Below are 57,671 nucleotides of genomic sequence, written 5' to 3' on the forward strand. Positions count from 1 at the left end.
GGACGTTCCGGCTGGTGACCAGGGTACTGGCGCTCGCGAAATCGGTTACATGTTCGGTCAGTACAAGCGCATCCGCAACGAATTTGTGGGCGTTCTCACTGGTAAGGGCCTCTCCTACGGTGGTTCTCTCGCTCGTACCGAAGCTACCGGTTACGGCCTCTGCTACTTCACTCGCGAAATGCTCAAGGACCTCGCTAACGACTCCTTTGAAGGCAAGACTGTCGTGATCTCTGGTTCTGGTAACGTTGCTCAGTTCGCTTGCCAGAAGGCAACTCAGCTCGGTGCTAAGGTTGTTACCGTTTCTGACTCCAACGGCTACATCTACGACCCGAACGGCATCAATCTCGACGTCGTTCTCGACCTCAAGAACAACAAGCGCGCTCGTATCAGCGAATACGCCAAGCTTGTTCCGGGTTCTGAATACCACGAAGGTTCTAAGGGCGTTTGGACGGTCAAGTGCGACATCGCTCTTCCGTGCGCAACTCAGAACGAACTCGACCTCGAAGGTGCTGCTAACATGCCGTCTACTCCGGAAGCTATCGAAGCTTTCCAGAAGGCTGGCGTTCTCTTTGGACCTGCCAAGGCTGCTAACGCTGGTGGCGTTGCTACCTCTGGTCTCGAAATGTCTCAGAACTCTGAACGTCTCTCTTGGACATTCGAAGAAGTTGATGCTAAGCTCGAAGGCATCATGAAGAGCATCTACGCCGCTGCTTCCTCTGCCGCTGTCAAGTACGGCCAGAAGGGCAACCTCGTCATGGGTGCAAACATCGCTGGCTTCCTCAAGGTTGCCGACGCCATGAAGTGGCAGGGCGCGGTGTAATTTCCGAAGGAAATTACCACTCTAAAAAGTCCTCGGTCTCGAAAGAGCCGGGGGCTTTTTTTAATCGCATCTTTTGCCAACTATTTTTATATTTGCGTCATGGCTTCTCAGACAATAAAAATTCAGTATCTCGACGAATCGATCCCGAAACTCACTTACGTTGGCGGCAAATCCGATTGGATTGACCTTGCTGCGGCAGAGACTGTGACGCTTAGGGCAGGGGAGTTCCGCTTGATTCATCTGGGAGTCGCGATGAAGTTGCCCGAAGGCTACGAGGCGCATATTGCACCGCGCAGTTCTACGTTCAAGAACTTTGGCATCTTGCAGGCCAATTCCGTAGGCGTGGTGGATTCAAGCTACTGCGGTGCCAATGACTGGTGGAAAATGCCTGTGTACGCCACTCGCGATGTGACGATTGAAAAGGGGAGCCGTATTGCTCAGTTCCGCATTATGGAACAGCAACCGAAGATTGTGTTCGAAGAATCGGCGCTCGAAGATAAAGATCGTGGTGGCTTTGGCAGCACTGGTATTTAATCTTTAAACAAACAAAATCTATTTCGTAAATCTTTTATTTTTGTGATTTTGCAATCGGTTGTTTGCAAAATGTAGTCCTATTTTGTTCTAGAAATGTTTGAAATGTTAACTTTGAAAATGGTGTTTGTTTTTCAAATGGTGTTGGTGGTGTGAATGCAAGGCTATTTGAAAATGAATCAAAAAATAACGAACAAATGGAAGAAATGTTGGTGTCTTTTATGTTTAACTATTCGATGGAAATTTCAAAACTTTAGGTTTTGGTAGCCTTTTTATTGGGCTTTGTTTCGGGCTCTTTGTCTTGCTTGGGTTTGTTTTTTTTCGGAGAACCCTTCATTAGCATTTTTATAGCCCTTTTAGCTTGCTCAATGCGTGTGTCAATTCGCTTTTGGAATTTGTTTGCAACTTTGTTGGCGCGACCAAGAATTCTGTTTTGGGTAAAGTAACCGATTTCTCTCGAGTCTGCGCAGTGGCTAGACTTTTCGCAGATGAGATAGTAGCAATCCTCGGGAACGACGTAGAATGAAATCTTGGAGGAGTCTTTGGCGCTGTATAGTTCGCGCTTGATGCTGATGGGCGTGTTGCCCGGTTCTGCAAGGAATATCTGGAGTTCTACAAGGAATCGGTCTTGCCATGGCATGTAATCGATTTCTTGCAAGCTGACAAGGCGGTTCCCGAGCTTGGTGGAACCGATGCGCTCGATGGGCATTTCGCGATTGCCTTGCCAAAGGCTGGACTTGACGTAGATTTTTTCGTTCTGCTCGTGCATGAGCGAAATCAAGTAGTCTTGTTCCACATCATTTAGTTTATCAAAACGTAATGTATCGCCCTTGCGCGGAATGTAGATGCTGCGCGTCTCGATAAAGGCGTCTTCACCGTTCCACTTGAAATTGCGGTGCGGTGTATAGACTTTGCCGTTGTTCGTGATGGTAATGGAATCGCCCGGCCCGCCCAAAACTCTGCGTACCATGTTGTCTTGGTTGTGCAAGATGCCCCAGACAAAATCTCCTTCCTTGATGTCGTCGGTGCAGCGGGGGAGTTTGCACATCCACAAAATGCTGTTCTTTTTGAACTTGGGATAAAGAGAATTGTCTTGGACGCGGACCGGTTCTATAACATAAGAGCGTACGCCAATCATGATGGCGAGAACAGCACCGAGTATAAAGACGAGGAAAAATACGTGCGCCTTGGAATGGCGTCGTTGTAATGATTTGACTTTACGATCGAGTGCTGACATGGCTCTATAATACAATTAATCGTTGTTGCCGTTGGAATCGTCGCTGAGCGAAAGCACGGCGAGGAACGCCTTCTGCGGCACTTCCACAGAGCCGATGCTCTTCATGCGCTTCTTACCTTCCTTCTGCTTTTCGAGGAGCTTACGCTTACGGGTGATGTCACCGCCGTAGCACTTGGCAAGCACGTCCTTGCGGACTGCCTTCACGGTCGAGCGGCTGATGATCTTGCCACCGATGGCACCTTGGATGGCAACGTCGAACTGCTGGCGTGGAATGAGGTCCTTGAGCTTGACGCAGATGGCGTTAGCGTAGGTGTTGGCCTTGTCGCGGTGGATAATCACAGAGAAGGCGTCGACCGGGTCACCGTTCAAGAGAATGTCGAGCTTGACGAGGTTGTTGCGCTTGTATTCGCTCGGCGTGTAGTCGAGGCCTGCGTAGCCGCGGCTCAAGGACTTGAGACGGTCGTAGAAATCGAACATGATTTCGGCTAGCGGGAGGTCGTACTTTAAGATGACCTTCGTTTCGTCGATGTATTCCATCGTTTCGAACGTGCCGCGCTTTTCTTCGCAAAGCGTCATCATGGCGCCGACATATTCCTTCGGTGTAAAGATTTGGGCCTTCACGTACGGCTCTTCGATATAGTCGTAGCGGCTCGCGTCGGGGAGCTTGGACGGGCTTTCGATTTTCACCATGGAGCCATCGCTCATGTAAACGTGGTATTCCACGTTCGGCACGGTCGTGATGATGTCCACGTTGAATTCGCGGTCCAAACGTTCTTGCACGATTTCCATGTGCAAAAGTCCGAGGAAGCCCGTGCGGAAGCCAAAGCCGAGCGCTTCGGAAGTTTCCGGTTCCCAGCAGAGCGCGGAGTCGTTGAGGCGGAGCTTTTCGAGGGCTTCGCGCAAATCCTTGTAGTCTTCCGGGTCGATGGGGTAGATACCTGAGTAAATCATCGGGAGCACATCCTTGTAACCCGGGAGCGGTTCTTCGGCCGGGTTGGCGGCATCCGTGAGCGTGTCACCGATTTTCACGTCGCTAATCGTTTTGACGTTTGCAAGCACGTAACCGACCATGCCTTCGGAGAGTTCCGGACGCGGGTCGCGGCGCATGCTGAATGTACCGACTTCAGTCACTACGTATTCGCCACCGGTCTTCATCATGCGGATTTTCATGCCCGCCTTGAGCGTGCCTTCCACAATGCGGATGTAGTTGATCACGCCGCGGTAAGAATCGTAAACGGAGTCAAAGATGAGCGCCTTGAGCGGCTTGCCGGCGTCGCCCTTTGGGGCTGGGATTTCGTCGACAATCTTGTCGAGCACCTGTTCCACGTTGAGGCCAGTCTTTGCAGAAATGCGGGGAATTTTGTCCGGATCGTAGCCGAGCAGGTCTCCAACGAGTTCGGCGATGTGGTCGGGTTGTGCACCCGGAAGGTCTACTTTGTTCAAAACCGGAATAATCGTGAGGTCGTTTTCGATGGCGAGGTAGAGGTTCGAAAGCGTCTGGGCTTCGATGCCCTGGCTTGCGTCCACGACGAGAATTGCACCTTCGCAAGCGGCGAGGGAACGGCTGACTTCGTAAGTGAAGTCCACGTGCCCCGGGGTGTCGATCATGTTCAAGATGTATTCTTCGCCGTCCTTTTCGTAAACCATGCGGATGGCGTGAGCTTTAATCGTAATGCCGCGTTCGCGTTCCAGGTCCATATCGTCCAGGAGCTGGTTCATCATTTCGTTTTTGGAAACGGTCTTGGTCAGTTCGATCATTCGGTCGGCCAAGGTGGATTTGCCGTGATCGATGTGGGCGATAATGCTAAAATTACGGATATTGTTGTTTTGCGGCATATTAAAATGTTGAAGAGTTTTTGCGTAAATATAGAAATCTTGTGCCTGTTTTATGGAACTCGCTGTGAACCCTTTAAAAAAAAACTATATTCTAGTTGAACAATTTGTTCTTTTATAACGATAACGACGGAAGATAAGCTTTGTTTAAAAAGTTCATTATTTGCAGTGCTTTGTGCCTTGCCGCAAACGCTTTTGCCGCGGGTAAAGTTTTTAATAAGGATTATACGGGGACGACCCAAATTCTTGCCCTGATTAAAACTCATGAAGGGGTAATTGAGGTGGACCTGAATTTCAAGGCTGCACCCAATACCGTAGCCAACTTTATTGATCTCGCCAATTCTGGTTTTTACAACGGTCTTGTTTTTCACCGTGTCATCCAGGGTTTCATGATTCAGGGCGGTGACCCGAATGCCGATGGAACGGGCGGTCCCGGTTACACCATCGACGATGAAAAGAACGATCTCAAGCATGAAACCGGCGTGATTTCGATGGCTAACAGAGGCCCGAATACCGGTGGCTCGCAATTTTTCATTACGCACCTGCCGCAGCCGCATTTGGACGGCAAGCACACGGTGTTTGGCAAGGTCATTAAAGGACACGACGTCGTATGCCGCATTGACCCGAATGATCCGATTTTGAACATTACAATTGTGGAAAAGAAGTAAATATGAGTTCCAAAAAAGCGACATCTAAAGCGCCTGCAAAGGCGAGTGCTTCTGAAAAAAAAGCTGCAAAGCCAGCACCAAAAAAGGCTGCTCCGGCTAAGGCAGCCGCTCCGGCAAAGAAGGTTGCTGCAAAGCCCGCTCCGGCAAAGAAGCCGGCTGCAAAGGCTGCTCCCGCTCTTACAAAAAAGGCTCCGGTGAAGGCGGCGCCTGCAAAGGCTGCTCCGGCCAAGAAGCCCGTCGCAAAAAAGGAAGTTCCTGCAAAAAAAGAATCTGTAAAAGCTGTGAAGGCCGCACCTGCTCCGACAAAGAAGCCGGCTGCTAAGCCTGCTGCCGAAGTTTCAAAGAAACCCGCTCCGGCAAAAAAGGTTGAACCGGCAGTCGAGGCCAAGGCTCCTGCAGCTCCGAAAAAGGCTGTCGAAAAAGAAGTTGTAAAGGAAGTCGAAAAGAAAATTGAAAAGGAACCGGTCCAGGAAGTTGTAGAACAAATTTCCGAAAAGATTCCGGAGAAAGTTCCTGAAAAGGCTCCAGAAAAAGCTAAAATTGAGGCCCCCGAAAAAGTTGAAGTGAAGAAGGCATCTGTGAAGTCTGATTATCCGTATGCAGTTTTGCTTGAAGGTGGCAAGAAGCCTTGCAAGTTCATCATGTTTGTTGAAATTGACGAACAGGAAGAACGCGCCAACAAGAAGAAGGTTACCTCAGAAATGAAGAACCTTGAAAAGAAGCCTACTTCTGCAATCCGCCACAAGATTTCTCTTGCCGAAGAAACGCAGGAAGAATTGACGGAACGCATCTTGAAGGAACTTGAGGAACAGAACGCCGCGTTCACGCGCGAAGCTGCAACGCAGATTTGCACGCGCTGCAACAAGAACCTCGTGTCTCCGGAATTCTGGGTCGATAAGCATCTCGGCTACTGCGAAGAATGTGCTGCTATTTTGCACTTGGGCCAGTCCAAGGAAGCCCGCAAGGTGGAATACCAGTTGGGCGCCATGGGCGGTGACTCTCTCGATGAAGTGGAGGACGATGATATCGAAGGACCGGATGCAGCAGCCTTGAAGGAAGCCGAAGAAGAACTCGCCGATTTCGACGATTAATCCTTCAAGAGTTAGAATAAAATAAAAAACCGAGGTTGAATGCCTCGGCTTTTTTGTTAATTGTCATCGCACTGCGCGTTGTGTGGCATTGGCTTCTTTTATTGCGTCATGGCGGACTTTATCCGCCATCTAGGTTGCGTTGCGTCATTCAGAGAAGTGACGCAAGCTCGTCTTGAGCTTGTCGAAGGAATGAATCCAATAAAATTATTGTAAATAAATTAATTGACTTTTCTCATCACGCCGATGACGCGGCCTGCAATCGTAAAGTCTTTTTTGTTGTTCACAATAATCGGCTTGTACTTCGGGTTTGCCGGACGGAGTTCCACGTGGTCTGCGCTCGGGTGGTAGTACTTGACCGTAGCTTCGTTATCGATTTGTGCAACGACAATTTCGCCAAGGTCTGCTGTCTTTTGCTGACGGGCGAAAATCAGGTCGCCATCGAAAATGCCGGCGTTGATCATGGAATCGCCTTTGACGCGCAGTGCAAAAACATCGCTGCGGCATGCGAGAAAGTCTCTGTCGATTGTAACGGTCCCTTCGAGGTTCTGCACGGCAAGAATCGGCGTACCGGCGGCAACACGGCCAACAATAGGAATCTCAATCGTATTGCTTGCGACTTCCGTATTAGATTCTTTGTCGTCACTCAGAATCTCGATACCGCGGCTGAGACGCGGAGAGCGGTTGATATAGCCTTTCTTGATGAGGGCGGCGAGAATGGAACGCACACCGTTCGTAGAAGAAATGTCGAAGTGGTTGCCGATTTCGCGGACCGTAGGCGGCATGTGGTTTTCTTTTGAATACTTTTTGATGTATTCGTAGATTTCTTCCTGTCTGGCCGTCATTTCCTTGCGGTTTTCATTATTTTTTTCCATTTTTTGCCTCTCGTCATAAAGGGTTCTGGAATTTATTCAATATAAATATAATGCACAACTGGGCAAATGTCAATATTTTCAGTGCACAAAAGTGAAGTTTTTTTGAAAATTTCTGTTTAAGATGAAATTTTTTTGCCAATAAGTTCATTTTTTATTCCATTTTTTTGCTATATTTGGAGCACTTCGGGGTGTAGCTCAGCCTGGTAGAGCGTCTGCTTTGGGAGCAGAATGTCGTCAGTTCGAATCTGGCTACCCCGATACGAAAAAGGACCCCTCGTGGGTCCTTTTTTCGTATCATAGGTAGCCAGATCAGCTTCACCGAAGGTGAAGCCCGGAGGGCAAAACGCGAAACGAAGTGAGCGTTTTGGCCATCTGGCTACCCCGCGATGCGTAAGCAGCGGCAAAACCGAAGCCGGCGCCGCCACAAAATTCGCCAATGATTAAACGGAGAGAAATCGTATGGAGAATTTTGCGCTACGTCGTAAGACGTAGCCCGTAGGGTTCGCGCCGCTCGGCGTAGCCGAATAGCGGCAAGAACAATCTGGGCTACCCCTGACTAAAAACAATTCGAAATAAAACTTCACTGGATTCTTCCGCCTTCGGCGTCAGAATGACGAACCACCCGGAGGGCAAAACGCGAATAGGTTCAATTTCCCCATTTATCGTTTCTAGATCTATTGTGTGTACACTTGCTACACATTTCTTTGCATTTACGTTTTTGTAAACTTAAAAATCGGCCCAAATAGCTCGAAAAATGCGGTTCGAGTATATATTTGGACCAGAAATAATTGGATCCTTCACTATCGTTCAGGACGGTAAAAACGTAACTAACGATTATAGAATGTTCCTGCTTGAATTATAAACGAGGAAATCGCATGATTTTAATGAATAAGAAAGCCCTAGCATTTGTCGCTGCATTTGCCATGGCGTCCTCAATGCCGTCTTTTGCGCAGTTGAATAACGGCGATATGGAATACGGTGACGGTGGCTGGTATCTGTGGAATAATCCTGATGGCCCGGCAAAAGCGGAATCGCAGATTGCGGTGCAGGGGCTCGGCGTCGATGGATCGCAGGGCGCAAAGGTCGTCGTGAAGGAACTTCCGAATCCGTGGTGGGGCTTGCAGCTCCAGCCGCCTAAATTCTTGGCAGACTCCGGCTTTTACAAGCTCACGTTCAAGGCCAAGGGCAACATGCCCATCAATTCCGTGGTGCAGGGCGGCCCTCCGGACTACCGCCAAAAAGAAAGCGCTTCGTTTGATTTGACGGACAAGTGGCAGACTTACGAAATGATTTTCCTTGCCGACCAGAAAGGCTATGGTCTTAACAATATTACATTCCAGATTGGCCTCAAGAAGGGCTGGATGCAAATCGATGATGTAGAAGTCGAAAAAATGGACGAAATGTCGGACCCGGCATGGTTCGAAGGGGCTGACGCTCGCATTGATAGCCTGCGTAAAGCGGATTTCGTTGTCAAGGCAAATCCTGGTGAAAAAGTCCACGTGAAGCTTTTGCGCCATTCGTTCCCGTTCGGTACGGCGCTTGCGCTTTACGATACCAAGGATAGCATTGAAAATTGGTACCGCAATGCCGCCAAAAAGTATTTCTGGCATGGCGTTTCCGAGAACCAGTTCAAGTGGCCGGAATACGAACCGAAAAAGGGCAAGATTAAGCGTGAAGAAATGAAGGAATACACCGACTTCACGGCGCAAAATCATTGGAAACTTCGTGGTCACGCTCTCATGTGGAGCCATCAGGGCTATGGCTTCGACAAGCATTACAGCAACAAGGGTAGCTGCGAAGAAATGGCCGAAAAGCTCAAGGCCCGTATCTATCGCGACCTCAAGGAATACAAGGGTAAGATCACGGAATACGACGTGTGGAACGAACCGATTCACGAATCCTGGACGTTCAACAAGTGCGGTTGGGAAGTTCTCGACAGCGCTTTCGTTTGGGCTCACAAGGCTGACCCGAAGGCGATCCTTTACATCAACGATTACAACGTTGTGGCTGCTGGCGAAACGGATCGCTATTATGGTTTGATTAAGGGTATGCTCGACCGCAAGGTGCCTGTGATGGGCATTGGCGTGCAGTGCCATTTTGGGCTGCGTCCGGTAATTCCGGGACTCATCAAGGCTCGTCTCGATAAACTTGCATCTCTTGGCCTTCCAATTAAGGTGACAGAATTTGACGTTGGCGATTGGCAGGTTGGCATGAACGACTCCGAAGAAGTTCAGGCTGAAAAGTTCGAAACGTTTATCCGTACCGCATTCAGCCACCCGGCTGTGAATGGCATTGTGTTGTGGGGCTTCTGGGACAATCGTCACTGGGTCAAGAACGGTGGCATGATCGCTTCTGATGGTCGCGAAAAGCCTGCAGCAAAGTGCGTTTACGACTTGTGGCACAAGGTTTGGACAACCGACCTTTACGCTACTGCCGACGAAAATGGCGAAGCCAAATTCCGCGGATTCAAGGGCTATTACCAAGTCAACGCTGGCGACAAAAAGTACCAGATTACCGTGAAGTAATGGCTCTTTCGTCATTCCGAGCCCTTTATGGGCGAGGAATCCAGTCAAGTTTTAAAGCCGCATCATGCGGCTTTTTTACTATCTTGCGTTTTATGAAACAGAAAATTCCCGGAATCCTTTTTTTACTTGCCATGCCTCTTTCCGTCCTCCTTTACATCAAGGTGGAGGCTCTTTCGGGCTCTGAAATTCTCGGGCTTTTTTCTGCGGTGGCGCTTTACGTAATTGTAGCGCTCGTCATTGCTTTGTTGTTTAATAAAAAAGATTAGGATTCTCCGATCTGGGAGAATCCTTGAGCGTTATTCTTGAGCGAAATTGTGCGGAATCAGTCGAACTCCAACGGGGTTCAGCTTTGTGTGCCCTCGTACATTTGACGGCAAGTGCAAACCGTATCCCGTTGCTTTAAGTCGTTCTTCCTTGATTCCTTTGTTCACAAGAAAATCGTAGATGACTGTCGCGCGAGCTTCTGAAAGCGATTGCGGAACCATCGCTTCTCCTTGCTTTACGCTGCACTGGATTTCGATGGCGATTTTTTTGTTGTGTCGCATAATCGAGACTACATCGCTAAATGCTGTATAAGCAGAATTTAGCGGCTTGTCCGTTCCCTTGTGGAATTGTATTCGCCTTGCGATTTTATCGAGGTTTTGCTTTTCGCGAATCGGGCATCCGTTGGCATCAACTTCTGTGCCGTCGAGTGTGTTGGGGCAGTTGTCGAGGTAATCGAAAACGCCGTCTCGGTCAGAATCTATGGGGCAACCTTCGTTGTCCACAGGCGCATTTTCGGGCGTGTCGGGGCATTTATCGTTTTCGTTATAAACGCCGTCGTGGTCAAAGTCTAGGCGGCAACCCAGGCTATCCACCTTCATTCCTTTTTCCGTATTTTCACATCGGTCTCTGTAGTCCGGCACTCCGTCTTCGTCTGAGTCGATGGGGCATCCGTACATGTTCACAATTTCTTTTTCAAAACTGTTCGGGCACTTGTCCCATTCATCGGGAACGCCGTCGTTATCTCTATCCAAGAAACATCCGTATTTGTTCACGTTGAGCCCTGCCGGTGTGTTGGGGCAAGAATCAAGTGCGTTTGGAACACCGTCTTCGTCATCATCGCGAACACAGCCGTTTTCGTTAACGTCTTCGCCGGCTTCTGAATGTGGGCATTTGTCTAGTTCGTCTGGAATGCCGTCTTTGTCTGCATCGCGAATACAACCAAATTCATCAACTGGGTATCCTTGCTTTGTCTCGGGACAACTGTCCTTGTAGTCTGGAACGCCGTCTTCGTCGTGGTCGAACGGGCATCCGTGACCGTCGATTAGCACTTCTTCGGGGGTGTCGGGGCAAAGGTCCAAGTCGTCTGCAATGCCGTCGTTATCTTGGTCGGGAGCGCAACGGAATTTTCTTTCTTTTAAGGACAGGCCGGACTTGGGGCATGAGTTCATGCGTTCCTTGTAATCTTCAATCCTGCCACTGAGGTCGAATGTGCGGCTGAATTTGATAGAGGCTGCAATGGGTGGGCTTCCAGGAACGGTGTAAGAATAGTGATGTCCTTTGTTTTTAACCGTGATGGCATGCCCATGGCTGACTTTACGCTTTCTGAACAGGTCCATGCCAAGGTCGGCGTTGATCGAAAGCGTCGTGAATTTCGGGAGCCTGACCTTTAAGCCTGGAGAAAATCTCAATTGATCGTTCATGAACCCACGTAAAATATCCTTGGAGCGGATCCATGTTTCTCCAGAAACTTCGAGGACCATTGAAACCCATTCGTATGGGAAAAGGTTAAAACCGGTACCATAGACAAAGATATTTTCGTCATTTCCAAAATTTCTCAAGACACCCGCATAGTTGTTCCAGTTCACGTTCCTGTGGATGTTCATGGTCAAATAGAGCGTTCCGGCCATGGAAAAGTCCGCTGAAGAATAGGAATGCGTGAGGTCGCCTTTATGGATGTACCAGAGGTGCCTTGGGCGCAGTCCCTTCTCGTTTGTTCCGCTTGGAATAAACACTTCGAGTGCGGCGGCGATGTTAAAAAGATCTCTTAGCGACTGGTTCGGAAGTTGAGCCTTGACCATAAGTCCGAGGTCGCCAAAACCCAAACCTTTGAGTCGCGTTCCGCCGGCATCGCCATCGTAGTGGACGTTGATGTTGAGCCCGACTTCGAGGTAATCGAGAACACCGTAGCCGATGTACCCTAGAACCGTATTCGATGGGGACTTGGTCAGTTCCCTTTGTTTGCCGTTTTCATCGACAATATAGCCTTCGAGACTGGCTGGCTTATTGCTACTGGCCATCTCGAATCCGCCCATAATAAACAGGTCGCCAGGACTTAGCGTTCGAGCTCCAGGAACGTGGATTCCGCTTGAGTTTATGGAAAAACCAGACTGCGCAAACGCAAAAACGGCGCAAACGAGAAGTGTTAATAGAAAATGTTTCATTTTTATAAAGAATTTAGACATTTTTTTGGAATATCTGTTTGCATTTTAAAATTTATGTATATATTTGACTTCCGAAGTGAGAAACAAGAACTCCGCAAACAAATTGCCATCATGGCATCGGAAATCGCAAAGGGCGTACAAGGTCAACAGGGTTATTATAATCTTGCAGATTGTAGCGGCATTTGCGATGTGTGGAGTTATTCTATATGGCATGAACAAATTGATGTAAAAACCGGAGGAATGCTTATATGAATAAGGCTTACTATTGTGGTCGTCGTCCTAAGAGTGATGCGTTCGATGATACGCCGGATCCATCATACTTGGGCGAAGAAGATGATTTGATCAAGGAAGAAGAAGAACCGCAAGAAGAAGAAGTAGACGAAGAAGTTGATTTTGACAAGCCATCCTTTGGCCGTAACCCCATTTGGTCCGACTACGGCGAGGACATGGATTTCGACCAGTGATATGGTCGAAGACATTTCTTAGACTCGGCATTGCATTTGTTCTCCTAATGTTGACCGCCTGCGCGTCCAAGCAGGCGAATGTTGCCGCGTCACCACAGGGGAGGCCTATTCCGTCGGAAAAGGTCGGTATTGATGTTCCCGGAACAAATCCTGGGAAAGAAATTGTTGGAGATTCTACAAGGCCTTCTTGGGTCTATTACCAATATGGTCTTCAGGCCATCGACAATCACGAATGGGCGGTTTCCAAGCATTATCTCGAAGAATCGCTCCGTTTGCTCGTGACCGAAAAGTACGACCCTGCAAAGAGTCGTTTAACGCGTTCCGAAGACTCTATTTATAAAATGCAGATGCCCGTGCGGATTGTCCAGGCGTTAGAAGATGTTTACCCGAACCTTTCTGAGCAAGAAGGGGAGGATTCGACTTATGTCGATAGCCTGTCGATTGATGGTGTGGACGCTTACGACGAAAATGCGGCCGACAGTGCCTCGATCCGTGTGATTGAAAACTTCCTGGATACCGTTGATGCCGGGCGTTTCTCGCTCCCCATTCGCTTTAACGAGCGCGTCATGCAGGAAATCTATTACATGACGACAACGGCACGAGGCTTCATTACAAGGTCGCTTTCGCGTAAAACGGCTTACGATTCCTTGATTTATACAAAGCTTGCGCAAAAGCGCATGCCGCGAGACCTTATTTACTTGGCATTGGTTGAATCCGGCTTTAACGTAAAGGCTTATAGCCGTGCAAAAGCTGCTGGCATGTGGCAGTTTATCCCCGAAACGGGTATCCGCTATGGACTGGATGTCGATTTTTGGGTCGATATGCGACGCAATCCAGAATTGGCGACCGATGCCGCTTTGAGCTACCTCTCGACTTTGTACGCTGAATTTGGCGATTGGCTTTTGTCGATGGCGGCTTATAACTGCGGTGAAGGCCGAATCCGTCGGTTGATTCGTGAAAAAAAGGCTGATTCGACATGGGGTGACCGTCCAGTAACGTATTGGGATTTGCAGCTCCCGCAAGAAACCATGCATTATGTGCCGCGAATCCTTGCGGCGATGGTGATTGGGCATTTCCCAGATCATTATGATGTGGCGATAAATAAGCGCCATTTGCCGGCATTCGATACCGTGACCGTCTATGATTCGTTCTCGCTCGATGAAATTGCAAAGTTCCTGAAGGTTCCCGAAGATACACTCCGTACGTTGAACATGGAACTGACCATGTGGTGCACGCCGCCGAACCGCGATGCCTATTTGCTCCGCTTGCCGTATGGAACACGCGCCTCGTTTGTCCAGAACTACGACCGCATGGAAAAGAACGGCTTTTCGAGCTGGAGGCAGCATAAAGTCCGCAAAGGCGAATCGCTCGGGAATATCGCGCAGCAATATGGCGTCCGCGTGACTGAAATTCAGCGTGCAAACGAAATGAAGAAAAACGCAAGGCTTAAAGTGGGCCGTACGCTGCTGATTCCGATAAAGGTCGCTCCGCGCCGCTCTACAGGCAAAAAGCCTTCGAAAGTACGCACGTACATTGTCCAGCTTGGGGATAACTTAGCCTCCATTTCTCGTCGCTTTGGCGTTTCTCAGGAATCTTTACGTATTTGGAATAACATTGAGCCTGGGTATAACGTTAAAAAAGGCGATACCATTTACGTTTCTAAACCAGACCTTAAGCCGACAAGCTTTGTGCAACAGCGTGTAGCGCTTAAGAAAGGTGAAAAGTACATCGTTAAGGCGGGCGATACCTATGCCCTCATCGCTAAACAATATAAAGTTCCAGTGTTCCTCTTGTTGCAGGCGAATAACGGCTTTACCAAGCGCCTGACCATTGGCGATTCCCTTTCTATTCCGGCGTATGTTCGCCCACCGCGCAAAATGTCCAAGGCAACCGATGACGAAATCCCGGTGATCGAAGCGTCTAAGGGCGTTGATTCTTCCGATAAAAAGTCGAACAAGTCTAAAAAGACCGTAGAACCGGAGCCTTCTAAAAATTCCAAGAACCAGCCTGTCAGCACGACAATTATCTATACGGTCGAGCCCGGCGACAACTTGTATGCTATATCGAGAAGGTATTCAACAACGGTGAGCGCCATCCGTGAAATGAACGATATGGGCAATTCTTCGAACATCAAGGTCGGGCAAAAGCTCAAAATTCCGGGGGCTGCGGCTCCGGCGCCGAGCGGACCGAAGGTCGAAGAAATTATTCATGTTGTCAAAAGAGGTGAGGGCCTTTGGGATATTTCGCGCCAATACGGCGTGACCATTGAAGATATTGTGAAGTGGAACGACCTTAAAGACACGAAAATCAAGATTAACGAGAAGCTAAAAATTAGGACAACAAAGAAAATCAAGAAATAGGGGTTTATTTTCAATAAAAAAAGTGTAAATTCGTGTTTTTTTTGTTATAAATTGAAAAAAATAGTGTAGTTTTAACTTGAAAAATCAAAAATCATTGGAGTATAATATGAAAAAGAAACTCTTGGCTCTCTGTGCTGCTGGTCTTATTTTTTCCTTGACTGGCTGTGAAGAAACCATGGACCCGAACGATCCGCAGTCTGTTCGCAGATATTTGACGAAAAAGCAGATTGGCTTTACGCCGAACCAGTTCGTCTCTTATGCCGTCAATAGCGATACCGCCAAGATGACACTTTTCCTCCAGGCTTCTTTCGAAATCGACCAGCCGGCAGACAACGGTAACAACGCTGTCGCCATTGCTGCCAACAAGGGCAACATGATGGTGCTCAACTATTTGTTCGACCATGGCGCAAAGGCCGATGTTCGCAATGGTAATGGTGAACCGGTTATTGACAATGCTGTCATGATGGGCAACAAGGAAGTTGTCGTTCGCATTTTACAGCAACTCAAGAAAGAAAACGTAGACCCGCAGACTTTGGCCTCGGCTGTGCATATTGCCGCCAAGACCGGTAAGGCCGACATGCTCGAAGTGCTTGCTAATGCTGGCGCTCCGCTCGAAGCTCGCAGCCCGGATGGCTACTTGCCGATTCATTGGGCTGTCAAGTCTGGCAACTACGATGCTATGATGTTCCTCATTGGCAAGGGTGTTGATATTAATGCCAAGTGTGGTCAGGGCTATTCTGTGCTCGACTGGGCAACGAACGAAGGCTATACTCGCCTTATCAATGCTTTGAAGAAGAAGGGCGCAAAGCTCACTCCAAAGTACAAGCTCGACTCTCGTGGCAGATAAGCGAATCTTTTTCGGCTTGAATTTAGAGGACGGGTTTAATGCCCGCCCTTTTTTTACCTTGTCATGCCCGCCAACGAACGGGCATCTCCTTTTTTTATGTGTAAATTACTATCTTGTCAATCGGAAAAAACAACAGGAGATTTTATGTCCGTTCAAGTGATGGTTAATGGTATTCCGGGAAGCATGGGCCGTATTGTGGCCGAAACATGCGTAGCCCGTGGTTTGGAACTTGTCCCGTATTCTTTGACGGGCGAAATTATTGTCGAAAACGAAGCCGAAGTTGCTGGCAAGACGATTCAGCTCTTGAAGCCCTCCAACCGCGAAGCCCGCATTGGCGAAGTGCTTGCCAAGTATCCGAACATGATTTGCATTGACTACACGCACCCGAGCGCTGTGAACGACAACGCCGCCTTCTACGTGAACCACAAGATTCCGTTCGTGATGGGCACCACTGGCGGTGACCGCGAAGCTCTCGCCAAGCTCGTTGCCGATGCCAACCACCCGAGCGTGATTGCTCCGAACATGGCTAAGCAGATTGTCGCATTCCAGATGATGATTGAATACCTCGCTAAGGAATTCCCGACAGCTTTCAGCGGCTACAAGCTTTCTGTGGTGGAAAGCCACCAGAAGACGAAGGCCGACACGAGCGGTACGGCGAAGGCCGTTGTGGGAGACTTCCAGAAGATGGGATTCGATTTCTCCGTTGACGATATCGAGAAGGTCCGTAACGAGAAGGAACAGATGGAACGCATGCACGTGCCTGAAGAATACCTCGGCGGCCATGCATTCCACACTTACAGCCTCGATAGCGAAGACGGCACTGTGCATTTCGAATTCCAGCACAACGTGTGCGGCCGTAAGATTTACGCCGAAGGTACCGTCGATGCCGTTAACTTTCTCGCTTGCCACATTGCAAACGGCACCGCAAAGCCGTTCAACATGATGGACGTTTTGCGTTCTGGAAAAATGAGATAAAATAGTAGACAGTAGACGGTAGGAAGTTGGCTGTAATTGCGACCTTCCTACTTCCTACTTCTTACTTCCTACTGCCAATGCGTTCTTATATCCTTCGTCGTTTGCTTTTGATGATTCCGACTTTAATCGGAATTTCATTGGTGTGCTTTATCTTGATCCAGCTCTTGCCCGGCGGCCCTGTGGAAGAGTTGATTTCTCGTGCACAGCAAGCGGCTTCGATGAAGGGTGGGGTAGATGCGTCCAAGGCTCTATCGCCGGATCAAATTGCGCAAATCCAGGCGTACTTTGGCTTTGACCAGCCCGCGTGGAAACGTTACCTCACGTGGCTTTGGAACGTGTTGCACTTGAACCTCGGGGAAAGCTATACGTACGGACTCCCGGTCTGGGACGTTATCGTTAGCCGATTCCCGATTTCCTTGTTCTTTGGCGTGACGTCGTTCTTCCTGAGTTATCTTATCTGCATTCCGTTGGGGCTTTGGAAGGCTGTGCACCACGGAAGCAAACTCGATTCGTTTACGAGCGGTCTTATTTTTTCGGGCTACGTGATGCCGGGTTATGCGCTTGGCATTTTGCTTATCATCTTCTTGGCGGGCGGTTCGTACTTGGACATTTTCCCGCTAGGCGGGCTCACGAGCGATGACTTCGAGGATTTCACGTTCTTTGGGAAGGTCTTTGACTTGGCGCAACATTTGGCGCTCCCGATTTTCTGCTACATGATTAGCGAATTTGCGTTTCTCACGTTCCTCATGAAAAACTCTGCGCTTGAGGAATTAGGCCGCGATTACATGCGAACAGCTTTGGCAAAAGGCCTTAGCTTTAAGCAAGCGCTTGTTCGCCATGCTCTCCGCAATGCGCTCATCCCGATAGCGACTCGCCTTTCCGAAATTTGCACACTCATGTTTGCAGGCGCACTCCTTATCGAAAAGGTTTTCGATATCGACGGCATGGGACTTTTGTATTACAATTCCATGGTCAACCGCGATTACAACGTGGTTATGGGAATCATCTTCCTCAGCAGCCTCATGGCGATGGTAGGCCGCCTCTTCAGCGATATACTTTATACGCTCGTTGATCCGAGAATCAAGTTCTCGTAAATGAAACGCCGAGTGAGGAAATCTCATTCGGCTTTTTTAGTAACTATAAGAATTCTTATTTTGCATGGCCTGCAATTGCCGAATTATGTATTTTTCTGTAAGGAATGAATATTTTTAAGGCGTAAAATGTCACCGACGATGAAATACTTCTTGCTTCTACTTTTATTTGTTTTGAATGCCGCGGTGTTTGCTGCCGACAGTTGCGCAACGATTGTAAATAACGTTCCTAGCAAATGGGATTCTGTCGAGCATGAATGGATGGCGGTGAATGGGAAATTGGTTGAACTTCGGGTGTTCAAGAACGTGCATGATTCCGATTTCAGCGGAAATCCTGTCATAACGTTCCGCAAAAGAGATGTAGAGAAAGGTTACAAGATCATAATAGATTCATTAGTCTATCATGATGGATCCTATGTTGTGGAAGAATCCAATTGGATATTGAATATCATAAGGCATAGGAATATAGATGGCGTTCTTCAGTATACCATTTTTGAAGGGGATAAAATAGCCCAAATGTACGAGGTTGGCCAAAAGAAAGAAAAACTGTACGAATCTGATGGAAGCCTTCATCCAATGTATCGCGAGGTTCGGGGGGATACAGCTTTCTGGAATCTTAATTATCGAGCGCCTGGATGCGGCTTCGGTCTAAAATTAGATGATGATTAGCTAAAATGAAAAAGCCGAGTGAGAAAATCTCATTCGGCTTTTCTAGTAAATTCGCAGCACTCGCCTTACTGACGCTTATGCCTACGGCTTCAGCGTCTGCTTGTTCGCCTCGGTCATAAAAATGAGCAAGCACATTTTTGCGACACTCGGCTCCGCGCTACTCCCACTCAATAGTTCCGGGCGGCTTGTGCGTCACGTCGTACCACAGGCTGCCAGCACCTTCTGCTTCGAACTTGCGCCAGAGTCCGGCCAGCATGCCCTGGTCGATTTCGGCGAAGTTTGCGGTCATGGCTTCGGTGGAATTCACCGGGCGCATCACGATGCAGGGCTTGTTTGCCGTGCGGAGCGGGACGAGTACCACAGGCATCTGCCAAATCTTTTCGTACAAGTCGTTTGCCTGCAAGAATTCAGTACAAATGTTGTCGAACTTGCGGAGCGTATCGAAGTTTTCGCGGGTAGCGTACTGTTCCACAAGCTTCGGGTCTTCATCGGCCATGCTACCAATCTGGTAAATCACGCGGTTGATTGCCTTGAAGCGGTTGGCAAGTTCGGTGGAGAACTTTTCGCAATCCTTCCAGCTTAAGCCCGGAGTGGTGATGAGGAACGGCTGTGCGTAAGTACGGCCATCGCCCTGCACGCCCACGCTCTTAATCGGGAGCAGGCGGCCTGCAATGTTGTTCGCCTTCAGGTAGTCGGCGAGGGACTGGCCAGAAGTATCCTTCACGTCTTCGAACTTCACCATGTCGCTGGAGAGCTTGCCGTCGCTGCAGAGCAGGCGAACGCCGAGGCCCGGACCCGGGAACGGGTGGCGCCACACGAGGCTGTGCGGAATGCCGAGTTCTTCGCCGAGCGCGCGGACTTCGTCCTTGTAAAGGTCGGCGAGCGGTTCGAGCACAAGGCCCTTTTCCATGAGGTCCAAGACTTCCTGCACGCGGTTGTGGTGCGTCTTGATCTTGTCGGCGTTCTTGGTGCCACCGCTTTCAATGGTATCGGGGTAGATGGTGCCTTGCGCCATCATCCACTGGTTCGGATCGAGGTTGAGCTTTGCCATTTCCTCGTCCTTCACTGTCAGGAATTCTTTACCGATGATGCCGCGCTTGGTTTCCGGTGCAGTCACTCCGGCCAGCTTAGCGAGGAAGTGTTCGCTTGCGTCGCGCACTTTAAGATTATTCATCCCCTCGGCCTTCAAAAATTCCATAATCTTCTGGGATTCGCCGAGGCGCATCATGCCGTTATCCACGTGCAAGCCGAGAACCTTTTCGGGGCCCAGCACGCGATTCAAGAGCACGAATGCCACAGTGGAGTCCACACCGCCAGACACGAGCAAGAACACCTTGCGGTCCTTGACCTGGTCCTTGATGCGCTGCGTAATGAGCGGCAGGTAGCTCTTCATGTTCCAAGTCTTCTTCGCGCCCGTGAAGTCGATAAAGTTTTCGAGCAACTTCATGCCGAACTTGCTGTGCGTGACTTCCGGATGGAACTGGATGCCGAAAATCTGGCGTTCGGGCTTGTCGCTGTCGAACGCGACGGCCGCGATTTCGCAGTCCTTGGTGCTGGCCACGATCTTGTAGCCTTCAGGGAGCTTCGTCACCTGGTCTCCGTGGCTCATCCACATGGGGCTAGCCTTCGGGAGGTCCTTCAGAATCGGGCACTTCTCGTCGCCCACGATAAGGTCGGCGATGCCGTATTCCTTGACCTTGCCCGGTTCCACGTGACCGCCCAACTGCTGGGCGATGAGTTGGTGACCGTAGCAGATGCCGAGCTTCGGCACCGGGAGGTCCAAAATCTCGGGATTGTATTCTGGGGCGTCGGCCGCATACACGCTAGATGGGCCACCACTGTAGATGATTCCCTTCACGCCTTCCAGTTCGCTGACCGGGGCGGCAGGGGAGTGGATTTCGGTAAATACGCCCAAACGGCGCACGCGGTTAGCAATCAGGTGGGCGTACTGCCCGCCAAAGTCCAAAACGGCAATTGTATCAACGTTCTTCATACGTGCCAAAAATAGAAAAAAAGGTCTATTTGCTTAGTGTTTTTTTTTACCCCCTATTGCTTTTTTCTGAAAAAAACTATTTATGATTTATCGGTTTGCATATCATTTGCAAGCAAATTGATTTTTTCAAAAGGGGAGCACTTTTAAAATGATGAACCGGCTTTTATCGGCAATATTTTTATTGCTTTTACTCGTAACAACGCCGTTTGCAAAATTTGTCGCCGTTCTCGAAACTATTTCTGACGACAAGGATTTGTTGACGCTTTCGGAGCGGCATTATCTCACTAACATGCTCCGAGAACAGGCCGTGCTTGAGCTACCAGCCGAATTGAACTGGACCATCATGACCCGTGAAAACATTTTGATGATGCTTCCTCCAGGAAAATCCATCGAAGAATGCGAAGGAAGTTGCCTTGCCGAAACGGGTAAGAATATTTCTGCCGACTATGTGGCTCAAGCTAGAATTGGACGCGTCGGAACAAGTATCTCGATTAGTGCAGAACTTTATGAAACGGCGAGCAGCAAGTTAGTTGCAAGTTTCAATGGACTTGGAACAGACGTGAACGCATTGATGGAGGTTATCAAAGCCAAATCTCCAGAGTTCTTTAGAAAAGCTCGCGGCGGCGCCACTGGCATTATTCGCACAAGCATGGATGGACATGGCAACCAGTCTTTTGTTGTCAATGTATCGACGAATCCGTCTGGTGCAGCTCTGAGTATTGATGGAAGACCAATCCCGCAGTGTGCAGCAACTCCGTGTAAAATACTTGTAGAAGCGGGTTCTCACCGTTTTGTTGCGGTGTTGGAACATCATGAAGATGGAGAAGGTCAGTTTGCTATAAACGAAAATGGGCAAGATGTTTCGATAAATCTTGTGCCTCGTTACGGAACGTTGAATCTTGATTTCGACTTCAAAATGGGCGGAAACTACGAGGATTTGAACATCAAAGTGGATGGTCGTCGGGTTAAGGCATCGAAAAAAGTTTTGATGGATCCCGGAACGCATGAAGTATCCATTAGCCACCGTTGCTATGCTTCGATGTCTTTTAAAATAGGCATGTTTAAAGACAAAGAAGAGACTTTCAAGGAATCATTAAAACCGATAGAAGGAGGGCTTTCGCTCAAGGCTCATTCAATAGCAGGTGTCGAACAGTCGTTGCCTGTTTATGTTCGTGGAACGAAGGTTGGACAAACACCTTATCTTGGGACAATTCCGGTTTGTTCGAATATCGAAGTTGAGGATAGTAATGGTCGCCAAAAGATAGATGTTACAATGAATGCGGGCGAGGTTACTGAATATGATTATGTTGTACGAGAAAAAGAACGAGTGATTCCAGATTCTAGCAACGGAGATTTAATTTCTAATAATTTGAAAATTGGCGAAAGCATTCCCACGAATGTGGAACAACCCCAAAAGAAATCGCGCACAGGGCTTAGAATTGCGAGTGGTGTTGTGTCTGCTCTTGGCATTGGTACATACATTTTCAGTGAAATCATGATGAAGCGTCTCTCTGAAAGGGAACCTAGCGAAAAAAAGGAATACGATTCTCGACTAGACAATATCCATACTTTTATGATGGTTCGCGGAATAGGCTTAATAACAGGTAGTATTGGACTTGTTGGTTTGGGCTTAACGTTCGTGTTTTAGGGAGGAGTTATGTTAGACGAAAGACAAAAGACCTTGTCATGCTGGAAAAACTTTGCAACGATTGCATTTATTGCATTAATCTTTGCAGCGTGTACCGATTATGATGACGTATTCGAAGATAATTTTGGATATGGGCAAAGTAGCAAAGGAAGTGAATTTGATTCCAATGCAATGACTTTAAAAGACAATCGTGATGATCATGTCTATAATGTGGCTTGGGTGGGTTCTCTTTACTGGATGATGGAAAACCTCTCTTATGAGTACTACAGCACAGGCAAGGATTATTACCTTATTACAGCTTGCCCAACAGAGACTGTGAATGGAAAGGGCGATTGCGAATCAACCGGATTCCTTTATCCCGGTAAACGTCTTGAACATGCATGTCCGAGTGGCTGGCGCTTGCCTAGTCTTGAAGAATGGCATGAGTTTTATAACTCATCGGAATTTCAGAGCCAATCTGGAAGTGTGCCTTATAAGGGATACATTGGTGGAGACCATTCTTGGAACCAGAATAGAGAGGCTGCATTTTATTGGGCAAGCGAATACCGTACGGGTAATTACAGAAATTGCATTAGCTTCACATCAGGGCGCAATTCTTTTGAATCCGGTAGCTTATGCCATGAACAGTGGAAAATGGCCGTTCGTTGCGTCAAGGAGGCTGGTGCGGAACTTCCTTCAATTGACAATGAACGTGTTAAAATAAATGTTTATGTAAAGCCAACAGCTTATCAAAATGAATCAAATTGTACTGTAGCAAATGGATGGCAAAATTGCAGTGATTTCTTTATTAAAGTTGAAAACATGAGTTCAATTGATTTGCCGGAAGTTCAACTTCATTTTTATCTTGGTGCTTATGATGGCCTAGAAACGTCTGTTAGTTGGATTAGTTCATCTTTCGATGCTAATGGGAAGGCTGCGTCTTTTCCGCAAATTAGTTTTGGCAATCAAACGAAGGATGACTATAGAAGATATTATTTGCCCATCAATATTCAAGGTACGCTATATTCTGGAGGATATACTGTTTTTCAAGTAAAGTGGTTAAATGCAACATTTGCTGAATTTGATCGAAAGGCGTGGTCCTTGATGCCGCAAACAGATGCTTATGCTCTTGAATATTTTGAAGGAATTGATCTCACGCAAGCTCCATATTTTACTGGTTCTGAAACCCAAGAAATCGAAAAGAATTCAAGTGGCGAAGAGGTAAATGCTTATACGCTTGATCCCTATATTCCCGTATATTATCGGGGTAAAAGGATTTCTGGTTATGCTCCAGGCGATAAAGAGTGAATTTATGAGGAGCTAAAGAATTAGATATGTTCCTCCTCGCGGAGGACAAGGTTTTTATTACGTAATCTAAAATATCTAATAAGACATTTGTTTAATCGTAGAAATTAAATAAAATTTATCGAGTAAATTGTTACATAAATGTTATTTGAATAATGATTTTGTAAATAAGCTTGTGAATAACATGTTTGCAATTTTGTCTGTTTAATCCAAATTTTTATTCATTTGTCATTTAATTGTGAATTAAAGAAATTTTTGATACAGATGAATTTGAAATTTTTTTTTGTTGCGTAATTCTTTTTTATTTCAAAAGTTTATATTCTCCCCGCCTTTAATAAAAAAGGCAAATACAAAGGATGATATAATGAATAAAGAATTACTAACAATTGCGTTAGCATTTGGATGCATTGCAGCCAATGCGGCTACAAATAACTATGACCTTCTTGGCCGTAAGGGAAGCAAAATGAACTCCCCGATGGTCTACAGGAACGTTGACTACTCCAAGGCAAAGAAAAACGAACAACAGAAATTGGGCGCTTCTTTGGCAAAGCAAGGCGTTGGACTCACAGGCGATGCTAAAGCAATTATTGGATGGTCTAGCCCGAAAGGTTATGGCTTTAAAAAATGTACTAGTGGAACAAGCTGCGCTTCTTTAACTCTTGCTCCTAGTAGTTTTTCGAACATGAATATATCGGATTATCTGGATAAAGCGAATAAAGTTTTTATTCCCGTTTATTCGGATAATTTGCCGAAATATAATGATACTTATAGTTATCAGAGCGCTGGCGTGACTAGAAGTGGTTACAGCGGTTTTCAGTTGGGGGAAGCTCCTTATGATATGCCTCTTGATGAGTTCCAGTCGCATGCTTCGTATGGGACGATAAACAGCTTGTTGAAAAGAGAGCATAGTGCTAATTCGAATGTTGGCTTATATTTATCTGAAGAAGCAGTTCCGGTTAGATTAAATAAAGATACAGATCCGAATCCTAATGCGCCGTTCATTATTGATGAACGGAATGAGGTGATGGAATCTTTTAACACGATGCCTGGATATGAAATGCGCGCTTCAAAAATGTATAAGCTTGTGCACAGTTTCTCGGATCGTTCTGTGGTTTATGTTACTCGTAATCGCCCGTCCAATCCTGCTAGTCATTCGCACGGACCGCAGACGTATATAGGCGTTCATGGTTATGGAGGTTCCGATAAAACGGCCTATAATTCGATGGCTCGAGATTTAGATAATTACATTTACAATAATCGTACCATAGAAATTGTTGCAGCCGGTAATAACCCCAAAAAAATGTCTGCAAAAGGTTATGCTGTAAATGCGATTACTGTGGGTGCACTTGATCCCTTGACCGGTAAAGAGGCGAGCTATTCGGGTAAAAGCGGTAAAATTATAGATCCTATTTATTCAGAAGAATATGCAAAGCCTGACATCTATAATTATTCGAATTTTTATATAGATGACTTTTATAGAGTTTATTCTTCATCAAGTCGTAAGTATGAATACAAGCCGTTTTATGAAGGCACTGAAGCGGCAACTGGTGTTACCGCTGGTATGATTTCAGATATGCTATCTAAAAACGAATTCTACAAGTGGCATCCTGAAGTTGTAAAGGCTGTAATGCTGAATATAAAGGATGCTGAGATGTTTAATTACGAAGGTCTCGTGGGCAAAAGGCAGTCATCGCAAAAGGATCGTGAATATCAACATCTTTCGATGTATTTTGTAGGTGATGTTAATACGTTAATGAAGGAGGCTGAGTGTGAAGGTCGCTTAGAAAATTGCTATAGCTTTATTTCTTTTGAAGAAAAGAAGCAATTGACGATTAAATTGAGCAAAAGCCATCTTGAAGGATTTTTTGATGTTGAGAAAAGCCGATTAGATGGATTTCGAATTGCTATTTCATGGTTAAATAGTGGAAACGATATAGCCAATCTTGGGGATGTTCCGCAAAAATATAGAATATATGTATATACACGAAATGTAGATAATAGTTATTTCATCCTTCGCAATTGGTCTGATGGAGCTTCAAGGGGGGATCACAGTGGTTATCCCAGCTACCCTTATAATCAACTCTATGATGCTGGGTATTCACCTCGTCATAGTTATTTTGATAATCTATCAGAATTTAAAATTCAAATTGTTCTTGATGAAGAAAATCCAAATTCCGAAAATTATGGTCAAATGGCTTTGGGCGTTGACATAATGCCTATTATATATTAATTAAATTTAAATATCTGATTATATTGTGATATAAAATAAATACGGCCGGACATTCCCTGTTCCGGTCGTTTTTGCTTTAAGAAACGTTATTTAATAACACAACGCTTTTGGCGCTATTGAATTATGCCAAAAGCGCGCGGTTCAATTTTTTTAGCACACTTTGTATTCTTCGCACTGAACGGCGTCGGTGTCGATGCTTTCTTCGCCTTCGCTTTCGTCGCTTGCGCTAGACATTCTACGAGCAAGTTCAATGAGCGTCTGCACGCCAAAGCCTGTTGCGCCGTATTCGGTGTATTTCCAAGCTTTGTTCACGAATGCAGTGCCTGCGATATCCCAGTGAGCCCAAGCGGTGTTTTCTGGAACAAATTCTTGCAAGAAGAGCGCTGCGGCAATGGCGCCAGCGTCGCTTCCGGTGTTCTTGAGGTCTGCGAAATGGTCCTTCAATGCGTCGGCGTATTCTTCTTCCAGCGGCATGCTCCAGAACTTTTCGCAGCAGGCTTCGCCGCAGTTGATAACGTTCAATGCAAGGGCGTCGTCGTTGCTGAAGAATCCTGCAACGGCATAGCCGAGTGCGCGAACCATGGCTCCAGTGAGCGTGGCAAGGTCCACGATGTGCGTTGCACCGATGAGCCCTGCTTCGGCAAGGCCATCCGAGAGCACGAGGCGTCCTTCGGCATCGGTATTATCGACCATAACAGTTTTGCCGTTTTTCGCGGTAAAGATATCTCCTGGTAGCACGGACTTGTTGCCAATTGCATTTTCTGCAAGGCAGCATACGGCGCTCACCTTAATGGGGAGCTCAAGCGTGGCGATGGCTTGGATGGCTGCAAGTGCTGTTGCGGCACCGCTCATGTCGCTAATCATCTCGGGCATGGATTTGGGCGGTTTCAGACAAAGTCCGCCTGTATCGAATGTAAGTCCCTTACCGACAATAACCAAGTGGTCTGCAGAAGTGCGCGCTTTTTTATTAGCGTTTTTGACGGCTTTTTTCCCGCGAGCGGTCTTACTACCATCATAAGAGAGCGTAATCATGTACGGCTCGTGCGAGCTGCCCTTGCCAACAGTCACATGTCCCATGAAGCCTTCTTTTTCGAGTTGCTTCATGTTGCGTACCTTGATTGAAAGTCCCGGCGTGTACTTCGCAATCGTATTTGCATTTTCTACAAATTCAGCGGGGTAGAGGTCCGAAGCGCATGTGTTAATCAAGTTCTTCGCGAGGACAATAGCCTTGTTTTCGATGGCGACATCTTCTGCAATCTTCTTGAATTCAGTGGCATGATCGCCAGCGACGATTTCGAACGTAACCTGGAAGGCTTCTTTCTGCTTGCTCTTGTAAGCATCGAATTTGTAATCGGCGTAGTAGAGTCCGTGCAAAATGCTCTTGAACTGTTCTGGCGCCGCATCGGCAAGCATGATGGAAACCATCGGGATTTGGCGCTTGCTTGCTTTCTTGGCTAGGCGGTATGCTGCCATGCGCAAGTGGTCGAGCGAGGAGAGTCCGCGTTCCTTGGCGGCGTTTACAAAAATGGTAGGCTGGTTGTCGATTTCCAAAAATTCCAAATCTTCGAACGGACCCTCGTCCATGCCGTTCAGTACGGATTCGACTTGCTTTTCGGCTTCTTCCGAGAGAACGTTGGAAAATTGGACAGATTTTTTAACAAAAAATAGGGCGCTAGTATTGGCTTTGCCCGAAGCGGTATTCACAATAATTGTTTTCATATAGCGTAATCTAGTATTTTATAAATGGAACGCTGGCTTTTTGTATTGGTTTTTCGATTACAAAAATACTATAATATTACAATGATTATCATTGGAGGATCAATATGAATCTGAAGTACACTGGAATTTTGACTGCTTTTGCAGTTTCTGCCGTGATGGCTCAGAATACGGCACCTGCTGAAACTGCCGCTCCTGCACCGGCCCCAGTCGCCGAAGTCGCTCCTGTTCAGGCTGAACCGATTGTTGAACAAGCTTCCGCCCAGACTGAAGACAAGTTTACTCAAGCCGAAAAAGAGCTTGCTCCCGAAAATCTCTTTTCGGAACCTACCGCAGTTCGCGGTGCCGACGCTGCAAAGCCCGTCCAGAAAAAGACTACCAAGAAATTCGTTTATCGCCCGGTCTATTCTCCGGCAGAAATTGAACCTAGCCGTGGCAAAGTAAAGACAATTTACGTTTCCGAAGTTGCCAGCGCCGATACGATTGATATGGATCAGCTCCGCGGTCGCATTCCGCTTAAGTTTACGTTTGGTATCCAGGGTTTTGTCGGTAACGCTTTCCTTTCGGGCGATAACGGTCGTTATGAATATGACCGTTATTATGGCTTGACATGGAGTGCTGGTGCATTTGCCTTGTTCCCGTTGGATGAATACAATATGGCGTTCAAGACGGGAGTGTTGTTTGAACACGATAATGTCAGCAACAGCTATGTGGGTGAGGTTGATGACAAAGTGGGCGAATGGCGCATGTCGTTCAGTCGCAATCGCATTTCTTTGCCGCTCCTCCTTTCTTTGAAGAGCGCTAGGTCTAGCTTCTTCTTTGATGTCGGTGTGCAACCGTCTTTCGCTGTTTCGGACAATTTTAAAATGAAGTCTTCGGACGATAAAGTAAATGTCAAGGACGATATGATGGATAACGATTGCCGCTCTGCGATTGATTGGTCTATTGTATTTGGCTTTGGTATTCGCGCTAATCGTTATGTTGGTTTCGAAGCCCGCTTTATTTGGGGACTCAACAACCAGTATGACGACTATAACCGCTGGCCGGTCAATAATCTGTCAACTAAGGCAGTCTCTGTTGGTGCAACATTCTACGCATTTTAGTTAAAAATATGATTCTATCAGTTGCGGCCATTGTCGTGGGCCTTGTTCTTCTGGTCTGGAGTGCAGACCGGTTTGTGGATGGGGCCGTCGGCGTGGCCCAATTTTTTGGCATGAGCACATTCCTTATCGGGATGCTGATTGTGGGGTTTGGAACGTCTGCACCGGAAATGGTCGTTTCCGTTTTGTCTGCAATGAACAACACTCCGCAACTTGCCCTTGGAAACGCTTACGGTTCCAATATTGCAAACATCGCGTTAATCCTTGGCGTGACGGCGCTGATTATTCCGGTAGTCGTAAAGAAAGAGGCGATGAAACGCGATATTCCGATTCTGATCGCAATGACTGTTTTGACGATTTTGTTGCTGATGGATGGAAATGTTTCGTTTGTCGATGGCGTAATTCTTTTGTTCGCATTCGCGGGGATTACCGCGTTCAACATCTTTACGGAACTGCATGCAAAGCGTAAACGAAAAAAATCGGCTGAGGATGCAGATTTGGAAACGCCCGCCGAAAAAGTTTCAATCGTCAAATCATCGTTGTTGTTGCTCTTCGGACTTGTTCTTTTGATTGCAAGTTCGAGAATGCTAGTGTGGGGGGCTATCAATGTGGCTCAGGCGCTTGGCGTGAGTGACTTGCTGATTGGGCTTACCATTGTAGCGGTTGGGACTTCGCTTCCTGAACTAGCGAGTTCTATTGCGGCAGCACGCAAGGGCGAGAACGATTTAGCGGTAGGAAACGTTATTGGGTCTAATATTTTTAATACGCTTGTTGTCGTTGGAATTGCAGCTGTAATTACACCGATCAAGGCTATGGATGCAGAAGTGCTGAGTCGAGATTTGCCGATAATGTGTTCACTCACGCTTTTGCTTTTCTTGATTTGTTTCCCGTTTTTCAAGAGCAAACGCGCAAAAGCATCTCGCAAGAAGAATGAACAATTTGGTTTTGGCCGTATCGGCGGTGCTCTGTTCTTGAGCTTGTATGTTGCGTATCTCGTGTTGCTCGGTGTAACAACTGTGTAAAGCCTTAGATCCTCGCCTTCGCGATGATGACGAGTTCTTAGATCCTTACTTACGTACCTTTGAATAACAAAAAGAGCGGCTTTGCCGCTCTCTTTCGTTTCTAACCACTAGCCACTAACCACTGTTTACTTCTAATTCCCGAATGTCCAGACGATGCCGTACGCAAAACGGAGACCTTCGGGGGTGTAGCCGGATTCTGGTGCATAGATGCTGTGGTTGAAATTCTCGATGCGGTTGTAAAGTTCAAACGAGAGAATCTGCATGCGCGCTTCGAAATCCATCGCGAGATATTTCTTGAGAGAGACGAGCTCCGGCTCGCCTTTTTCGTTGATGGTGCAATCGTAGCGGTTGTTGAACCACTGGAAGTCAACACGTACGCTTACGCCGAGCCTGTCCTTGACAAAGCGGTTTTGCCAATGGATGCTGCCTTTGTAATAAAGTGAAGGTGTGTCGATGAGCTTGGTGCGTGTGATTTTTTGCCCACGTTCTAAATAGAATTTCCAGTTGCCCAAACGGAATCCCACTTGCATCATCCAGTCTAGCGTATGCGCATGGTCGAGGTTTTCGTAGCGGAATGCGGACCCCACAGAATCGGCAACTTCGGCATACGTTGTATCTCTCACTTCCATGGTTTCGTAGTTAGCGATATACGTTGAATGTTTATCCGTTGTATCTAAGCCGCCATTAACAACCCACTTGGGTTTTATCAAATTATTAGCGTGTTCGTAACGCAACCCAAGTCCGTAAAAAACATCGCGTTTTTGCCATACGATATTGGCGGTCGCGCGGTCGCGTATTTCGTATTTCAGGTTCTCGTTAGGGAATGCGACTCGACCCGTTTCTATAAGCTTGAGCTGATTCACGTCGGGGAATTTGTTGTCGTGGCGGTAAGATGCCGTTGCTATCAAATGGTAGGGGAGGAGGTATGTGCCATCGAGCGAAAACGCGGGTGCAAATTCAACGGTATCCAAAAGTGAACTGTTGCGCTGCATGCCGGCTTGTACGCGGAACAGAGCCTTCCCGAAAAGCGTATCCGAAACTTCTGCATAGCCGATTTCGCGGTCTTGGTAATATTTTTGCTTTACCTTATCGTTGCCCGACTCTTCGGTATTCACGAATTCATATTCAAAATGGAGTCTTGGGTTCAGGAACATGTTGTAGCGAGCGTCGAAGTTCCCGAGAATCGTTTCGTAGTTGCGTACCTTGCTTGTGTCGTAATAAGTGCTTTTGATGATGCGAAGTCCGACGTCGTTATATGTCGTATCCTGGCTCTTCGTAATCTTGGGGAGATTGCGCATTTCGATTTCGTGATTGCCGTAATGGATTTCGGTGCCGAGCGTCAAGCCCTTGATGGGGTAAAATTCAGCGCCACCGCCATACGTGCGTGTTTCAAGTATAATTCTATATGGATCCGTCTGGAATTCACGAGATGTCGGGTCAAGTGTATCTAGCAAAACTTTGTGAGTCGAGTTGTCGGCGTTGTCGAGATTTAAATAGTTTATCTTAAAAAATGCCTTGCCATAGCCAAATCGCCAAGTGACAATCGGTTGGAGGTGTATGCTGTTCATCGCGATGTTTCGACCGCCAAACGGAATTTCTGTAGAGTCTCGCCCCATGGCGAAGAATGGCGAATGCGTTACCGGTTGGTATTCGAAAGGCTTGGAGAGCATGTTGGAATGGCTAGAAACTCCGAGGTCGAGGGTTACCGAGTCCGTAATCAGTCGGCGGAATTCAAGGCGGAGGGCGTTGCCTTCGAATGGACCGCGTTCCCAGTTCACATCGGTAATTGGCGTATCGACCGGTATGCCGTGACGTTCTTCAAAGAGAATTCCGTTTTCGCCGTTGAGCGCAAGCGTGGAACCGTCATAGCTTAAACGTGTTGTGTAAATCCCGGCAAGCTTGCTCGGATAGCGCTTGCTAAGTGTTCCGATTCCAAGCGACCTTGCGGGGAGTTCCGGACTGCCAAGGATGGACGTGCCAAGCACCCATTCAGACTTTTGGCCCGAAACGTCGTAAGTGCGCTGCATGACTTCGCGCAGCGGAATGACCCAACGGCCTGCGTCCGTTTCTCTTGGCGCTGGGTCTGGGCCGTTCACCGTTTCAAAAATGGAATCCTGCGGAGTCGGGAGCACGCTTTTTTTGGCGTGAATGACATCGGCAAAAACGCTTGAAACAAGCGCTGACAAAACAGTAATTAGAAAAATTCCACGATTCATTAGAACCATTCTGCACGAGATTTTTCGCGCCTTTCTCGGAGTGCCTGGACGACGGTGTAGGGCATTTTCATGCAACCTGGGAGGTAGGTTCCGCTTTCGGTGTGAAAGTCTGAACCGCCGGTGCCCACAAGCCCGAACTTTTGCGCCATTTCTTTGTACTTGCGGCCAACAGCCCCCTTTTGCGCCGGGCTGTAGACTTCCATGCCTTGTATGCCCCATTCCACCATGTTTTCGATGAACTGGTCGCTGAGGCCGGACTTGTATGGGTGGGCGAGGACGGCAATGCCACCCGCATTTTCGATCAAGCGAATTGTTTCTTGCGGGTTCAACCCCTTCTTTTCGACGAAGGCAATGCAGCCGTCGCCAAGGTATTTCGTGAACGCCTCGGAGAAGTTCGAAATGTATTCTTCATCGACGAGCGACATGGCGATGTGCGGACGCCCAATGATTTTACCCTTGCAGTATGAGTGCACTTTTTCGAACGTGATGCCAATGCCAAGTGCGTTCAGTTTTTTGATAATCGCCTTCACGCGTGCAATGCGCTGCTTTGCGAAATCCTCAAGTTCCATGTTGAGGGCGAGGTTCGTCGGGTCGCAGAAGTAGCCTAGAATGTGGATGTCCTTGCCTTGCCATACCGCAGAAATTTCGATTCCCGGAATGATTTCGAGGCCGATTTCCTTGGCGGGTTCTTCGGCAAGCTTGTAGCTATCAAGATTATCGTGGTCCGTGATGGATATGCAGCGAAGTCCTTTGCGTTTGCAAAGCATGAGCAATTCATCGACTGAAAGATTGCCATCCGAGAGCTTGGTGTGCATGTGCAAGTCCGCATAGCCGCCATTTTCAGTGATGATTGTCGAAAACATCTTTTGCATGGCTATTCCCCGTTATCCTTTGTAAAATAGCGAGCCATCATCCTTGCTGGTGAAATTGTCTTGAGCGTATGCAGACTGATGTTTAAGAACGGGTATTCACGAACGCAATCGAATCCAACGCGCAGCGAAGCTCCGCTGACTAAAGCGAGGTACAAAAATTGCGGCTTGTAAGGTCCAATGTAGACACAGGCGAGAGGTTCAAACGCTTTTATTTGGGATTCTAGCTTTTCGAAAATAGATTCCCCGTAGCGGCAACCTTTATCGGTGTAGTAAGAGGCGTTTGCTTTTTTCTTTTGTAACAGAATCTCTAGATCGCCGTGGGCAATGAATAGAATGGACTTGAAACTTTCTTTGGGAAGTTCGTCCAGAATGACCTTTGCAATTTTTTTGTCCTCGGGCATAAAGAACAGCGTTTTTTCGTGTTCTTGTAGCGACTTTGGAAACGAAAAAGCCTTTGTGTTCTTGATTGGACCAGCCTTATACGCAAACCAGCGATACAGCAATGGTCTGCAAAGTAAGCGCATTGCATAATATTGTTTGTCGTCGGCGAAATACTGCGAAGAAAACAAAGGAACTCCTATTTTTTATTTCGATAAAAATATATAAATTTGCGCCATGCCTAAACAAAAGTTCTATGCTGTTAAAAGCGAAAATGAAAAGAAAATCGTGACCACGTGGACCGAATGTGAAAAACTGACTCACGGAGTTAAAGGTGTTTTGTTCAAATCCTTCGGTTCCCGCGAAGAAGCGCAAGCGTGGCTTGATGGGATGGAAGCGCCCGCTCCTGATGGAATCCGTGTATTTGTTGATGGATCATTTTCTCCAGGCTTTGGCCCTGCGGGATGGGCTTTTGTTGTAACTGAAGACGATAAAGAACTTGCGCGAGGTTCTGGAATAACCGCATTCGATGCAGAAAGCCGCAATATTGATGGTGAAGTGATGGCATCATTCCAGGCGATGAGATGGCTCGATGCGCACGATATAAACGGCGTGATTTGCCATGACTACGAAGGCATAGCGCGTTGGGCCAAGGGCGAATGGCAAGCCAAGAGTAATATTGCCCAAATGTACGTAAAAGCGGCCAAGCCGTACTTGCACCGCGTTCAGTTTGAAAAAGTGGCCGCCCATACAGGCGTTAAATGGAATGAACTTGTAGATAAACTAGCGAAAGAAGCCATCGCAAAAGCAAGGAAAAAATAGACGAGAGACCGCTTCGCTGGTAGACGAAAGACGAGAGAGGCGAATGCAATGGATACGCTTGCGTATACATTGCTGAGCCGACCTGTCTTGGCTTGAAGAGCAAAGACGAGAGATATGATTGCTATAGTTCTTATTTTCTTTCGTCTCTCGTCTATAGCCGCATTGCGGCGTTCTTTCGTCTAATCATTCTCATGCTTGCTCATGCAGTGGAGACTGCCGCCTTCTTCAATCACGGTGCGGCAATCAATGCCTATCACCTTGCGGTCTGGATATACGCTTTCGAAATAGCTCTTGGCCTTTGCATCGTTCGGGCTCTTGTATTTCGGGAAGATGAGTCCTCCGTTCACGTATATGTAGTTCATATACGATGCCGGGAGAATCTGGCCGTCATCGAGCACGCGCTGCGGTGGGAGCGGGAGCGTATCGACCTTGGCGTTTTCGTAATGATCCTTGAGCCAGCTTTCGATGAACTGTTTGGCTTCGGTCAAAATCGCGTAGTTCGGGGAGCGCTTGTTGTCGGTCATGCACATGACAACGCGGTCTTTTTCCACGAATCGTGCGACGTTATCGATGTGGCCGTCCGTGTGGTCGCCATGCAAACCGTGCGGGAGCACGAGCAATTCCTTGAGGCCAAAGGCCTTGCAAAGAGCCTTCACGACTTTCTTCAAGTCCTTTTCATCATTGCGGTTCTTGCCGACGAGGCAATCTTCGGTCGTGATTCCGAGACCGTCACCGTTGACTTCAATAGCGCCGCCTTCAAAAATGAACGGAACGCTTTCGTTGAGCGGGAGTCCTTGCTTTTCGGCAATTTTTTGCGGGATGGCGTTGTCGAGTCCCCATGGCGGGAACTTGGCGCCCCAGGCGTTAAACTGCGTTTCAGTGACAACCTTCTTGTCGCCCTTCTTCATAAAGAACGGACCGTAGTCGCGAATCCAGATATCGTTCGTCTTGATGACGATGAAGTTCACCGGGAACGGACGATTGGCGAGAGCCGCCTTTTCTTCGTCGGTCAAGAAGTTTTTGGCGGGGAGCAATAAGTTCACCGGCTGGAATTCCGTGATGTTACGGATAAGTTCTACGTAGAACTTGCGGATATTGATGCCGCGTTCACCATACCAGTTCGTCTTGTTATGCGGGAATGCTAGCCATGTAGCGCTCTGCTTTTCCCATTCCGCCGGATAACGAATAGAATTTTTCGTCATGGATTAAATTCCTTTTTTATTTGCTTAGAGACTTGTCATCCTGGAGCGTAGCGACGGGATCCATAAATATTTCCGTTTCATGTATGGATTCCCTCCTGCGCTACGCTTAGTCGAGAATGACTATCACTGTCTACTTCCTACCGTCTACTTCCTACTGCGGCTCCGCCGCTCTAGTCTGCCCAAATTTTTAAAATGTCCTTGTACAAGTCCACGCGTCTGTCGCGGAAATGCGGCCACCAGCGGCGATTTTCCTCGGTTTCGGCAAGGTCGAGTTCGACGTAACTTGCTCCCAAAAATTCAGGATCGCACTTTTGCAAAATGTAACCGTCCGGTGCAGCGACAAAACTTGTGCCCCAGAACGTGAGGTGGCCTTCGACGCCCGAGCGGTTTGCTGCAATAACAAACGTGCGGTTTGCAATGGCATGGCCACGCATCACGGTCATCCAGCTGTCTTGCTGACGCGGGTAGATTTCCTTCGGCTCAGAATCCATCCAACCAATAGCGGTCGGATAAATTAATACATCGGCACCCTTCAAACTCATGATTCGAGCGGCTTCGGGGAACCACTGGTCCCAGCAAATGAGCACGCCGAGCGTGCCAGCGCTTGTCTTAATCGGTTCAAAACCGGTGTCGCCCGGAATAAAGTAATACTTTTCGTAGAAAGCCGGATCATCAGGAATGTGGCTCTTGCGGTAAAGGCCAGCGATGCTTCCATCGCGTTCGAACACGAATGCCGAGTTGTGGTAAATACCGCGAGCGCGCTTTTCGAAGAACGGGAACACGACAACGGCGTTCAGTTCCTTGGCGATGGCCTGCCATTCGGCGACAATCGGATGATCTTTTTCGATAGCAAGGTCAAAAAAGTCCGCATTTTCCTCGAACGGGAAGTACGGAGTGTGGAATAGTTCCGGGAGAACCAAAAGGTCAATATCTTTACCTTTGAGCTTGAGAGCTTCGTCCTTATACCACTTGTTGTTGGAATCGAAATCCCCAGTCCATTTACCTTGCAGCGTATATACTTTTATTTTTTTCATGTGCAATAATTTAGCAAAAACAAGCCGTACATTCAATTTTCTGTAAGAACATTGTTTTGTTTGCGTAAAATCACGCTGATGATACGCTCGCGCGTTGTAAGTTTTCTATATTAACCCTTGAATTTTAAAACCCTTGAATTTTTATAAAAGGATAAATAATGTCTCTTAAACTTATTTCTCGTGGTGCTGCTGCCGTGCTCCTGACTGCCGGCATTGCCTCTGCTCAATTGATGAATTCGAAGAGCCTCGACGTTATTCGCGTCGAAAAGACTGGTATTTCTGGTGGTAAGATTGATAGCCTTGCAACCATGCTCGGCCAACAGCAGGCTCCGGGTCAGAAGTTGTCTGATGAAATGATGACTCAACTTCGCTATGCGGTTGTAGATAATCTCGTGGGTCAGGAACTCATAAAGCTCGAAGCTAAGAAGATGGGTATCAAGGTCTCTGCTTCTAAGGTTGACAGCTTGACCAACCTCTTCAAGAAGCAGTTCCCGAGCGAAGACGCTTTCCAGAAAGAACTCAAGAAGTCTAACACGACGATGAAGCAGTTCAAGGAAAAGATTGAAGACCAGCTCAAGAGCGAAGAAATCCTCGTGAAGAAGGTTCCGTATCCGAAGGACCCGACCGAAAAGGATCTCGAAGCATTCTGGCAGCTCAACCAGTCTAAGGTTGCTATCAACGACACCATCAGCGGTGCACGTATCTTCATCTCCACCAAGGGTAAGAGCGCTCAGGAAATCAGCGATGCCAAGGACATGTTGAAGGGTCTTGCTGCTCAGGTTCGCTCTAAGAAGGCAACTTTTGCTCAGCTCGCTGCTATCTATAGCGACGACAAGGAAGCAAAGAAGACTGGCGGCATCATGAATAAGTTTGTCGCTAAGTCCAAGAGTGCTGCTTTTGCTAAGGCTGTTGGCAAAATCAAGGTTGGTGAAATCTCTGAAGTCATCACCGAAAATGATGGCGTTTCTATCTTCATGCTTACCGAAAAGAATGACGGCAAGTTTGAAAGCTACAGACACCAGATCGATTACATTTTGCGCGTGCAGCGTGAACAGGAACGCCAGGCTAAGCTCAAGGCTTACCTCGACGAACTTGGCAAGACCTACAAGGTGCAGTACCTCGACAAGAAGTACGAACCGCCTCAGGCCATCGGCGCTGCTAAGTAATTTAGAGCTATGAGGGCGGTCGCCTACGGCAACCTTTGAGGTATGAGCTCGGCACGAAGTGCCTTTGGGGTTTAACCCTCAAAGCGAAACGACCTCAAAGCACCAACGGTGCGACCCCATTACCCAAAGGATGCTGAACGGCATCCTCTTTTGTTCTGGAAGATGAAAAAAATTTGAAAAATGGAGATGTAAATGGCATTCAATACAACTCATACCGGGCTTATCGAATTGCGCAGTCGCATAGATAAACTCTGGGGGTATCTTTGACTTAGAAGCAAAGACCGAAGAACTCTACGTCCTTGAAAAAGATTCCGGCGACCCGAACCTGTGGAATGATCAGGAGAAGGCGCAGGCAATGATGAAGAAGATTGGGAACCTCAAGGGGCTCCTTGATTCCTGGAAAGAAGTTTCCCAAACGTGCGATGACCTTGCTGAACTTTATGAAATGAGCAAGGATGAGGAATCGGCGGACCTTACCGCAACGCTCGAATCCGATATCGCGGAACTCAGGGCGCGTGTGGAGAAGATGGAGTTCAAGAAAATGCTGAACGGGCCGGATGACGCCTGTGCATGCCTCATGTCTATCCATCCGGGTGCAGGCGGCACAGAATCCCAGGACTGGGCGCTCATGCTTTTCCGCATGTACACACATTTCTTTGAACGCGAAAACATGGACTTCAAGGTGGTGGATTTTCAGGAAGCAGAAGATGCAGGCCTCAAGAGTGCAACGATCGAAGTCACTTGCGAAAACGCATACGGATTGCTGCGTTCGGAAATTGGCGTTCACCGCTTGGTGCGTATCAGCCCGTTTGATGCCAACGCTCGCCGCCATACGAGCTTTACTGCTGTTTATTTGTACCCGGAACATGAAGATATCGAATTTGATTTGGACATGTCCGAAGTGCGCGTCGATACATACCGCAGTAGCGGTGCAGGTGGTCAGTACATCAACAAGACCGATTCCGCAGTGCGTATGACCCACTTGCCGACAGGCATCATGGCGAGCTGCCAGACGGAACGTTCGCAGATCCAGAACCGCGAAACCTGCTATAAAATGCTCAAGACCATGGTCGCTGAACACTACCGCTTGGAAGAAGAAGCGAAGCGCGATGCTCGCATGGCCGAGAAGAAAAAGGTCGAATGGGGTAGCCAAATCCGCAGCTACGTGTTGCAGCCATACCAGATGGTCAAGGACTTGCGCACTGGCGTGGAAACCTCGGATACCGCAGGCGTGCTCGACGGAAAAATCCGCCCGTTCATCGACGCTTATCTGCTGAGCACTAGCGAAGGGAATAAGGGGTAGGAAGTTAGAAGTAGGAAGTAGACGGTAGACAAATGCGTAGGGCGAGTGAAGCAGGATTGCTTGCAAGCCTATTTCCGAGCCTAGCATTTGGTGCTTGAGCAAAGCGAAAGCACAAAGTAGACAGTAGGAAGTGGCGGGTTTTGCCCGCCATTTTTCTTTTACTTTAAGTTGTACTTTTCCTTGATAGCGATGCGTTCTTCTTCTGAAAGGTTCTTGAGATAGTTCTTCCAGCCAGGGCAAAAGTTTATATGGAATCGCCAAATGCGTCCAATCAGCGACTTGGGGCTTTTGTCGTATTGTGCGCGGATTTTGCAATTTGCACAAGCCATTTTTTGACACCTTTTGTTGATTGTGATTCTTCTTAATATACAATAAAAATACTCCCAGCGAAAGCCAGGAGTATTTTATTTTTTGAAAGCGTTTTGAAGTAAAAATTACTTCATAGCACCGCGTTCGAGCTTGATCGTGAAGTTCGTGATATCGCAAACTTCGCTCGGACCCCAGTACTGGATCGGACCCGGGTAGGTGTAGGATTCAGTCTTAGCCCATTCGTCGCGGCGAGCGGCGAAGTACTTGAACGGAGCGCTCATCGGGCCATCGAGTTCAACGAGAGCCTTGCGGATAACCGGCTTGTCTGCACCGTGACGGCGTTCGATGTTCATCATCATGGTAATCGGAAGGCCGCCAGCGACCCAGTTTTCGATACCCTTGGTGACGTTGCGAACAGAGCTCATGTAGCCGTTCATGTTATTGAGGGCGAGAACGGATGCTGCAAAGCCGAGGCTGTAGCAGTAGTCAGCGTCGAAGTTGGACGGAGCTGCGCAACGGCCTTCGTAACCGAAGAAGTGGTTGAGAGCAGAGAACTTGCCCTTGAAGTCACCACGGTTCTTGAGTTCCTTCTTGACCATTTCGATGATGAGCTTTTCAGTTTCGATGAGGGAAACCTGAACGTTGCCATGACTGTCGCGTTCGAGCATGAGCTGGGCCTGGATGCCAGCCGGGAGGCTCTTGAGGACTTCAGCGGATTCAGCGCTGACCCATGCGCAGAGCTTTTCGACCTTAGCAGCCGTGTCGAGACCTTCGACTTCGGCTTCGTGGTGGGCGAGGGCTTCAGAAAGTTCAGAGATAAGGACACCAACGTCCGGGATGAATTCGAGGAGGCCTTCCGGAATGAGGGCGACACCGAAGTTCTTGCCCTGAGCTGCACGAGCGTAAACAACGTCAGCAACCTGGTTGATCACGTCCTTGAGCTTCATCTGCTTTGCCTTGACTTCTTCAGAGATAAGGCAGATGTTCGGGTGGGTCTGGAGAGCGGCTTCGAGAGCGATATGGGAAGCAGAGCGGCCCATGAGCTTGATGAAGTGCCAGTACTTCTGAGCGGAGTTAGCATCGCGCATGATGTTGCCGATGAGTTCAGAGTAGGTCTTCACAGCGGTGTCGAAACCGAAAGAGGTTTCGATGAATTCGTTCTTCAAGTCACCGTCGATGGTCTTCGGGCAACCGCAAACGCAGGTCTTGACGCCCTTGGACTGGAAGTATTCACCGAGAACAGCAGCGTTCGTGTTGGAGTCGTCACCACCGATGATAACGATAGCGTCGAGGTCGAGCTTGTTGGCAACAGCGATGCACTTGTTGAACTGTTCTTCAGTTTCGAGCTTGGTACGGCCAGACTGGATCATGTCGAAGCCACCGGCGTTGCGGTAGGCGTCCATCTTGGCGTCGTCAATTTCAATGTACTTGCCGTTTTCGAGGCCGCTCGGACCGCCGAGGAAACCGAAAAGGACGGAATCCTTGGAAACGGACTTGATGCCGTCGTAGATACCGGCGATAACGTTATGTCCACCCGGAGCCTGGCCACCAGAGAGAACCACGCCCATGCGGAGAGCCTTGCCAGCCTTGGCTTCGGCTGCTTCGAACTGAACAACCGGAAGACCGTAAGTGTTCGGGAAGAGTTCCTTGATCTTGGCCTGGTCGCTAACGGATTCCGTAGCAGCACCCTTGTTAATCTTCACGCTGAGGGCGCCATTCTTGAGGGACACCGGGAGCTTCGGCTGATAGGCCTGACGGGCCTTGGTCAGTACAGAGAGATTTTCGGACATTGTTTATTCCTTTTGTTAATCCCGCAAAAAAGCGGGTTTTGGTTAAAATCCGCGCGTAAATATAGTAATTATTCTTTTCAAGAATCAAAAAGTACGTTATGCGGGCGGGGCCCCAGCTCGGAGATGACGCCTCCGGCGTCAGCGGCTTCACTCGGTTATGCCGGTCTGCAAGCAGCTCGTCGCAACACTCGTTTTGCACGCTACTGCGAAGAAAATACCCTGGCCGACGCTTTTACTTTCTCTACGATATGCTTTTTATACATTTGTATATCAAATCACGCTGGATAAGAGTAATTTCAGAGATTTTTTTTACGAAATGTGATATTTGTCAAATTTTTGTACAAATTTTTTAGACAATTTCCCCAAATGAATGTAAATTTTTACTATATATTTCAAGCGTAATAAAAATGTAATATTCTGTATGGCGTTTCTTATTACGAAATACAATTAAGAAGGTGAGTGTATGAATGTTTTGATATGGGGATCAGATACAATTTTAGGGCATGGATTGTTGTCCATGCTTAAAGAAATGAAAGATGGTGTGGTCAATGCCATCGGAAATATTGAAATCGGGGAAATATTTGCCTGCGATTCAAATTCCGAATTATCCGATATTGATGAAGCCTGTGCTAACGCCGATTTCGTGTTCAATATGTCTTATGGTTTCAAGTCGGACAAGCTTATTGAAGGTTTGAACGTTCATAATAATACTTGTCCAGTCCTTTTAAGCAATTCTGTGGGCGATATAAGACTATTCCGTGAATACGCTCAGAGCAACAATGTGCCGATCCTCGAATGGGCTCCTAATTACGATATGGAGCTTTTGAGCATCGAAGCACAAGTCTATGACATTATCGGCGCGCTCCAATGCGCATAGTTTAGACGAAAGAATGGACTGAGATTCTACGGACGAAAGATATCAGGCGGCCTTTGAGCCGCCTGTTTTGTTATTTTCCTCGAATCTGTTCTTCTGAGAGATTGAATCTTTTGATAAGAATTTCTATGGGGACGCCGTCTTCGTAAAGCCCTTGCGCTGTACGGAGCTTTTCTTCTGCTATTTGTGGGCGGAAATAGTCTCCAATACTAACGAAACCGTATTTTTGTCCGATGTTTACGAACGCCATGTTCAGCTCCTTTAGGAAATCTTTGCCAAATATATACTTGTTTTTTCAAGCAGACAAGACGCCTCGTTTCGCGGCATTTTTTAATAAACTCTTTTCGGGAAAACAAGAGATATTATGTGTCGGATTTATTTATCAGTGGTTTTTATAAAATAGTTTGACGTACTTTTTGCGTTTAAAAGGTGCTTTATCCAGTAAATTTTTTTATTCCAGTATTAATTCATTCGGTAAGGCTCCCTCCATGCAGAGGAGCCTTCTTTTTATGCCGACTCCAAGCGCGTAACCGCTCAAGTGCCCACGGCTGTCGATAACGCGGTGGCAAGGAATTACCACCTGTAGTGGATTGTTGTGCAATACATTCCCGACCGCGCGAACCGCCTGTGGATGACCAACCTCGATTGCGACTTGCTTGTAAGTCCTGGTTTTCCCGTAAGGAATGTGCCGCGTGACTTCGAGAACTTTTTTCTGAAACTCGGTGCCGTAGATTTTTATGGAAATAGAAAACTCGCAGAGCTTGCCTGCGAGGTACAAATTAAGTTCATTCACAGCCTTACGGTAGGCGTTGCGAACGCGGTTGTTTATTTGCAATTCCGAGTCTGGGCTTGCATAAGCGCATGCTTGAACATTGCTCGGAGTTGCTTTTACTTCGTCTGTATTTTCCTGAAATTTTAGACCACAAAGTTTAGATCCTTCGAAGATAAAGGTCCATTCGCCCCAGACATTCCGGTGGCTTATCTTTGTGAATTTCGGGTCATCAAACTTCATACCATGCGGCATATCTCCTAGCGCAAGGGGTATTCCTTGTATTCCTGTACGCCGAATTCTTCCTTGAGGAAGTCCCAGCGCACAAGGCGGTTTTTCCAGTAATACTTGCGGTACAGGCGGCGTGCCACGCGGCTTGTTAGTTCGTATGGAATCGTGTGGTGTTCGTCGGCAACGCTTTCCATCGAAATGCGGAAGTCGAGTTCGCCGTTTACGACATCAACTGTTTCGCCAACTTGCACATCTGGAATGTGGCTTACATCGACCATTGTCGCATCCATGCACACGCGTCCGAGAATCGGGCAGAGCTGTCCACGGATAAAAACAAATCCCTTGTTGTATTCGCCGCGGAGGTAACCGTCACCGTAACCGATGGCGATTGTCGCAATGCGCGTGAGCTGTTGGGCTGCCCAGTAACCGCCGTAGCTCACTGTTTCGCCGGGCTTCACGTCGTGCACGTGGCGGATAGTGGACTTGATTTTCATGACGGGCTTGAGCGGCCATGGTGATGGTGCTGCTCCCATGCAGTTGTAACCGTAAAGGGCAAGGCCCGGACGCACCATGTCGAAGTGGCTTTCGGGGTGTGTGAGCGTGCCTGCGGAACTGGAGCAGTGGCAGATTTCCGGGCGCAGTCCTTCGGCTTCGAGAACGTCTACGAGACGGGAGAAACGTTGAATCTGAACTTCTGTTTTTGGATTGCCCGGCATGTCGGCTGTAGCAAGGTGCGTGAACATTCCTTCGAACTTCAAATGCTTGAGGGATAGTGCCGCGCGAATGTTGTTGAAGTCTTCGGCGTCAAAGCCGTAACGGTTCATGCCCGTGTCTATCGCGAGGTGCGCCTTGCAGGTGGTTCCCGTTTCGCCAAGGAATTGGTCGAATGCCATTGCTGTGCGGATGTCGGTAATGGCAGCCGTGAGCTGGAATTCGACAAAGTAGGCGAAGTCTGCGGGCGTGCAAGGACCCAACACTAGAATTGGCAAGTCCATGCCATATTGGCGAAGAATCATGCCTTCGCTAATGTGGGCTACGCCAAGGTAGTCGGCACCACCGAACTTGGCGGCAAAAGAGCAGGCGAGGCTTCCGTGGCCGTAAGAGTCTGCCTTGACGGGGAGTAAAATCTTGGTCGAAGCCGGAATTTGGCTTCTGATAAACTTGATGTTTTCACAAAGGGCGTCTAAATTGATCTCAATCCAGTTCGGGCGCGCAATTTTATTTAAGTCGGGAGGAGTAGATAAAAGTTTCATGATAGCAATAATATAGTCAAGTTTTAAGATTGTGTAGTGGATGGGAATAAAAGTTACTAGTTAATAGTTAGTAGTTACTAGAAGATTTTTGTTTGAAAAAGTCTAGTAACTTCAAACTCGGAACTTTTGCGAAGCAACCTCAGCAACTCAAAACGCTTAACTGTCGCAAAGCGGCTATACGTTCCAAATTGGAATAAATTACACTGGGCTAAGTTTTGTAAAATTCAAGGGCTGTGATAAAATTCAAAATTGAGCGCGAACCCAATAACTACGCGCAAAGCCTTATTTTATCTAAGTTTACAAAGCGTCGTATGAAATTTTCTTTACTATTTTGCGCTGTTTTCTTGAAATTTTTATTGGTACTTTATGGGTGTGATAAGGGTTCGGGTTGTTTCTTACTTTTGATAAATGAATAAAAAAAGTAAGCGGTTTGAACAAAATAATATCCCTTATTTGGTGATACAGATTTTCTGACATTGTTATATACAAACGTGATAATTGCGTACCTCAAGTGCGTAGTTAAAGCGTGCGATAGTTTCGCGTAACAGTTCGATTAAAGGGCTTGCCTTAAAGTCCTGTTACGAAATGTTGCCATTCGGCAAAAGGATTGCTCCGCTCACGGAGTAGTTGGTTTGCTGATACCAAAAAACATAAACATCCAAAAATCCTGCAAAGGGAGGATAAAATCATGAAAACGACAAATAAAAAACAAGACGCGTTCATCGCATCCTTGATGCCTGATTCTGACAAGAAAATGGTGCGCATTGCAAGCTTATCGCTGATTGTCGCACTGGCTCTTGGCTTTTGGGCCACGACATATGAACGAGTAATCGACGAAGTGTTGTTTGATACACCAGATAGCATTACCGTCGCAAAAGTAACCATGGCAGATCCTGTCAAAAAAACGGATGAAAAAAAGCCTGATATAAAGAAGAATAAAACTGTTCCGCCGGATCATCGCAAAAGGCAAGGTGGTGGAGGAAAGCCGAGTGGAAAAGGAAATCCGAAAGCTGCTCTCGAACGAGGCGTGCTCAAGATCCTGACTGCTCTGAAAAATAATCCGTCCGCCGATGCTTTTGTTGCGCTGAATCAGAAAACGGCGAAGGACATTGACAAGGTTCTTTCAAAAGTGAATGGCCTTCAGACTCATGGAACAACAAAGCTTGGCGGACGTCGAGGTCCTGTAAATGCAGGATTCAACGAAGGGTCGTTTGCTGGTGGTTCCGGAGGAATTGGCGATGCGCTCGGTGGCTTAGTCGGTGGCTCAGCAGGTCCTCTTGGAACTAAGGCGATGAAAGGTCATATTAAGGCGCCAAATCCAAATGAAATTGATATGGGTGCTGGTGGCGGATCCCGCTCTGCATCTGATATCATGAAAGTTGTGCGTCAGAGAACACCTGGACTTCGTCACATTTACAATAAGCACTTGAAGAAAAATCCGGGATTCCAGGGCAAGGTCACATTGAGGTTTACGATTGCGCCGGGTGGTGAAATTATAAACATGGCTCTTGTTTCTTCTACAACGGGTTACAGCGCATTCGATAGCGATATCAAGAATGCAGTAGCTAAATGGACTTTCGGTGTAATTAAATCGGGTAATACGACAGTGACGATTCCATTTACCTTTACGGAGTAATGAAATGGCGATTGGAGTAGAATAAAGACAAATAGATTTTTAAATTTAAGTCGGCGATTTTTGTCGCCGACTTTCGGTGATTTTAATTTATGGGGTAAAGAATGAAGGATCCTCGCATTACGCAACTTGCAGAAAATTTGATTAACAATGCTATAGCGCTCAAGGCTGGCGAAAACATTTTAATCGAAACGACCGATACACCGGACGAACTTTCGACTGAACTTATCAAGGCTGTCGCTAAAGCCGGTGGCAATGCATTTGTCCATAATTACAACAGCCGTGTCCGCCGCGAAGTTATCCGCTCGGCATCCGAAGAACAGATGAAACTTTCGGCAGAACTTGCTATGGATGAAATGAAGAAGATGCAAGCATATCTCTCCATCCGCGCCATGAACAACGCAATGGAAAACTGCGACATCGACGATAAGAAAATGCTTGCATACAGGACCATCACGCAAGACGTTTTGAATTACCGCGTGAACAATACGCGTTGGTGCGTGCTCCGCTGGCCAAACCCGTCGATGGCTCAAGGCGCAAAGATGAGCACGGAAGCTTTCGAAGACTTTTACTTCAAGGCTTGCCTTGCCGATTATCCGAAAATGCAGCGCGCTGCCCAGGCGTTGGTCAATCTCATGAACAGGACAAACAAGGTGCGTCTTGTTGCGCAGGATACGGACATCACGTTCAGCATCAAGGACATTCCGGCGGTGCCGTGCTGCGGCAACATGAACATTCCCGATGGCGAAGTTTATACGGCGCCTGTGCAGGGGAGCATCGAAGGCGTTATCCATTACAACACGCCGACGCTTTACGAAGGCAAGCAGTTCAGCAACATCCGCCTCGTCTTCAAGCAGGGTAAAATTGTCGAAGCCACATGCGAAACAGGTGACAACAAGAGCCTGAACGCAATATTCGATACGGATGAAGGCGCGCGTTATGTTGGTGAATTTGCAATCGGTTTCAATCCGTTCGTGCTTTCTCCGATGTGCGACATTCTGTTCGATGAAAAAATTGCTGGGAGCATCCACTTTACGCCGGGCATGTGTTACGAAGATGCTCCGAACGGAAACAAATCCGCTATCCATTGGGACTTGGTGCTGATTATGCGTCCGGAATACGGCGGTGGTGAAATTTGGTTCGACGACAAACTCATCCGTAAAGATGGACTTTTTGTGGTTGATGAACTCAAGTGCCTAAATCCGGAATCGCTTGGCGGTTAGTTGCAAAAATATTATATTATTGCATAAACCTCAAAAACTTATTATAAGGAAATCGTATGAATATAAAAACGATGTTTGGCATTGGCCTTATAGGCTTCGGTCTCGCCTTTGCTCAGGATGGCTCTTCTGAATCTCGTTCCATGAGCGAACAGGAACTCCAGAAGCAGGAAGAACAGGCCGCCTCTTCTGAAAGCCTGACTTCTCCGGTTGCTTTTGTAAAACCCGATATTCCGAAGGAATCCAAGCGTTCCCCATTCAATGCTATTCTGCATGGCAAGTCCTATAACAGACATAGCAATATGGCTGCTGCTAACAACACGGACCTTTTGCTCACGTACCCGAACTTGTTTGCTAACCGTAAGTTCTTCTACATCGAACCGACGAACAAACTCGGAATTCTCTCCCTTGGCTCGTTCTTTACGGCTTTCGATATTTCCAAGGCTACTCATGCGGACTCTACGGACTCCCCAAAAGAAGTCGGTCGCCTTACTCTTGGTTATGCCGCTCCTGGTTTCGGTGTCTATATTAGAGCAGGCCTTGGTCGCGATAAAGTCACCAATGATAATAAACGTAACATTAATGTTGAAGGAAATCCAAAAGATGTGGTTGCGCCTGGTAAAAGATCGAAAACTTTTGGTGGTGATGACTGGGCAGCATCTATTGCCAAGAGTTTCTTGGGCATGAATATCGCTGCAGATGTTGACTGGCTTACTGTTAAGAATCAGATTCACGTAGAACCGGATGTCGGTCCTGAAACTGAAGAACATTACGATAGCCTCACGGTTAACTTGAGCTTGACCAACGCTCCGACGGCAAAGAACTTTACCTGGACTCTTGGTGCAAGATTTATTAGCTTCAATGGCGAAAGAGAAGTTGATGACGATGTTGTTGCTGATAATGATAGCTTAGATTCCTTCTGGGAAATTGATCCGTACATTCGCGCTGGTCTTTCTGTTCTTGAAAATGAAAATGCCCGTATTCTCCTTGGTGCTGCAGCAATCGTTTCTTACAGACACTTTGATGATCCGCTTGATCGTTATGCTCTTACCACTGTTCTCCAGCCGAGCATGCTTGGTGAAGTTTTCTTAGGCGAAAACAAGAACTTCATGTTCTATGGAGAAGTCGGTTATGACTGGGTTGTTTTCCGTTACATGAAGGATGACGACGCTGATTATTCCAGGATGATGGATGTGATGAACTCCGTTAATGCTTCTGTTGGTTTCCGTTACCAGTACAAGGATTTCCTTGCTGTTGAACTCGGTCTCGGCGAAAAGCTCTTCACGGGTCTTGGAAACTTCTTCCAGGCTGATGGCACCTTCCTCGACTTCAGCGCTATGATCCGCTTCTAGTTGACGCTTAACAGTGTAAAAAGTAACGCCTCCCGGATGGGAGGCGTTCTTGTTTTTGTGCGTTAAACATTTGAAAAAAGAAACCCGTGCAGTAGAACTGCGCGGGCTCGACAATGAAAATTGTCATCGCGAGAATGCCCGCGATTCTCAATTACAGGCGTTCTGCAATCTGGACGGCGTTGAGGGCTGCACCCTTGCGGATCTGGTCGCCAACAATCCAGATGTTCATGCCGTTGTCGCAAGCGAGGTCCTTACGGATACGACCGACGTAGATATCATCCGTGCCCATGAGGTTAAGCGGCATCGGGTAGACGTTGTTTGCCGGATCGTCGCAAAGCTGGAGGCCTTCGCCGTTCTTGATAGCGTTGCGGACTTCTTCGACAGAGAGTGCGCGTTCCGTTTCGAAGCTGATGGCTTCGGAATGGCAGCGGAGTGCAGAAACGCGGACGCAAGTAGCAGCGCAGCGGACGTCGCTGTGCATGATCTTCTGCGTTTCGTTGAACATCTTCATCTCTTCCTTGGTGTAGCCGTTGTCGGTGAACACGTCAATGTGCGGGATGAGGTTGTAAGCGAGCTGGTGTGCGAACTTCTTCACGGTGACCGGCTTGCCTTCGACGATTTCCTGATACTGCTGCTTGAGTTCAGCCATGCCTGTTGCACCGGCACCGCTTGCGCTCTGGTAAGAGGAAACGTGGATAGTCTTGATCTTGCTCAAGTCGTTGATCGGCTTGAGAGCGACAACCATCATGATGGTCGTGCAGTTCGGGTTAGCGATAATGCCCTTGTGGAGCTTGATGTCTTCCGGGTTCACTTCCGGGACAACGAGCGGAACGTTCGGATCCATGCGGAAGAAGCTCGTGTTGTCAACGACGACGGCGCCGGCATCAACTGCGATAGGAGCGAATTCCTTGGAAACGCTTGCGCCTGCAGAAGAGAGCACGAGGTCAACGTTCTTGAAAGCATCCTTGCAAGTGAGTTCCACTTTGAGCTTTTCGCCCTTGAATTCATATTCGCGACCGACGCTGCGTTCGGATGCGAGAAGCTTCAAGTTCTGAAGCGGAAAGTTACGTTGTTCAAGAATCTTGAGGAGTTCCTGACCTACTGCGCCGGTGGCGCCCATGATCGCTACGTTACGAATCATAGATTTAACCTTTGTTTTTACTTATTGTTGAGGTTGATTGTTCGTTTTTAAATTTTGAATGATCTTGTTGAATTTATCGACATGCCTTTTTGCAATCACAATCAAGTCGTGAGCCTGTGCGTATTTTTTCCTTGCTTCTTCTGGATCTTCCAAAAGGCAATAAGAGTACAACACGTGGGTCGCGCTGCGAATTGTTTCTGAAGCTTGGACAAGTTCTGTATGAGCTTCACGTGCTTCAAGCGGATGGAAAATCCCAATAGCCTTGCGGTTCAGCGTTGTGGCCCTGTTGTTGATGGCAAGAGCCTGTTGGCTGCGATTTTCGCGTTCCATCTCGCCGGCATTGGCTTCCATGGGTTCGAATGAACTCACGGCACGCATGATGTCAAACATTTTGTCTACGAAAGATTCTGCCTTGTCTGCATAAGTATCAAGGCGGTCCATCACTTCAGGAGCGAGTTCAACATCGTCTTCGTCTACAGAATCGATTTGTTTATCGATGTTTTGCGCAGTGACTTGATTTTTACCCTGTTCCTTATTTTCGTTGTACGCATTATCAAAAGACGAAATGTAATCCTCGTACTTTTTGTTATGCGTAACGAGTTCGGTTGGAGAATAGGATGATGTAAGAACCAGGGCCGGACGTTCAAAGCATGCCGTTCCTATACAGCCGGTCAGCATGCAGAACGAGAAGAGAAGGTACTGTGCACGAGCGGACCATTCTTCGGTTTGCACCATGCAAAGAATACCGAACAGGAAAAGCAAAAAGAACGACAATAAAATACCACCCTCGACATTTTGGACGATGATGGTATTTTTCACGAAATAGAATAAGCAGTCTATAATAATCGTCAGAGTTGAAAGAATAGCTCCGACAACTTTCGTATTACGCCCACTGGTCGTTGCCGTGGCGAATATCGTTACGAACGAGATTCCAAGCGGCAACGCATAGATAAGCGTCATTTCTGCAATTCCTTGATTCATTCAGAGAGTCTTTTATTAGAACGGAAGATCGACGTCTTCTTCGGCCATGCCTGCGTCATAGGCTGGAGCGCTGTTTTGCTGCATTCCGTTGAAGCTGTTCGGTTGGAAACTGTTAGCTTGGCTATAGCCGCCTGCTGCCGGGGCGCCGCCCTGACCACGCGGAGTGAGGAGCTGGAACGTGTCCATGTTGATTTCGGTGACATAGCGCTTTTGACCGCTAGTCTGGTCGGTCCAGCTACGGTTGGTGAGGGAACCTTCAACATAGAGGCTCATGCCCTTGCGAATACCAAGTTGTTCTACGATATCTGCTATTTTGCCCCAGCCAATAATGTTGTGCCAATCAGTCTGTTCTTTCTGTTCGCCATTGTTATCACGATAGCGGCGAGAAGTTGCAAGAGAAAAAGAAACACGCTTACGACCACCATTAGGATTGACACGGACTTCCGGATCTTTGCCAATGTTACCGATGAGCATAACCTTATTCAAATAAGCCATATTATTATCCTATTTTTATTTTTGAATTTTCGGAATCAAAAATACAAAAAGTAATTTGACAGTTTTGTGTCAAAAAACAAAAAATTTGGCGAAAATCCAATAATTTTTGTGGATTTAACAAAAAACCATGTGGAGTAAACCACATGGCCTTTGCGATAAAGAGAATTATAAGAGAAACAGCCACGATTAGTATTCAAAGTTCACGCGGTAACGCTTGTGGCCGTTTGGTGAAACCTTGGCGCCCTTGGCGTTAACAAGTCCACGGTTGTCCTTTGAAATAGTCGGGGTTGTGCGGACAGCGCGAATGGCATTCGTTTCGCTCGAAGAACTGGGCGGAATGATCTGTTCGCTGCTGGATGATGCTACTGCGCTGCTCGAAGAAGCCGGTGCGCTAGAAGAACTGGAAGCTATGCTGCTGGAAGATGCCGGTGCTTGTTCGTTATCTTTTGGAACCTGTCCGTTAAATCCTTCTTGGCCTTTTTTGGTAAGTGCGATGATGGCCATTCCATCCTTGGTAAAGATGTTGCTTGGGCTGATGTCAACGCGGTTGCCATCGAATGTCCAATCACCCTTGCTCCAACGGTTATTGTCGAAAGTGTCGAAATTATCGGTCCAAAGGAGTTTGAAGTCTGTGCCGTTGTCGCCTTCGCCCGGCTTATATTCATAGACTTTTACCCAGTTGATGAACTGATAAACCGGCAGAATGTTGTCGTTCCATGCGCCGACCCAACCTGCGTCTTCGTGAGACCACAAGTTGAAACGGAGACCTTGCGGTTTCAAGCCGAGATCATTCACCTGATTTTTGTCGCCCTGACCCCTGACTGTCTTGCGGACAACTTTGCCGTCCAAAATCCAAGCAACGTAATCGGGAGTCCATTCCATGCCGTATGTGTGGAACGACTGATTTGATGCTGGATTGATGGCGTGGTGATCTTCGCTAGTCACCTTGCGGTCGGGCTGGCCGTTTCCAGGGCCAAAGCCGGTAATGATATTGGATTGGAAACTGCTGGGATTCTTGCCCAAAATTTCTATATCCACTTCGACCCAGGGTTCATTACCGCCGAGATAAGAATCGTTGTGATAAAGAAACATGGAACTAACAGTTCCTGAGCCGGCAGCCATTTGCATACGGGCTTCGAACTTACCATACTTCCAAGTTTCGTTGGTATAAAGTTCAGCACCGCTGTAATTTTTAGCGCTAACGGCTGCAGTAAGGGCGGCTGCAACAATGGCGCTCTTGACTGCTGTCTTCTTGATATTCATTATGCCTCCAACGAGAATTCGATAAAAACATCCCACACACCAAGTTGGTCCCATGCACCAAAAGCATCCCACACACCAAAATATCCCACGCACCAAAGTGATCTAATGCAACAAAACATCCCATGCACCGACCAAACATCCTATCTCACTAGTCAAAAAATAAGTTAGTTTGGATGCCTTACCAATGCTTTCAAATGTGCTTGTGAAATATTCTGTATCGACTGTATTGAAAAAGGACCCCTTGCGGAGTCCTTTTGAAAACTTTTGTAAACAAAACTGATTTTTACTTGTTTACGCTAAAGCGGATTACTTTTTCGCCTTGTACTTTCAGCATGTAAACGCCATTGCGGAGAGAACTCAAGTCAACGGATTCGCCGGCGGAGACGCGTCCAATTAAAGTTGAACGGCCACGAAGGTCAACAACGCTGTAATTTAAGCTGTTCTCGCGAGAGACGCTAAAGCGCAAATTGCCATGGTCCATTTGGATTGCAGAATGGTGGGCGAGGGCAAACGTGCGCGATTTGATGGCGGTTGTGCCCGTAGACGAGGCTAGCTTGTAAAGGAAATTGAAAACCTTTTCCTTCACCGGAGTTTCGTATTCGTCTTTATCGTAAAATTCGTGTTTAACGCCTTCGACAAAATAGGATTCGTGTTCGATGTTTTGGGCGGTTAAAATAGAGTCGATGACAAAGCTGCCGTAAAGTGTTGGGGTTTCGACGTTCAATTTCATGCCGTTCATAGAGATTCCGCCGCTGAGAGGGCGACCTGTCTTGAAGAGAACGGTTGCATCGGCTGTTCCGTGGGCAAGGAATACTGGAGTATTGTTGTTGCCTATGAGGTTTGGATTGTGAATGCCACCCCATAAAGCGACGACGCCGTTAGCGTGGGCATCAAAGCCTTGTTCGCCATAAAGATCAATGACGCCTAGTTCTGGTGCGCCTTCTTTTTTGATGTAGCTAGGAAAATCCGCTTCGGTTTGAGCGTAAATATTTTCGAGAGAAAGGATGGCGCCAGCGCTATTGCCCATGAGGTAAATGCGGTTTGGGTCAATGCCGAGCGTTGATGCATTCTTGCGCATGTAGCGGACTGCTGCACCAATGTCTTGTACGCCGCGATAAACGGTACGTGCAAAATTGACGCTGTCGATGCTTAAGTCCGTGCCTGTTCCAGAAACTGTAACTCCGCGACGATACTGGATGGACGCAGTCACAAAGCCTCGTGCTGCAAGGGAATCGCAAAAGTTTACGGTTTGTTGGTCGGTGTCGTCTTTTGCTCCTGCGACCATGGAGCCTCCATGACTAACAATGACGACAGCGCGGTTCGTTTCCGTATCACCCTTGGGCGTGTAAAGGTCCAACAACAAAGGCTTGTTTGCAACATCGGTTTCGCTAGTGTAGAAATAGATGTATTCTCCAGTACTGGAGTAAATCATATCCATCAGCGGATGAGGTGAATTTAGGTGTGGAACATCGGCTGCAAAAGCGATGTCTTTAGTCTTTTCGACTGTGAACATGCGGTCTTTGTAGCGGGTTTCTGCCGAATTTGCCGTTGTTGCGCATAAAGCGAATGTTGCAAATGTGACAAATATATCCTTCTTAATTGAGTTGTGAAAAATCATAGTCCTCTCCTATAAAAATGATATGAAAATATAGAATAAATTTATTCGCTTTATGAATTGTTTATTTTTTTTAGAAGTTGAATAATAACCTTGTAAATAAATATGATTATATTTTGTAAAACGGAGGTGCAAAATGAAGGTTATCTTGTTTAACGGCAGCCGTCGCGAAAATGGCTGCACTTATACGGCTCTGAACATCGTCGCAAACCAGCTCAAGGCCGCTGGAATCGAAACGAAAATCGTGTTTGTCGGTGGGCGAGTGCTCAAGGGCGAGGTGAATGAAGTTGTCCACGAAGCGAAGGAACTCTTGGCATCGGCGGACGGCGTTGTTTACGGTTCTCCGGTTTATTACGCCTCTCCGAGTGGCGAAATGCTGATGTTCCTTGACCGACTTTATGGTATTGCGGAAGCAAATCTGTTGTTCAAGCCGGCAGCAAATGTGGTCTCGGCTCGCCGCGCTGGTACAACAGCATCTCTTGATGTGCTCAACAAGTACCCAACTTATGCGCAACAGCCGCTGGTGACTTCGCGCTATTGGAACATGGTCCATGGTTCGAATCCGGAAGATGTGTTGAAGGACGAAGAAGGCGTGCAAATTATGAAGGAACTGGGCCGCAATATGGCATGGCTCCTCAAGAGCATAGAAGCGGGCAAACAGGCTGGCGTGACGCAGCCGGACGCCAAGCAGAAAGTCTATACCAATTTCATTCGATAATTTTATCGGAATGATTTGTAGGGATGCCGCGCGGTGAAAGCCGCGCTTTTTCGAAATGCCGCGGGGGAGTGCCATTGAAGAATGCGCGCAACCAGTCATACCCGCGACTTGTCATGCCCCACTTGATGGGGCATCTCCTTTTTGATAGAAAAACACCGCGCATTTTTCTATATTGCACAGCAAATGAATACGCTATTGAATTTTGACAGCGAGCATTTGTGGCACCCGTATGCTGCGCTGAAAAATACCCCCGCAAGATTCCTTGCAAAGTCGGCTCACGGAACGACGATTGAAACAGCCGATGGATTGAAACTGATTGATGCCGTATCGAGCTGGTGGTGCATGGCTCACGGGCATAACGCTCCTGAAATTGTTGAAGCGATTTGCAAGCAAAGCGAAAAAATGTGCCACGTGATGTTCGGCGGTTTTACGCACGAGCCTGCAATTGAACTGGGTGAAAAGCTGGTGAACTTTTTGCCTGAGGGCTTGAACAAGATTTTCTTTGCGGATTCGGGAAGCATCGCCGTGGAATGCGCCGCCAAGATGGCGGTGCAGTACCAGCATTCGCTGGGTCGCCCGGAGCGCTGTAAGTTGGTCGCCTTGAAGGGCGGCTACCACGGCGATACGGCAGGCGCAATGGCTTTGAGCGATCCCGATGGCATGCATGTGCTTTTCCGCGGAATCATGCCGCACCATTACTTTGCGGAACGCCCGAACTGCCGTTTTGACGAAGCCTGGAATCCAGCGGATTTTGCATCGATGGAACGCGTTGTCGAAGAGCATAAAGATGAAATTGCGGCGGTCATTTGCGAGCCTGTTTTTCAGGGCGGAAACGGCATGTGGCTTTATAATGCGGGTTACCTCAAGCGACTTCGTGAACTTTGCGACCGTTATGGCATCTTGCTTATTTTGGACGAAATTGCATCAGGATTTTACCGCACGGGCCCGCGATTTGCGATGATGCATACTGCTGAAAACGGTGCTGGTAATTGCCGCGAAAATAAATGCGCCGACTTTATAAAGCCAGACATTATGTGCATCGGCAAGGCGCTTACGGGCGGCTCGATTACGATGGCGGCTTGCGTTGCTTCGGAGAAGGTCGCCGATACGATTACGAATAGCAAGATTCCGGCGTTTATGCATGGACCGACATACATGGCGAACCCGCTTGCGTGTGCGGCTGGGATTGCTTCGCTTTCGTTGTTTGAAAGTCGCGATTACGCGTCGAGCGTGGCGCGGATTGAAAAACGCTTGAAGCAGAATTTGGAACCGCTACGTTCGCTTGAAAATGCGGCAGACGTGCGTGTGCTTGGGGCGATAGGTGTTTTGGAATTGAAGGCGAAACCGTCCGCAGACGACATTCTGCGTGTGATTCGCGAGACCGGAGTGTGGCTCAGACCGTTCTGCAATTACGTTTACACGATGCCACCGCTCATTACGACCGATTCTGAAATCGACCGCATTTGCGAAGCAATCAAGTTGATTGGTGAATGTGAACCCGCGCCAATTGTAGATGGCGAAGACGAATTCCATGAATAAATTCTATTTATAAAGATGGCGGATCGAGTCCGCCATGACGTTAGCATTCAAACGGAACTAAGGTCACGCAGTTCCGTTTTTTCTTGGATACATAAAGCGCCTTGTCGGCAAAAGAGAGCATGTCTGAAACGGTTCCGTCACCGAATGTTCCGCCAAAGCTCATCGTCAACTTTACATCCGGGTAATCTTGCAAAATGATTTTTTCCGCCTCTGCACGCATCTGTTCAAGCCTGATTTTCAGGACTTTATGACTGATGTTTCTGAACGAAATTAGGAACTCGTCGCCTCCATAACGTACCACACGATCTAAATTACGAACAGAAAATCGCAAAATCGACGCCACGGCAGCAAGGGCTGCATCTCCACACTGGTGGCCGTAATTGTCGTTGATTTCCTTGAAAAAATCAATATCGGCCATGACAACCGCTTGGCTATTACGTGAAGATAACTTATCATCAAAATACTTGCGGTTCATCACTTGAGTCAAGGAATCTTTATAGATTTTGTCGTTTATTTCTGTAATTTCGCTATTTTTATTGGTAAAGCCGAATACTATTGATTCTTCGCCAGTTCGTACAACCTTCATCTCGACATATTGACCGAGCTCGTTGTGAAAGATTTTGGATAAACTACCGCCAACTAGCAAGTATTCCTTAATATAGGATTCGTCAATTACTTTTCGGAGGCTGTCTCGATCCTCTTCGTGAACCGTCCTGTTGATGTATTTTTCAACAAGGACTTTGAACGGTGGCGGTTCTTTCGTGAGGCCAAGTGCATTTTTGATTCGGTCATTAATGCGGAAAATTTCCACCTTTTCAGTTGTAAAATCGACACCGACAACAGAGGTATATCCGTTCATGAGCGCATTGATCATATTTTGTTGCTTGCGGTTTTGCTCCAAGAGTTCTTTCTCTTGTTCCAACTTTGTCATTTGCTCATTTACATTTTCGACAAGGTAGAGAACTCGACGTAATGGCTTTTCTTCGCCAATGCGAACAAACATCGCCTTACTCCAACCGTGAATCTTTCCATGAAAAATTTCTGAAATAACATTTGTATTTTTCAGGCGTTCTGGCAATGTGGAAAGAATCGTAAAATTTTTAATGGTTTCAACACTTTCCGGGCAAGCAAGGTTTACCATGATGTTGGTAATACTTGCTTGTAATGTATTAGCACATTTCATAAACTTATCGATGAATTCGTTAGTCTTGATTGGATATGCAGTCATATTCTCAAGATCGAGTACATGCATCGAAATGTACAGTTCAGTTGTGGCGTAAGTTATAGCTGTGAAAAACTCCGCAGAGTTCACAGGAAAATCCGCTATAAAATTTTTGTAATTATCCATAATAGGTTCCGAAAAAATCATTGCTCTCGATAATACCCAAAATATATTCATTTCAATGAAAAAAGAATAAGGCTTTTTTCTAAATTGTGGCGCGTAAAAGAAGGCTCTTATGGATTACTACAGTTTAAAAATGCGAGCCTCGCAGCATGTTGGCGAAGGCGAAAACTCCCATGAACAGCATATTTCCGGTGCTGAACGTATTGTTGGTCGTGATTCCGTGGAAGCTGTGTGTGCGGCAATGGTGCGCCGTGCGATGAATCATTCCAAAGGCGATCCGGATTTTATCAATGTGAAAATTGAAAAGGTTCACGAAAGCGACATCCAGATTTTGAAATCTTTACCGGTGACACGAATTGATGTGGAAACGTGGCAGGAAGGGTTGGAGAAAGCGTTTAGTCTTGTAAGTAAAGCTGTAAATGATGGATTGCTTCGCGACGATGTCGCTCGCAATGACGTTGAAGCCGAATGTAGCAGAAATGCTTGCAACGATAAAATCGCAGATTTTGCCCAAAAGCTTCCTGAACTTTTGCGGGCGACGTTCCCGATGCGCGGGGCGATGCTTTACGATATTGCAACGGGCGAGCGCCTGGAACCAGACCACGAACGCGGAGTTCGTGCGACGTATATGGATGCGCTTCATTCGAGCGAAGTCGATGGATGCAAAAACCATTTTAACGAAGCGATTGTGCTTGCGACCAAGGTGGCAAATGCGCCGGGAATGGTGGCGGAATTTTGCGTTTCGGAC

At 47.5% G+C, this 57,671-nt stretch carries 48 protein-coding genes, 1 tRNA gene and 1 pseudogene (1 of these 50 running past the window's edge); 28 read left to right on the top strand and 22 right to left on the bottom strand.

Features of this window, described 5'->3' with window-relative positions:
* Nucleotides 1-820 (top strand): annotated as a pseudogene (locus tag HUF13_RS13930) (NADP-specific glutamate dehydrogenase); the annotation flags it as partial.
* Nucleotides 821-919: 99 nt separating this feature from the next.
* Nucleotides 920-1,354 carry a dUTP diphosphatase gene (locus HUF13_RS13935; protein ID WP_173475695.1) on the top strand — a complete coding sequence of 145 codons (435 nt, stop codon included), beginning with the start codon at nt 920-922 and terminating at the stop codon, nt 1,352-1,354.
* Between the two features lie 250 nt (nt 1,355-1,604).
* On the opposite strand, the gene HUF13_RS13940 is transcribed toward HUF13_RS13935, so the two are convergent.
* Both HUF13_RS13940 and lepA read right to left on the bottom strand, forming a co-directional pair.
* Nucleotides 1,605-2,588: a S26 family signal peptidase gene (locus HUF13_RS13940; protein ID WP_173475696.1), complete on the bottom strand. Its 984-nt coding sequence runs from the start codon at nt 2,586-2,588 to the stop codon at nt 1,605-1,607.
* A 15-nt stretch (nt 2,589-2,603) separates the two neighbouring features.
* Nucleotides 2,604-4,424 (bottom strand): translation elongation factor 4, encoded by a 1,821-nt coding sequence (lepA, locus tag HUF13_RS13945; protein WP_173475697.1) that lies wholly within the window; start codon nt 4,422-4,424, stop codon nt 2,604-2,606.
* A 140-nt stretch (nt 4,425-4,564) separates the two neighbouring features.
* On the opposite strand from lepA, the gene HUF13_RS13950 reads away from it, so the two are divergent.
* Nucleotides 4,565-5,089, top strand: coding sequence for a peptidylprolyl isomerase (locus HUF13_RS13950; RefSeq protein WP_072828022.1), 525 nt, complete (start codon nt 4,565-4,567; stop codon nt 5,087-5,089).
* Nucleotides 5,090-5,091: 2 nt separating this feature from the next.
* Nucleotides 5,092-6,180: a hypothetical protein gene (locus HUF13_RS13955; RefSeq protein WP_173475694.1), complete on the top strand. Its 1,089-nt coding sequence runs from the start codon at nt 5,092-5,094 to the stop codon at nt 6,178-6,180.
* A gap of 218 nt (nt 6,181-6,398) precedes the next feature.
* Here the strand turns inward: HUF13_RS13955 and lexA are convergent, their stop codons facing one another.
* A complete protein-coding gene (gene lexA / locus HUF13_RS13960; RefSeq protein ID WP_173475698.1) occupies nt 6,399-7,052 on the bottom strand; it encodes a transcriptional repressor LexA in 654 nt (217 codons plus the stop codon).
* Between the two features lie 184 nt (nt 7,053-7,236).
* Between lexA and HUF13_RS13965 the strand changes: the two genes are divergently transcribed.
* The 3 genes from HUF13_RS13965 (at nt 7,237) to HUF13_RS13975 (ending at nt 9,843) form a co-directional block, all read left to right on the top strand.
* Nucleotides 7,237-7,310, top strand: a tRNA-Pro gene (locus HUF13_RS13965).
* A 617-nt stretch (nt 7,311-7,927) separates the two neighbouring features.
* Nucleotides 7,928-9,577 (top strand): endo-1,4-beta-xylanase, encoded by a 1,650-nt coding sequence (locus tag HUF13_RS13970; protein WP_173475699.1) that lies wholly within the window; start codon nt 7,928-7,930, stop codon nt 9,575-9,577.
* Nucleotides 9,578-9,669: 92 nt separating this feature from the next.
* Nucleotides 9,670-9,843 (top strand): hypothetical protein, encoded by a 174-nt coding sequence (locus HUF13_RS13975; protein ID WP_173475700.1) that lies wholly within the window; start codon nt 9,670-9,672, stop codon nt 9,841-9,843.
* Between the two features lie 30 nt (nt 9,844-9,873).
* Here the strand turns inward: HUF13_RS13975 and HUF13_RS13980 are convergent, their stop codons facing one another.
* Entirely contained in the window at nt 9,874-12,003 is a 2,130-nt protein-coding gene (locus HUF13_RS13980) for a thrombospondin type 3 repeat-containing protein (RefSeq protein ID WP_173475701.1), read from the bottom strand.
* 248 nt (nt 12,004-12,251) lie between these two features.
* Between HUF13_RS13980 and HUF13_RS13985 the strand changes: the two genes are divergently transcribed.
* From HUF13_RS13985 to HUF13_RS14010, 6 genes are all read left to right on the top strand, one after another.
* The gene (locus HUF13_RS13985) at nt 12,252-12,467 is read left to right on the top strand and encodes a hypothetical protein (protein ID WP_173387455.1); all 216 of its coding nucleotides are present in this window, start codon (nt 12,252-12,254) and stop codon (nt 12,465-12,467) included.
* On the top strand, nt 12,464-14,827 hold the full coding sequence (locus HUF13_RS13990; RefSeq protein WP_173475702.1) for a LysM peptidoglycan-binding domain-containing protein: 2,364 nt from the start codon (nt 12,464-12,466) through the stop codon (nt 14,825-14,827). Before HUF13_RS13985 ends, HUF13_RS13990 begins: the two co-directional genes overlap by 4 nt.
* 106 nt (nt 14,828-14,933) lie before the next feature.
* Entirely contained in the window at nt 14,934-15,674 is a 741-nt protein-coding gene (locus HUF13_RS13995) for an ankyrin repeat domain-containing protein (RefSeq protein WP_173475703.1), read from the top strand.
* A gap of 144 nt (nt 15,675-15,818) precedes the next feature.
* Nucleotides 15,819-16,649, top strand: coding sequence for a dihydrodipicolinate reductase (dapB, locus tag HUF13_RS14000; RefSeq protein ID WP_173475704.1), 831 nt, complete (start codon nt 15,819-15,821; stop codon nt 16,647-16,649).
* Nucleotides 16,650-16,726: 77 nt separating this feature from the next.
* Nucleotides 16,727-17,743: an ABC transporter permease subunit gene (locus tag HUF13_RS14005; RefSeq protein ID WP_014545089.1), complete on the top strand. Its 1,017-nt coding sequence runs from the start codon at nt 16,727-16,729 to the stop codon at nt 17,741-17,743.
* 126 nt (nt 17,744-17,869) lie between these two features.
* Nucleotides 17,870-18,409 (top strand): hypothetical protein, encoded by a 540-nt coding sequence (locus tag HUF13_RS14010; RefSeq protein WP_173475705.1) that lies wholly within the window; start codon nt 17,870-17,872, stop codon nt 18,407-18,409.
* Between the two features lie 157 nt (nt 18,410-18,566).
* Here the strand turns inward: HUF13_RS14010 and guaA are convergent, their stop codons facing one another.
* Complete coding sequence (gene guaA, locus HUF13_RS14015; protein ID WP_173475706.1) at nt 18,567-20,402, bottom strand: glutamine-hydrolyzing GMP synthase; 1,836 nt, start codon at nt 20,400-20,402, stop codon at nt 18,567-18,569.
* A 148-nt stretch (nt 20,403-20,550) separates the two neighbouring features.
* Between guaA and HUF13_RS14020 the strand changes: the two genes are divergently transcribed.
* The 3 genes from HUF13_RS14020 (at nt 20,551) to HUF13_RS14030 (ending at nt 25,564) form a co-directional block, all read left to right on the top strand.
* Nucleotides 20,551-22,050 carry a PEGA domain-containing protein gene (locus HUF13_RS14020; RefSeq protein ID WP_173475707.1) on the top strand — a complete coding sequence of 500 codons (1,500 nt, stop codon included), beginning with the start codon at nt 20,551-20,553 and terminating at the stop codon, nt 22,048-22,050.
* Nucleotides 22,051-22,059: 9 nt separating this feature from the next.
* Nucleotides 22,060-23,337 carry an FISUMP domain-containing protein gene (locus tag HUF13_RS14025; RefSeq protein WP_173475708.1) on the top strand — a complete coding sequence of 426 codons (1,278 nt, stop codon included), beginning with the start codon at nt 22,060-22,062 and terminating at the stop codon, nt 23,335-23,337.
* A gap of 361 nt (nt 23,338-23,698) precedes the next feature.
* Nucleotides 23,699-25,564, top strand: a complete 1,866-nt coding sequence (locus HUF13_RS14030) for a hypothetical protein (RefSeq protein ID WP_173475709.1) — start codon at nt 23,699-23,701, stop codon at nt 25,562-25,564.
* Between the two features lie 150 nt (nt 25,565-25,714).
* Here HUF13_RS14030 and HUF13_RS14035 read toward each other — a convergent pair whose 3' ends face one another.
* Entirely contained in the window at nt 25,715-27,283 is a 1,569-nt protein-coding gene (locus HUF13_RS14035; RefSeq protein WP_304039209.1) for a M17 family metallopeptidase, read from the bottom strand.
* Nucleotides 27,284-27,387: 104 nt separating this feature from the next.
* Between HUF13_RS14035 and HUF13_RS14040 the strand changes: the two genes are divergently transcribed.
* Both HUF13_RS14040 and HUF13_RS14045 read left to right on the top strand, forming a co-directional pair.
* On the top strand, nt 27,388-28,383 hold the full coding sequence (locus HUF13_RS14040; protein WP_173475710.1) for an outer membrane beta-barrel protein: 996 nt from the start codon (nt 27,388-27,390) through the stop codon (nt 28,381-28,383).
* Nucleotides 28,384-28,391: 8 nt separating this feature from the next.
* Nucleotides 28,392-29,402: a calcium/sodium antiporter gene (locus HUF13_RS14045; protein ID WP_173475711.1), complete on the top strand. Its 1,011-nt coding sequence runs from the start codon at nt 28,392-28,394 to the stop codon at nt 29,400-29,402.
* A gap of 131 nt (nt 29,403-29,533) precedes the next feature.
* Here the strand turns inward: HUF13_RS14045 and HUF13_RS14050 are convergent, their stop codons facing one another.
* Genes HUF13_RS14050 through HUF13_RS14060 form a run of 3 tightly spaced genes read right to left on the bottom strand, consistent with a single transcriptional unit; the run spans nt 29,534 to nt 33,059 of the window.
* A complete protein-coding gene (locus HUF13_RS14050) occupies nt 29,534-31,618 on the bottom strand; it encodes a hypothetical protein (protein ID WP_304039210.1) in 2,085 nt (694 codons plus the stop codon).
* Nucleotides 31,618-32,490, bottom strand: coding sequence for a PHP domain-containing protein (locus HUF13_RS14055; RefSeq protein WP_173475713.1), 873 nt, complete (start codon nt 32,488-32,490; stop codon nt 31,618-31,620). Before HUF13_RS14055 ends, HUF13_RS14050 begins: the two co-directional genes overlap by 1 nt.
* Nucleotides 32,491-32,492: 2 nt before the next feature.
* The gene (locus HUF13_RS14060) at nt 32,493-33,059 is read right to left on the bottom strand and encodes a hypothetical protein (RefSeq protein ID WP_304039211.1); all 567 of its coding nucleotides are present in this window, start codon (nt 33,057-33,059) and stop codon (nt 32,493-32,495) included.
* 46 nt (nt 33,060-33,105) lie between these two features.
* Here HUF13_RS14060 and HUF13_RS14065 point away from each other — a divergent pair, with 46 nt between their 5' ends.
* Nucleotides 33,106-33,690, top strand: coding sequence for a viroplasmin family protein (locus HUF13_RS14065; RefSeq protein WP_173475714.1), 585 nt, complete (start codon nt 33,106-33,108; stop codon nt 33,688-33,690).
* Between the two features lie 179 nt (nt 33,691-33,869).
* Here the strand turns inward: HUF13_RS14065 and HUF13_RS14070 are convergent, their stop codons facing one another.
* Complete coding sequence (locus HUF13_RS14070) at nt 33,870-34,892, bottom strand: agmatine/peptidylarginine deiminase (RefSeq protein WP_173475715.1); 1,023 nt, start codon at nt 34,890-34,892, stop codon at nt 33,870-33,872.
* Nucleotides 34,893-35,062: 170 nt separating this feature from the next.
* Nucleotides 35,063-35,926, bottom strand: a complete 864-nt coding sequence (locus HUF13_RS14075) for a carbon-nitrogen hydrolase (RefSeq protein ID WP_173475716.1) — start codon at nt 35,924-35,926, stop codon at nt 35,063-35,065.
* Nucleotides 35,927-36,084: 158 nt separating this feature from the next.
* On the opposite strand from HUF13_RS14075, the gene HUF13_RS14080 reads away from it, so the two are divergent.
* Nucleotides 36,085-37,092, top strand: coding sequence for a peptidylprolyl isomerase (locus tag HUF13_RS14080; protein WP_173475717.1), 1,008 nt, complete (start codon nt 36,085-36,087; stop codon nt 37,090-37,092).
* Nucleotides 37,093-37,284: 192 nt separating this feature from the next.
* Nucleotides 37,285-38,395 (top strand): peptide chain release factor 2 gene (gene prfB / locus HUF13_RS14085; protein WP_173475718.1). Its coding sequence is split into 2 segments (ribosomal slippage): nt 37,285-37,356 and nt 37,358-38,395, totalling 1,110 coding nucleotides; the frame shifts between segments, so codons are not numbered across the junction.
* A gap of 158 nt (nt 38,396-38,553) precedes the next feature.
* Here the strand turns inward: prfB and HUF13_RS14090 are convergent.
* Both HUF13_RS14090 and HUF13_RS14095 read right to left on the bottom strand, forming a co-directional pair.
* Nucleotides 38,554-38,724 (bottom strand): hypothetical protein, encoded by a 171-nt coding sequence (locus tag HUF13_RS14090; RefSeq protein WP_173475719.1) that lies wholly within the window; start codon nt 38,722-38,724, stop codon nt 38,554-38,556.
* A 105-nt stretch (nt 38,725-38,829) separates the two neighbouring features.
* Nucleotides 38,830-40,494 carry a diphosphate--fructose-6-phosphate 1-phosphotransferase gene (locus tag HUF13_RS14095; protein ID WP_173387473.1) on the bottom strand — a complete coding sequence of 555 codons (1,665 nt, stop codon included), beginning with the start codon at nt 40,492-40,494 and terminating at the stop codon, nt 38,830-38,832.
* 517 nt (nt 40,495-41,011) lie between these two features.
* Here HUF13_RS14095 and HUF13_RS14100 point away from each other — a divergent pair.
* Nucleotides 41,012-41,371 (top strand): hypothetical protein, encoded by a 360-nt coding sequence (locus HUF13_RS14100; protein WP_304039213.1) that lies wholly within the window; start codon nt 41,012-41,014, stop codon nt 41,369-41,371.
* Nucleotides 41,372-41,441: 70 nt separating this feature from the next.
* Here HUF13_RS14100 and HUF13_RS14105 read toward each other — a convergent pair whose 3' ends face one another.
* The 3 genes from HUF13_RS14105 to alr form a co-directional block, all read right to left on the bottom strand.
* Nucleotides 41,442-41,618, bottom strand: a complete 177-nt coding sequence (locus tag HUF13_RS14105) for a hypothetical protein (protein ID WP_173475721.1) — start codon at nt 41,616-41,618, stop codon at nt 41,442-41,444.
* Nucleotides 41,619-41,819: 201 nt separating this feature from the next.
* Nucleotides 41,820-42,392: a methylated-DNA--[protein]-cysteine S-methyltransferase gene (locus HUF13_RS14110; protein ID WP_304039214.1), complete on the bottom strand. Its 573-nt coding sequence runs from the start codon at nt 42,390-42,392 to the stop codon at nt 41,820-41,822.
* A 5-nt stretch (nt 42,393-42,397) separates the two neighbouring features.
* On the bottom strand, nt 42,398-43,621 hold the full coding sequence (gene alr / locus HUF13_RS14115) for an alanine racemase (RefSeq protein WP_173475722.1): 1,224 nt from the start codon (nt 43,619-43,621) through the stop codon (nt 42,398-42,400).
* Between the two features lie 688 nt (nt 43,622-44,309).
* Here alr and HUF13_RS14120 point away from each other — a divergent pair.
* The 3 genes from HUF13_RS14120 to HUF13_RS14130 all read left to right on the top strand — a co-directional run bounded on the left by HUF13_RS14120 (nt 44,310) and on the right by HUF13_RS14130 (nt 47,826).
* Nucleotides 44,310-45,257 (top strand): AgmX/PglI C-terminal domain-containing protein, encoded by a 948-nt coding sequence (locus tag HUF13_RS14120; protein WP_173475723.1) that lies wholly within the window; start codon nt 44,310-44,312, stop codon nt 45,255-45,257.
* Between the two features lie 101 nt (nt 45,258-45,358).
* Entirely contained in the window at nt 45,359-46,477 is a 1,119-nt protein-coding gene (locus HUF13_RS14125; protein WP_173475724.1) for an aminopeptidase, read from the top strand.
* Between the two features lie 56 nt (nt 46,478-46,533).
* Entirely contained in the window at nt 46,534-47,826 is a 1,293-nt protein-coding gene (locus HUF13_RS14130; RefSeq protein ID WP_173475725.1) for a hypothetical protein, read from the top strand.
* 151 nt (nt 47,827-47,977) lie between these two features.
* On the opposite strand, the gene HUF13_RS14135 is transcribed toward HUF13_RS14130, so the two are convergent.
* The 5 genes from HUF13_RS14135 to HUF13_RS14155 form a co-directional block, all read right to left on the bottom strand.
* On the bottom strand, nt 47,978-48,967 hold the full coding sequence (locus HUF13_RS14135; protein ID WP_088639785.1) for an aspartate-semialdehyde dehydrogenase: 990 nt from the start codon (nt 48,965-48,967) through the stop codon (nt 47,978-47,980).
* 21 nt (nt 48,968-48,988) lie between these two features.
* Nucleotides 48,989-49,948 carry a hypothetical protein gene (locus HUF13_RS14140; RefSeq protein WP_173475726.1) on the bottom strand — a complete coding sequence of 320 codons (960 nt, stop codon included), beginning with the start codon at nt 49,946-49,948 and terminating at the stop codon, nt 48,989-48,991.
* Nucleotides 49,949-49,963: 15 nt separating this feature from the next.
* A complete protein-coding gene (locus HUF13_RS14145) occupies nt 49,964-50,443 on the bottom strand; it encodes a single-stranded DNA-binding protein (RefSeq protein ID WP_173475727.1) in 480 nt (159 codons plus the stop codon).
* A 186-nt stretch (nt 50,444-50,629) separates the two neighbouring features.
* The gene (locus HUF13_RS14150) at nt 50,630-51,706 is read right to left on the bottom strand and encodes a family 16 glycosylhydrolase (protein WP_173475728.1); all 1,077 of its coding nucleotides are present in this window, start codon (nt 51,704-51,706) and stop codon (nt 50,630-50,632) included.
* 283 nt (nt 51,707-51,989) lie between these two features.
* On the bottom strand, nt 51,990-53,324 hold the full coding sequence (locus HUF13_RS14155; RefSeq protein ID WP_173475729.1) for a carboxylesterase family protein: 1,335 nt from the start codon (nt 53,322-53,324) through the stop codon (nt 51,990-51,992).
* Between the two features lie 133 nt (nt 53,325-53,457).
* Here HUF13_RS14155 and HUF13_RS14160 point away from each other — a divergent pair, with 133 nt between their 5' ends.
* Nucleotides 53,458-54,039 carry a flavodoxin family protein gene (locus tag HUF13_RS14160; protein WP_173387487.1) on the top strand — a complete coding sequence of 194 codons (582 nt, stop codon included), beginning with the start codon at nt 53,458-53,460 and terminating at the stop codon, nt 54,037-54,039.
* Nucleotides 54,040-54,222: 183 nt separating this feature from the next.
* Complete coding sequence (gene bioA, locus HUF13_RS14165) at nt 54,223-55,578, top strand: adenosylmethionine--8-amino-7-oxononanoate transaminase (protein ID WP_173475730.1); 1,356 nt, start codon at nt 54,223-54,225, stop codon at nt 55,576-55,578.
* Between the two features lie 40 nt (nt 55,579-55,618).
* Here bioA and HUF13_RS14170 read toward each other — a convergent pair whose 3' ends face one another.
* A complete protein-coding gene (locus HUF13_RS14170) occupies nt 55,619-56,926 on the bottom strand; it encodes a GGDEF domain-containing protein (protein ID WP_173475731.1) in 1,308 nt (435 codons plus the stop codon).
* Between the two features lie 109 nt (nt 56,927-57,035).
* Here HUF13_RS14170 and HUF13_RS14175 point away from each other — a divergent pair, with 109 nt between their 5' ends.
* Nucleotides 57,036-57,671, top strand: partial view of a 6-carboxyhexanoate--CoA ligase gene (locus tag HUF13_RS14175; RefSeq protein WP_173475732.1) — the 5' portion only. Its footprint extends 192 nt past the window's final position; only the first 636 of its 828 coding nucleotides appear in the window; it begins with the start codon at nt 57,036-57,038; its stop codon lies off the right edge, out of view.

It is taken from the genome of Fibrobacter succinogenes, assembly GCF_902779965.1.
Lineage (GTDB): Bacteria > Fibrobacterota > Fibrobacteria > Fibrobacterales > Fibrobacteraceae > Fibrobacter > Fibrobacter succinogenes_F.

Coding starts and splice junctions, on each gene's coding strand:
- alr (WP_173475722.1), bottom strand. CDS start 43,621: ATGAAACTTTTATCTACTCCTCCCGACTTAAATAAAATTGCGCGCCCG.
- HUF13_RS14065 (WP_173475714.1), top strand. CDS start 33,106: ATGCCTAAACAAAAGTTCTATGCTGTTAAAAGCGAAAATGAAAAGAAA.
- HUF13_RS14010 (WP_173475705.1), top strand. CDS start 17,870: ATGTCACCGACGATGAAATACTTCTTGCTTCTACTTTTATTTGTTTTG.
- HUF13_RS13995 (WP_173475703.1), top strand. CDS start 14,934: ATGAAAAAGAAACTCTTGGCTCTCTGTGCTGCTGGTCTTATTTTTTCC.
- HUF13_RS13955 (WP_173475694.1), top strand. CDS start 5,092: ATGAGTTCCAAAAAAGCGACATCTAAAGCGCCTGCAAAGGCGAGTGCT.
- HUF13_RS14105 (WP_173475721.1), bottom strand. CDS start 41,618: ATGGCGTTCGTAAACATCGGACAAAAATACGGTTTCGTTAGTATTGGA.
- bioA (WP_173475730.1), top strand. CDS start 54,223: ATGAATACGCTATTGAATTTTGACAGCGAGCATTTGTGGCACCCGTAT.
- HUF13_RS14030 (WP_173475709.1), top strand. CDS start 23,699: ATGAATAAAGAATTACTAACAATTGCGTTAGCATTTGGATGCATTGCA.
- guaA (WP_173475706.1), bottom strand. CDS start 20,402: ATGAAGAACGTTGATACAATTGCCGTTTTGGACTTTGGCGGGCAGTAC.
- HUF13_RS14080 (WP_173475717.1), top strand. CDS start 36,085: ATGTCTCTTAAACTTATTTCTCGTGGTGCTGCTGCCGTGCTCCTGACT.
- HUF13_RS13970 (WP_173475699.1), top strand. CDS start 7,928: ATGATTTTAATGAATAAGAAAGCCCTAGCATTTGTCGCTGCATTTGCC.
- HUF13_RS14170 (WP_173475731.1), bottom strand. CDS start 56,926: ATGGATAATTACAAAAATTTTATAGCGGATTTTCCTGTGAACTCTGCG.
- HUF13_RS14100 (WP_304039213.1), top strand. CDS start 41,012: ATGCTTAAAGAAATGAAAGATGGTGTGGTCAATGCCATCGGAAATATT.
- HUF13_RS13935 (WP_173475695.1), top strand. CDS start 920: ATGGCTTCTCAGACAATAAAAATTCAGTATCTCGACGAATCGATCCCG.
- HUF13_RS14040 (WP_173475710.1), top strand. CDS start 27,388: ATGAATCTGAAGTACACTGGAATTTTGACTGCTTTTGCAGTTTCTGCC.
- HUF13_RS14045 (WP_173475711.1), top strand. CDS start 28,392: ATGATTCTATCAGTTGCGGCCATTGTCGTGGGCCTTGTTCTTCTGGTC.
- HUF13_RS14035 (WP_304039209.1), bottom strand. CDS start 27,283: ATGAAAACAATTATTGTGAATACCGCTTCGGGCAAAGCCAATACTAGC.
- HUF13_RS13980 (WP_173475701.1), bottom strand. CDS start 12,003: ATGAAACATTTTCTATTAACACTTCTCGTTTGCGCCGTTTTTGCGTTT.
- HUF13_RS13985 (WP_173387455.1), top strand. CDS start 12,252: ATGAATAAGGCTTACTATTGTGGTCGTCGTCCTAAGAGTGATGCGTTC.
- HUF13_RS14005 (WP_014545089.1), top strand. CDS start 16,727: ATGCGTTCTTATATCCTTCGTCGTTTGCTTTTGATGATTCCGACTTTA.
- HUF13_RS14125 (WP_173475724.1), top strand. CDS start 45,359: ATGAAGGATCCTCGCATTACGCAACTTGCAGAAAATTTGATTAACAAT.
- HUF13_RS14140 (WP_173475726.1), bottom strand. CDS start 49,948: ATGAATCAAGGAATTGCAGAAATGACGCTTATCTATGCGTTGCCGCTT.
- HUF13_RS14150 (WP_173475728.1), bottom strand. CDS start 51,706: ATGAATATCAAGAAGACAGCAGTCAAGAGCGCCATTGTTGCAGCCGCC.
- HUF13_RS14050 (WP_304039210.1), bottom strand. CDS start 31,618: ATGAATCGTGGAATTTTTCTAATTACTGTTTTGTCAGCGCTTGTTTCA.
- HUF13_RS13940 (WP_173475696.1), bottom strand. CDS start 2,588: ATGTCAGCACTCGATCGTAAAGTCAAATCATTACAACGACGCCATTCC.
- lexA (WP_173475698.1), bottom strand. CDS start 7,052: ATGGAAAAAAATAATGAAAACCGCAAGGAAATGACGGCCAGACAGGAA.
- HUF13_RS14090 (WP_173475719.1), bottom strand. CDS start 38,724: ATGGCTTGTGCAAATTGCAAAATCCGCGCACAATACGACAAAAGCCCC.
- HUF13_RS14025 (WP_173475708.1), top strand. CDS start 22,060: ATGTTAGACGAAAGACAAAAGACCTTGTCATGCTGGAAAAACTTTGCA.
- HUF13_RS14070 (WP_173475715.1), bottom strand. CDS start 34,892: ATGACGAAAAATTCTATTCGTTATCCGGCGGAATGGGAAAAGCAGAGC.
- HUF13_RS14160 (WP_173387487.1), top strand. CDS start 53,458: ATGAAGGTTATCTTGTTTAACGGCAGCCGTCGCGAAAATGGCTGCACT.
- HUF13_RS13975 (WP_173475700.1), top strand. CDS start 9,670: ATGAAACAGAAAATTCCCGGAATCCTTTTTTTACTTGCCATGCCTCTT.
- HUF13_RS14130 (WP_173475725.1), top strand. CDS start 46,534: ATGAATATAAAAACGATGTTTGGCATTGGCCTTATAGGCTTCGGTCTC.
- HUF13_RS14110 (WP_304039214.1), bottom strand. CDS start 42,392: ATGCCGCATGGTATGAAGTTTGATGACCCGAAATTCACAAAGATAAGC.
- HUF13_RS14145 (WP_173475727.1), bottom strand. CDS start 50,443: ATGGCTTATTTGAATAAGGTTATGCTCATCGGTAACATTGGCAAAGAT.
- HUF13_RS14135 (WP_088639785.1), bottom strand. CDS start 48,967: ATGATTCGTAACGTAGCGATCATGGGCGCCACCGGCGCAGTAGGTCAG.
- lepA (WP_173475697.1), bottom strand. CDS start 4,424: ATGCCGCAAAACAACAATATCCGTAATTTTAGCATTATCGCCCACATC.
- HUF13_RS14120 (WP_173475723.1), top strand. CDS start 44,310: ATGAAAACGACAAATAAAAAACAAGACGCGTTCATCGCATCCTTGATG.
- HUF13_RS14095 (WP_173387473.1), bottom strand. CDS start 40,494: ATGTCCGAAAATCTCTCTGTACTGACCAAGGCCCGTCAGGCCTATCAG.
- dapB (WP_173475704.1), top strand. CDS start 15,819: ATGTCCGTTCAAGTGATGGTTAATGGTATTCCGGGAAGCATGGGCCGT.
- HUF13_RS14075 (WP_173475716.1), bottom strand. CDS start 35,926: ATGAAAAAAATAAAAGTATATACGCTGCAAGGTAAATGGACTGGGGAT.
- HUF13_RS14020 (WP_173475707.1), top strand. CDS start 20,551: ATGATGAACCGGCTTTTATCGGCAATATTTTTATTGCTTTTACTCGTA.
- HUF13_RS14055 (WP_173475713.1), bottom strand. CDS start 32,490: ATGCAAAAGATGTTTTCGACAATCATCACTGAAAATGGCGGCTATGCG.
- HUF13_RS14155 (WP_173475729.1), bottom strand. CDS start 53,324: ATGATTTTTCACAACTCAATTAAGAAGGATATATTTGTCACATTTGCA.